The sequence below is a fragment of the Nitrosopumilus adriaticus genome, from assembly GCF_000956175.1.
Classification (GTDB): domain Archaea; phylum Thermoproteota; class Nitrososphaeria; order Nitrososphaerales; family Nitrosopumilaceae; genus Nitrosopumilus; species Nitrosopumilus adriaticus.
On record NZ_CP011070.1, the window covers coordinates 226872 to 282414 of the forward strand.

Genomic DNA, 55543 nt, shown 5'->3' on the forward strand with positions numbered 1-55543 from the left:
CCTTAATTATAATGATATTTGGGGAATGAGAGGAGTGCCAGTTGCAGTTCCACTTCCACATGTTTCAGGTTCAGATGTAGCTGGAGATGTTATTGCAGTAGGAGAAGATGTACAAAATTTCAAAGTTGGAGACAGGGTAGTTTCTCATTCAAATCTCTCATGTAGAGTTTGTAAAGCATGTACTGATGGACGAGAATTTGATTGTGTGAAAAGACAAGTTTGGGGTTTCCAAACTGGACCACTTTGGGGTGCATATTCTGAACAAATTCATTTACCAGAAGTCAATGTTTCAAAAATCCCTGATAGTGTCTCATATGAAGATGCAGCAGCAGCTTCAATGACCCTTCTAACTTCATGGCACATGTTAGTTGGTAGAGCTAACATTACTCCAGGTCAAACAGTACTCGTAATGGGTGGTGGTTCTGGAGTTGGAAGCTTTGCAATTCAAATTGCAAAATTATACAACTGTGATGTAATTGCAACTGCTAGTCCTGACAAATTAGATAAATGTCTAGAACTGGGCGCAGATCATGCTGTAGATCATAGAAAAGACGATTGGCAAAAAGAAGTCTTTAAGATTTCTAAAGAAATTTCAAAAACAAAAGGTGAAGCACCTGGAATTGATATTGCATTTGATCATATTGGTCAAACTCACTTCAACAAACAACTAACCTTACTCAAGTATGGTGCAACACTAGTATCATGTGGTGCAACAACAGGTTATGACGCACAAATAGATCTTAGACACATATTCTTCAAAGGAATTAACGTCTTAGGTTCAACACAAGGAACAAAAGCTGAACTTGATCAAGGTCTTTACTGGATGGGTCAAGGAAAACTAAAATCCATAGTTGACTCCGTTTACACATTTGAACAAGCCGCAGAGGCTCACACAAAAATGTTAGACGGTAAATTCTTTGGCAAAATCTTACTAAAGCCCGAAGGCGCTTAGTCATTTAATGACTCAGCTTTTTCGTAGTTTAATTTTTGTACCTGGGAATAATCCCAGATTCTTAGAAAAAGCTAAAGGCCTTCAAGCTGACATTGTTTGTTTTGATTTAGAAGATTCAGTTCCAGACAATGAAAAAACTAATGCACGAAATCTTATCAAATCTGCATTAAAGTCACGAAAATCATACAAGTCTTCAATTTTTGTGCGTACAAATTCACCTACCTCAGGAAAAATCCCCTCCGACCTCAAAGAAGTAGTTCAAAAAGGAATCGATGGAATTGTAATTCCTAAAGTGAATAATGTAAAAGAAATGCAAAAAATTGAAACGGTACTCTCTAAATTAGAAAAATCAAGAAAACTAAAACCAATACAACTTATTCCTTCTATTGAATCTGCAGAAGGTGTTGTTAATACGTATAACATTGCCTCTTTTGGAAAAAGAGTATCTGCTGTAGTCTTTGGAGTTTTTGATCTTCTCAATGATTTAGGTGTTGAATATACTAAAGAAGCAAATGGGGCTACTTATTCTAGAACAAAAATACCTGTAGATGCAAATGCAGCAGGAGTTGCAGTAATAGATGCTATTTGGCAAGACCTCAAAGATTCTAAAGGATTTGAAAAAGATTGTAAACTTGGCAAAAGTCTAGGATATTCAGGAAAAAGTATCATACACCCAGATCAAATTTCTGTGGTACACAAATTATTTCATCCAAATAAAAGTGAAATTTTGTGGGCTGAAAAAGTTTGCAAAGTCTATCTTGAATCAACAAAGAAAGGCAAAGGGGCTACTACTGTTGATGGAAAAATGATAGATGAGGTTCATTTTAAACAAGCCAAATCTCTTCTTGAATTAGTAAAGTGATTGCTCTCATGTATTTATTGCATCAAAAATTGATTTCATACTAGTACTTTTTTCCATCATTTTCTGAGATACGATTCCATTAACGATAGTTTTCCCTTTTTTTATTTCTAAATTAATTTCTTGAAAAACACATTGAAGCTTTGATATTTTTTTACTTTCACTCAATATTTTACCAGTTTCAATAATTAATCCATTGATAATCATATTTTCAATTTTTCTATATCCTGATGTTTTGGGAGCTTTAGATTCTTTCAATATTTGTGGAATCGTAAATTCTTTTTCTAAAAGAGTTGTAATAATACATCTAGAATCATTCTCTCCAAAAAATCCCAATATTAAATCTGACAAATTAGAATCCAATATGGTCACAAAATATTTCCCGTCCATTTTTTTATTTTAAGGATTTTATCAATACACTCTCTTTCAAATTTATTGACATCAAGATTTGAATTTTTTTTTAGAACAGAAGTAAATTTTTGAAAATGTTCAATTGATAGCTTTATTGACATCCCATGCTCTAAAAATAATTCACGCTCTACTTTACTAAGAAGTTCTAAATCCAACTCTTTCTTAATTTCAGATGATAATGCATTAGAAATTAATCTATCAATTCCTCCCATATGGAAATTCTAAATTATGGAAAATATTAAAGCACTCCTTTTTTTACTATCATAGATGTCAAAATCAGTAATTGTCATTGATGATGATGAAGATACAGTTAGACTATTCAGTGAATTTCTTGAAGAAAACGGAATTGATGTCATTGGAAATGGATTTAATGGAAGCACAGCCGTTAAACTATTCAAAGAAACAAAACCTGATGTTGTTCTAATAGATCTTAACATGCCTAACGGCAGTGGCTTCTATGCAATCAAAAAAATTCAAGATATTGATCCTAAAGCACGAATAATCGCTGTTTCTGCAGATAGTGATTACACTACTGAGGAAAAACTAGAAAAGCTAAACATACCTCTTATTCAGAAACCATTCAAAATGGACAAAGTAATTTCTATTATTCAAGACTGATCCCACTTTTGGAACATTTCACATAGTCTTATATTGAAAAATTCATAAAAATTTTCAAATGAGTAAACGTGTTACAATCATGATTGATGAAGATCTTGATAAGAAACTACGACTTCGTCAAGCAAAATTGATTCAACAGGAGCAATCATCTTACAGTTATTCCAAAGTATTGAATGAAACGCTTCGAAAAGTTCTAAAATAATTCCATTCTTACTTGCGTTTTTCTATTTTTCTACTCAGAATAGGTTAAAGATAATGGAATTTTATTATAATATTGTAAAATGATTGATCTTTTAGATCCTACAAATGTGATTACTAGGATGTTTAATGCAGGAAAATACGAGGAAATGTACAATTATTGCAAAAATCTCTTAGAAAAAGCCCCTGATGACATGGTAGCACTTCAGAATATTTCACTGTCTCTGATTTATCTAAAAAAATACGAGGAAACAATTGAGTATTGCGATAGAGTTTTACAAATTAAAAATTCTGATACATATGCATTAAAAAATAAGATCTATGCTCTTGAAAATTTACAGCAATATGAACAAGTTTTAGAATTATGCAAACAAATTCTTTCTACAAATCCCAAAGATGTATGGGCACTAAACACTATGGGCTTATCACTCAATGAATTAAATCGACACCAAAATGCACTTGAATGTTATGAAACTTCACTATTGATTGATCCAAATGATGTGACAGCCTTGATGAATAAAGCCATATCTCTTAGCCATCTTGGAAATTACCAAGATGCAATTGAGTTTTATGATAAGGCCCAAGTAATTGATCCAAATCTTAAAGAAATTCCACGTGCAAAATCTAGATTATTTGAAAAATTAGGAATGCAAGATGATGCATTTTTAGCTGCACAAGGTGTTTTAAACAAAGATATGGCAAAAATTAAAAATGATGCTAATGAAAACGGTTCTACTGTATTTCATCAATTTTGTGAAGATGAATTCAATGAATATAATTCAAAATAATTGCTGCAAATAACATCTAAATCATTTTATACGTATATCAAATAGTTTACTTTGATGTTTACTGGAATTGTTGAAGGAGTTGGTAAAGTTGAAAAGATTTCAAAAAATACCAAAAATCGAAGCGCTATCGAGATGACTGTGAATCTTGGAAAACATTCCAAGGGATTAAAAATTGGTCAGAGCGTTGCTTTGAATGGTGTTTGTCTTACTGCTACAAAATTATCTAAATCTAGTTGTATTTTTGAAATGATTGAAGAGACTACGAAAAAAACAGATCTTGGTAATCTAAAAGTCGGTGGAATTGTAAATATTGAACGCAGCTTAAAGGCAGGTGAGAGACTTGAAGGTCATTTTGTTTTAGGCCATGTTGATGGTGTCGGTATAATTAAAAAAATTATGAAAAAACCGAAAGAAGTTCAAGTTTGGTTTGAAGTTCCAAAAAAATCATCAAAATATGTTGTGAAAAAAGGTTCTATTGCAGTAGATGGTATTAGTCTAACAGTTGTCGATATCAAAAATACCCTAGCATCAGTTTCATTAATTCCCCACACAATTGAGATCACAAATTTTCATACAAAAAAAATTGGCGATAAAGTTAATATTGAAACTGATATTCTTGGAAAATACATTTTAAAATAAAGCCAGCAATTTACCAGTTTAGTGGTAATTACCAATTTTTTAGTAAACTTTATAATTAGATTACCGGCATTTTTTCATATGTCTCTTGAATCAGCACTGCAATCTCTAAAGCGTGGTGAATTTGTGCTATTATTTGATTCAGCTGGAAGAGAAAATGAAATAGATATGGTAGTAGCTGCTGAATTTGTTACTCCTGAGCATGTAGCAAGAATGCGTCAACATGCTGGTGGATTACTGTGTATTGCAATTGATAATAATTTTGCAAAATCCCTTGACTTAAAATACATGCATGACATCCTTGCTGATTCTTCAATTTCAAATAAAGAAATGATTATGGGTTTGGCACCATATGGTGATCATCCAACATTTTCATTATCCATTAATCATTATCAAACTTATACCGGAATTACTGATAAAGACAGGTCATTAACAATTAGAGAAATGGCAAATATCTTTAATGTTGAAAACAAACAGAAAAAATTTGCTTCATCATTTAAAACTCCAGGACATGTCCCGCTATTGATTGCGTCTAAAGGATTATTAGCTGCACGACAAGGACATACTGAAATGTCAGTTTATCTTGCTCAAGTTGCAGGTTTGACACCTGTTACAGCAATTTGTGAAATGATGGATGCTGAAACATATTCTGCATTATCCGTGGATAAGGCAGAAAAATTTGCCAAACAAAATGGGATTCCATTAATTGATGGAAAAGAACTTTTAGAATACGCCAAGGTGCATTAGTTTTGAATATTGCAATAGTAGTTTCGGAATTCAATGAGGAAGTGACATCTAGGATGCTTGCAGTAGCTCAAGAAAAAGCAACTTTTCTAAAGTTGAAAATATTACATACATGCACTGTTCCTGGTGCTTACGATATGCCTATAATTGTAGATTCGTTATTGCAAAAAAATGATGTAGATGCAGTAGTTACTTTGGGTGCCATAATTAAAGGACAAACAAAACATGATGAAGTAATATCACATTCTGCTGCTCAGGCTTTAACCTCATTATCAATTAAATATCAGAAACCCGTCTCTTTAGGAATTTCTGGTCCTGGAATGCAGGAAAGGCATGCCTATGCTAGGATAAGACCAGTCGCAGAAAGGGCTGTAGAAGCTGTTGTAAAAATTTCTAATGAATTAAAGAGGATTGAATAATGATTCAACTTAGTATACTCAAAATTACTGGATATGGTCCTTGGACCTTAACATTGGGGAGTGATAGAGAGCATGAACTACAAATGCTTCAGGCATCACTCTACAAAGAAGTGCAGAAACTATTTTCTGAAAAAAACTGCCTGGTTTTTCTTAATCGAGCAGATGAATTCTTTGTAGTTTCTAATGGACTGGGTTTAGTTGAGCATCTTGAAATTCAAAAAACACTGGAAAAATCATTTGATATTAGATTGGATGTTTCAATTGGGTTTGGAGACTCTCCTTTTGATGCAAATTTGAAAGCCTATGATGGAAAGAAAAATAAAATTATTCTAAATGACGAGCATAAAATTTTTGGATTTGTTAAAAATTCATCTGATTCAAAAGTTACAATAATGCATTTAGATGTAGATGATCTTTCCTCACGTAGAAAAAGTAATTCACCATATGAGATAACCACAATAATTTTTGATTTATTTTCCAAAATGTCGCAATATTTTCTTGAAAAAAACTCTCTTACAATTTTTATGGGTGGGGATAATTTCATGGTAGTTGCAAGTGAAGATGGAAAAAATTCGGTACAGAAATTCATTAACATGATAAAAGAAAATGATGAAATTTCTTTGAATTGTGGAATAGGAACTGCTCGTACTAGTAGGGAAGCCGTAAAACTAGCCACAAAATCCCTTGATACTATACGTGAAATTCGAGATTCAGGAAAGGAAAAACCTGAAGTTTATGAATTATCATGTTAATAAAAAATATCAGTATATTACAAGGATCAGAATTAGATTTTGTCTTAAGAACTAATGTAAAAATTGAAAATAATAATTTCAAAAAAATTCAATCAAAAATTCAACCCGATACAAATGAGGAATCTATAGACGGAGAAGGTCTTTTATTAATTCCAGGTTTCATTAATGCACATACACACATTGGTGATTCTATTGGAAAAGACTTTACACTCAATAGTTCGGTAGATGAAAAAATTCATCCTGTTTTTGGAGCTAAATCAAGAATTCTAAAAAATACCTCACAAGAAAATTTATCAAATTTTATGAAAAATACATGTCATTCAATGCTTCGAAAAGGAATAACTACATTTGTAGATTTTCGAGAGGGTGGATTAGATGGAGTAATTTTACTCAAAAAAGTACTATCTGATATCCCCATACGCTCAATAATTTTAGGAAGACTGGAATTTTATCAAAAATCAACTGAAATTAAAAAAAATCAGCCCTTCCCAGTAAACAAACTTGCAGATCTTGATGCACTTCTCAAACAATGTGATGGAATTGGTGTTAGCGGGGCTAATGAGAATAGTACTTTAGTTTTAGACCAATACTCTAAAACAACAAAACTTAGAGCCATTCACGCCTCAGAAACTGAGCAAAGTGTTTCAACATCAAAGAAAGTCACAGGAAAATCTGAAACAATTAGAGCATTATCTATGAAACCTCATTTTTTGGTTCATATGACATTTGCCTCAAAAAGTGATCTACACAGTACTGCAAAAAAAACTCAGGGAATAGTTATTTGTCCCAGAGCAAACTCTTCGCTTGCCGAAGGTATTCCTGATATAGTATCGATGCAAAAAGCAGGATGTGTATTAGCATTAGGTACAGATAACGTCATGATAAATTCGCCAGACATGTTCAGAGAAATGGATTTTCTTTGGAAAGCAACTATGGGAATTCATAAGAAAAGAATTGAACCAAAAGAAATTCTTAAAATGGCTACAGTAAATGGAGGGAAAGTTTTGAAAAAAAATATTGGAATTATTGAAAGTGGAAAAATTGCTGATTGTATATTGATTGATAAACATGCTTTAGATTTAGAACCAATGCATAATCCACATGCATCTATTGTTCATAGAGCATCAGAATCAGCAATTAGAGCAGTAATGATTGGAGGGAAAATAGTGTATGGTAAAATCTAGACCACATGTAACTTTGAGTGCTGCAACATCCATTGATGGAAAAATTGCAACTGTCACAGGAGATTCAAAACTATCTTCAAAACAAGATAGTGTTAGATTACATAAACTAAGATCCCAAGTAGATGCAATACTTGTAGGAAAAAACACTGTTTTAGTTGATGATCCTATGTTGACAGTACGCCACACTAAAGGCAAAAATCCAATTAGAATCATTTTAGATTCTAAAGGTACTATATCTAAAAATTCAAAAATAATTCAAACATGTAACAAAATACCAACAATTGTAGCTGTATCACATCAAATTAGTAAATCAAATCTTGATAAACTAAAAAAATTCCCTATCGAAATAATTATGGTTGGAAGTAATTCTATTAATATCAAATTATTATTAAAAAAACTCTCAGATAAAAAAATCAAATCGGTTTTAGTTGAAGGAGGGGGAACCGTTAATTGGGAATTTATAAAATATGATCTTTTTGATGAACTGATTATCACCTTGTCCCCATTTCTGATTGGAGGAAAAAATGCCGTATCTCTTATTGATGGAAATGGGTTTAAAAAAATCTCAAATTCGCCAAATCTACGTCTTAAATCTATCAAGAGGCTCAAAAATCACCTAGTGTTGAATTATGCAAAAGTGTAAGTTATTATACTTTCTTTGAAATAAAATTACAAGAAATTGGCAGTAAAAAAGAAAGCTACAACAAAAAGAAAAGCTACACCAAAAAAGAAGGCTGCACCAAAAAAGAAGGCTGCACCAAAAAAGAAGGCTACTAAATCAAAAACAAAAAAACCAGCATTTGGCGGATATGCAATCAATTTTGCAGGTCGTAATGAGACTGTAGAACAAGTATTTGGCAAGAAACCAATTGCTCCAAGTGAAATGACCAAAAAGATTTGGGCATTTGTAAAATCAAAGAGCCTCTCTAATCGTTAAAATGATTTGTTAACGATTAATCGTTAACTAATTTCTATCTTTTAATTATTTTTTAAAATAAATAAGATATAGATATTGGATTTTCTTTAAAATTATTATGTCAACAGCATCATTACGATGCGATCATGATTTAATAGAAAAAGTAATCAAAGCAATGGAATCTACTATTCAATTATTAAATGATGGTAAACAAATTCCAGAATCAATTTTGCTTCCAGTAATTGATTTTTCAAAAAACTTTACTGACGTTTGTCATCATACTAAAGAAGAAAAATCATTGTTCCCTGCTTTAGAAAAAGCTGGAATGCCTAGTAATATGGGACCTATTGCAATGATGCTAATTGATCATCAACGATCAAGGGAAATTGGAACTGCAATGGAAGAGTCTGCAAAAGTGTATCTTTCATCAGGAGATTCTACAAAATTGATTAGTGATATGCAACAATATGTTGAACATGTCACAGAACATCTGTGGAAAGAAAATAATAGATTATTCATGATGGCAGAAGCACGATTACAATATGTTTCCAAAAAAGTGGATGATGAACTAAATGAAATTGAAAAAACTCAACTTACTGATTTGGGAAAATCTAGAGAACATTATGAGAAATTGGCTGACAATCTTTCGCATGATTTGTCAGAACAGGGTAGTTAGATTTGACTAGTATATTTGGTCAAGTAATGGGAGTTAGAAAATTTGCTAATGGTGATATCGAATTAGATTTCTATCACGAAGATGAAATTATTGAATACCGATATTCCTCAGATCCGAGCAGATTGGGAAATTTTCCAAAAGAATTAGCAGAAACTATGGCCACTACCTTGGCTACAGATATTTGTGTTGAGATTTACTTTGGCGAAGATGGTAATCCAACTTATGTTGAATTAGAAGAATGTGACGATGATGACGATTTAGAGGATGATGAAGATTTAGAGGATGAAGACGAATCTGATGACACTTAGAGCGATACTAATAAGAAATCTATTCGACGTAATGATGATGTGTTAAATTATCGTAAAATCTGACTGATTTTAGATTTACAAATTCAAGCATTCCATATCTTGATAATTCTCTTCCAAACCCACTATGTTTTATTCCTCCAAAGGGAATTCTAGGATCAGATATTACCACATTATTTACACTTACTATCCCTGAATCTATTCGTCTTGACATCTTATCTGCTTTAGCAAGATCTTTTGTCCATATACTGGCACCTAAACCAAACTCACTTTCATTAGCTAATTTGATTGCCTCACTTTCATTTTCAACTATTGTAATTGGTGCCACTGGTCCAAATGTTTCTTCAGTTGCAATTCTCATGTTAGGTTTGATATTTTTGAGAATTGTTGGCATGTAGAAGAATCCTTTTCCTTCTATCTCTGAACCTCCTAAAAGAATTTCAGCACCTTTTTGTTTTGCGTCCTCTACAATTCCGGAAATTGTTTCTAAACCTTCTTTATTTGAAATGGGTCCAACATCAGTTTCTATGGACATGGGATCTCCAACTTTGAGTTGAGAGGCTTTTTTGATAAATAATTCGGTAAATTCTTCTGCGATGTTTTTCCCCACAAAAAATCTTTTTGAGGCTACACAACTTTGACCACAATTGATGAATCTTCCTTTAACAGCACCTTCAGCTGCTTTTTCAATAATTGCATCATCTAATACTATGAAAGGATCACTTCCTCCTAATTCTAATACACATTTTTTCAAATTTTTTGCAGCCCTTTCTCCAACCTTTGCACCTGCATTTGTACTTCCAGTAAAAGTAACAGCATTAACATCTGAGTCAATTAGATTATTTGCAGATTCTACACTACCTACAACTGTTTGATATATTCCATCAGGCATTCCTGATTCAGTAAATGCTTTCTCAATTTCAATTCCTGATTGCATAGTTACTCTGGATGGTTTCATTACAATTACATTTCCTGCCATTAAACATGGGGCTGCAAATCTCAATGCTTGCCAATAAGGAAAATTCCAAGGCATAATAGAACCAATTACTCCCAGTGGTTCAAAAGTTAGAAAACTCTTTCTTGCATCAGAGCTTAAAACTTCATCAGAAAGAAAACTGTCTCCATGATCTGCATAAAATTCTAATGCCCAAGCACATTTTTCAACTTCGCCAATTGATTCTTTGAGGGCTTTACCCATTTCAGATGTTGCAACTTTTGCAAGTTCCGTTTTGTGTTTCTTTAGATATTCGACTAAATTGTAAACATAACTCCTTCTTTTTTCATAATCCTTTTTCCATTCAGGAAAAGCTCGTTTAGCTTTTCTAACTAGGTCATTTACTTGGTTTTTATCCATTGGAGTAAAAGTCTTAATGTTCTCACCTGTTGCTGGATTTACCGTAGTTATTTGACTCAAGGATTTCTCAAAGAATTTCTCCTATTTAATCTCTAACTTATTTTTTAATATTTTTTGAAAAATTAGAAAGTGTTTTTGAATAGGAATCCATCATCGTATGAACAAATTCCTCATATGACTTCATGCCTGAAGCCCTTATTTGCGAATACCATTTTAGATAATTATCATAATTTTCAATTTGCTTAATACACGTACTACTAAGAAAGTCTGAATACTTTCCAAGATTTTTCAAAAAATTCGGATCAATATCCAATTTTTCAAAAAATTCCTTTTCTGACAAAACACATGTCCCAAAAATATTGTCTATGGCATGAAGATACTCTTTGTACATATCTGAATATATTTGAAAATGTGAGGGTATTTGAGCTTCTAATTCATTGATAATTTTCGATGTGTTTCCTTTCCAAACATTACAGATGGATAACGAATCATCTTCTGACATGCTCATAATACTATGATTTTGTATTTATCCTTATATTACAACAAATCAAAATGTCTGCTGCATATCTTTTTTTATTTCATCAATTTTCTTCGAATATGCTTTTTTAGATTTATCATTTTTCTTTAGGTTCAAAACATTTCCACATGAAGGACATTTGAACATGCCATCAAGTGCACTCTCAAATGTTACTCTTGGACAGTCTTCATTTCCACAATGATAAAAGTCGGAGGCATTTTCATAATCTAATCTTTGTTGTAATCTTTCTTCAATTTTCTTTTTTTGGTTTTCAATGAAATGTTCAACTTCTTCCCTTCTAGTTCTCCATCTGTAGACAAACCAGCCTTTTCTCTCATCTTTTACTCTGATTCCTGTAATTAGTGATTTTCCAAACAAATCATACAATACCTTTCTTACCATATTGATTCTTAGACCTGTGGAGCTTGCAATCTCTTCATCAGTTGCATCTTCGGCTTTGAGTAATGATCTAGCAACTTTGAGATATTCATCCCCTCCAATCATGGAGGCGATTCTAACAAAAGGATCTTCGTATTTGTCTACCAACTCAAATGACTCCTGATTTTCTACTATTAATCCCTTGTTTCTTTTACTTGTACATTTTTACCATTTTTTGTGGGTATGATCTTTCTTTTTGCATCAGGAAAGTCTTTCTCAAATTGTTTACCCTTTTGAATACGATCTAAAAGAATTGCCAGAGCGCTAATCTCTGAATGGGGTTGGCTTCCAACTCCGACATTATAGTCTGCTAATTCATAAATCTCTCTAGGAACTTTTTCAGCCCCAACAACAATCAACAAATTTTCTTCTTTTTGGAGTTCTTCTTGGGCATCGTTGATATTTTGACCATACATTGAAAGATGAATAATTTTGAAGTTATCTTCCTTTTTCTTCTTAACAATTGATTTCCATTTATCAATAAACTCTACTTCAAATTTTCCTCCCCAAGTTCTATTGATTTTTTCTATAGTGTCCTTAATCTCTGGATTTATTTCACTCATGAAAATTCTATCAGCACCAAATGCTCTTGAAACAAGTGCAACATGAGTTGTGACTCTATCATCTCTAACTACTCGTTGTCCAATTCTTACTACTTCAATTACCAAGAGTATCTTTAACTCCTTCAGATGAATTTTTATTGAATTTGTATGAATTATGACTTTCTGAAATATTTTTTATCAGTTCTTTCAATTCCTTTACATTTCTGCCTGTTTTTGCAGAAACTGAAATTAGTTTTTTATTTTCAGATAAATTAAGTATGTCAATTTTTCGATTTATCTCATCTTGTTTTAGCAAATCATCTTTGTTTAACACATAAACTATCTTGTCTTTCTCAACACCCAATTCACTCAAAGTTCGCATACAACTAGAAAATTTCTTTTTTAATTCAAAAACAGAATCACTAATGTCAATTACTAGAATGATGATGTCTGTATATGTTAGTTCTTCTAAAGTAGATTTGAATGCATCAATCATATATGCAGGAAGTTTGCTGATGAATCCGACTGTATCTGCGATTAAGAATGGCTCTTGATCAATTGTTACTCTTCGTGTTGTGGTAGTTAGTGTTGTAAACAGTTCTTTACTTTGAGCTCTTGATTCACCTGTGACTTTGTTAAACAATGTGGTTTTTCCTGCTGATGTATATCCTGCCAGCGAGATTGTTTTGAATCCCATTCTCTTTCTGCCTTGTCTATGAAGTTCTCGCTGTTTTCCTGCTTTCTCAAGTTTAGATCTTATTGTTTGCATTCTATGTTTGATATCGTTATAGTAAACATCCACCTCGAACTTTCCAATTCCCATAAAACCTGGTTGCTCCCCCATATTTGCAAGACGAACTTTTTCTTTTGCTCGAGCCATCTCATATCGTAATTGAGCCAATTTTACTTGCAATTTTGATTCAGCACTGGATGCTCTACTTTCAAAAATCTCCAGAATTAATCCTTCTCTATCTAAGATCTCTCTATGGAGTACAGATGCTAGATTATAATTTTGACTTGGTTTTAAAATTTCATCAAATATGATTACATCTGGTCTAAGCTTCTCTGATATCTCTTCTAGTCTTTCTAAAACCCCGCCACTAATTCCATACTTTGGTTTTTGTAGGAAATCCTGTTGAATGATGTGGACTATTTCATACCCTGCAGCATCGCATAGTCCCTTAGCCTCGTTTATCGAATCTTCCTGATCATATGTGATTAAAATTGCTGATTTCATTTCTTTTCAATCCTAACCTATTTTTGATAATTATTCCGTTTTTTTCAATACTTTTTCAATATTCATATTCAATACAATTTCCGCTATGTCACTGGCATACTCTGAAACCCTTCTAATATTCTCAGACATTCTTCTGATTCTATAAATTTCCTCATCGTCTTTTAATGATTTTGAGGCATCTCTTACTTTTTTCTCATATTTGGCAATTTCAGCTGCTTTTTCAATAATTTTTTCTGCTTGTACATAATCTTCTTTGAACAAAGCCAAACATGATTCATCCAATACTGATAAACAAAATTCATTCATATCCTGCAGCTTCTCTAAAATCTCTTTTTTAACAGATTTTTTAAACTCTAAAAGATCTTTTGCAATAAATGATGCGTGATCTCCTGCTCTCTCTATATTTTTTACAACTAGCCTATATCCAAGACAATTCCTAGCATTTCTAAAACCCATCTCTTTAAGCATATGCTCATTTTGTATTGCAATCTTTAATTGACGAATTATGTAAAATCCAAATCTATCTACTTCATCATCTGTATTGATAACTTCTTGTGCCAACTCCAGATTGTTTTCTTTAACAGCTAAAATTGCATCACTTGACATTGATTTTGCCAAGTGTATCATTCGCTTAAAGGCGCCATCAACAGATAATTCCAGCAGGTTTACAAGAACTTGCACTGTAATTCCTCCACTAGAGTCAGAAATAATTTCTGAGCCCATTAGCATTCTCTTTACAGCTTCCTTTACCGTATTCCTTTGATTGGGACTTAATCTGCCATTTTTTGGTTTAACATTAATCGTCTTAAACCCAAGAAAATACAATGAAATTAATTTTCTAATAATGGAAGATGGTTTTTCTTCAGCATCTATTTCAATTACGGCATCTTCTTTTTTTTGAATACGAGATTCGAATTTTGGCGGATAAAGTTCCAAAGTTGATGAACCCTTTCTTACCATTCTAATTTGATCCCCTTGTTTTAGCCCTAACTCCATAATCCATTGTTTTGGAAGTGAAACTATGTAGGATGATTTCCCAGTAAATTGAATTTTCCTTGTTTCCTCTCTTTCTTCCATAATCTAAAGAGATTAAACCTATCTATATAGTTTCAAAGTTGTAATATGGTTTAACATTGAACTAATATTTAGAATGAAAAATATCATGGGCATGGAACAAATTCTCAAACTCCAGTATTCACTTGATGCGTTATTTGGTAATGGTGTTTCAAAATATCTACCAAAAAATATTGAAATGATATTTTCACGAAAGACTGGAAGAATTCGAACTGTTTCACATGATGGAAAATTATTGTGCACTTTGAGGATAGATGGTGGTCTAGCAATTAGTCCTTACTTTGCACAAATCTTACTCAAAAGTAAAAAATTCAAAGAAAACTGTGTTGAGGTAAACCAAGATGCTGCGCCATTTGTAATGGAAGGCAAATCCGTATTTTGTAAGCATGTGGTATGGTGTGGAAATAAAGTAAAGATTTCTGCTGATACACCAGTTTTGTTTAAAGACAAAGTTATTGCAGTTGGCAAGGCGGTCTTATCACATGAGATGATATCTGATTTTAATCGAGGTGTGGCAGTAAAGGTCAGAGATAGTTTAAAAAGTCCTAAAGGGGAAATAGAGTCATGATGCGAGGAGGCGGAAATCGCGAAATGCGAAGGATGATGGATAAGATGGGTCTAGACATGAATGAATTATCGAATGTTCAAGAAGTAATAATTAAGACTGATAAAAAAGAGATTATCATCACCAAACCAGCTGTTACTGAAATGAAAGCAAAGGACAATTCAATTTTTACAGTAACTGCCGATAGTTATGAGGAAAGAGAATTAGAGGTTCCAATTTACTCCGAAGAAGATATTCAACTTGTTAGTCAGCAAGCAGGAGTTGATGAAGAAAAGGCTAAAAATGCTTTAGAGGAGGCCAAAGGCGATCTAGCTAGAGCAATCTTACTTTTAACAACTGGATAGTACTAATCTTCTATTATTTTGTGCCTAAAAATTCTCTAAAAATGAATGGTTTGAGAATATGTTTTGAGTGTAAATTTTAAATCTATTCCAATACTACAACTTTCCCAGTCATCCAAGGATGTGCAATACAGTAATAGTCAAACGTTCCTTCTTCATCAAATTGATTTGTGAAAGTAGTTCCAGGAGAAATTAATCCACTATCAAAGATTCCATTATAACCATCTGAAGGGATTCCACTTGTAACAGTGTGAACTGCAATGTCATCGTTAGTCCATGTAACACTGGAATGCTCATTAATTGTTACCGAATATGGGAGATAGCACTCGTTTGTTTTCTCACATCCTGGTGAAGCAGAATCACGAGCAATTGAAACTTGGGTACTTTGTGAATCTGCTCCAGTTTTTTTATCTACATCATTTTGATTATCCGAAAATTGTTGATTATTCATCATATTTCCCCCCATCATCATGTTGCCACCCATCATATTCATCATGTCTTGATTATTCATCATGTAATTCATCATTCCAGGATTATTCATCATATGTGTCAACATTTGTTGTTGCATTTGGGGGTCATTCATCATAGTATTCATCATTGGTCCCATCATCTGGTTCATGTGTTGAGGATTAGACATCATCATATCATGCATCTGCTGCATCATCTGAGGATCATTCATCATTTGCTGTGGAGTCATCATATCTGAACCCATCCAATGTTGAGACATCATTGGATTATTAGACATCATCTGATCAAACAGTTCTTGATTTTGAAATTTCATTGACATTGGATCATATGTACTAGCAAAATAACCATAACTTACACCAACACCTACAAAGAAAACTCCAATTACAATTGCTATCCAAACAGGCTGGCTTACCATATTTTCAGTAATTCCTTTCAATATTTAATGTGATTATCAGATGTCAATGTTGGTTCTAGCCCTTTGAAATAGAAATTTGATTCTATACGGCCTGATTTAGGCGTAGTTCACGCCTACGAAGTGAATGATTTAAGTAATGGATTATCAAATTTGAACTATAATGAGCAGTATGGCCGAATCCAAAGTTACTGGAATTATCAAATCTTTGAATGCTTTGGAAGATGATTTAGATTCTTTAAACAGCAAAGTTGGCGATATGAAAAAACAATTGAATCTTAAAGCTCAGAATGAAATTGATGCATTATTAGAAAAGACAAGAGAAATGGCTACAAAAGAAGCTGAAGTAATTATTAATGCATCTAAAGAAAAGGCAACTTCTGAATCTTCTAAAATTACACAAGAAGGAGATGCTAAATTATCTGAAATCCAATCCACAATTGATGCCAATTTTGATGAAGCAGTGAAACATGTGGTGTCAACTGTTTTGAAGGCATAAACCTAAATTTCATATTTTGTAAAATTACTCATAGATCCCTTACTGAATACTCGTATTGGAATTGCTACTACATATGGTAAGCCTTACTATAGATTTTCAACATACCTTAAGAAACTAGAATTATCTTTTGACTCTATTCTACCTGAGGATATTTCTAATTATGCAGGCCATCTAATTTTTACCACTAAAAAAGAATCACCCAAAAAATGTGAAAAACTCTTACTCCATGAAGATATCTTTGAGCATCATTCAACTGTGATAAAAGGTATAATGATGCAAAAACTAAATCTAGATTTTGAAGAAGAATTTTTAATTTTAGGCATTGATCCCGGTCAGCGAATTGGATTGTCTGTTTTTTATTATGGACAAGAAATTGAGAGCTCCTTTCATTTATCTGTGGAAAATTTAGTTTTCCATATTATTCAAATTTTAGGCGGTCTAAGAGCAAAACGAAAAATTATCAAAATTGGAAATGGAAATATGGAAATTGCAAAAAAAATTGTTTCAATGTTAAATCTAAATTTCTGCTCATCTTTTGAATTAGAATTTGTTGATGAAAGTAAAACTAGTATGAAAATCAAAAATTTTAATCAACGTGGAAGACGTGACATGCTTTCTGCAAAATATATCTCTCAGCGTGATGGTTTTCGACATTCAATATTGCCTCTGTCACTTACTGGTTAAAAAATCAAAAAATAATTGATTTTTTTAAAAATTATTGATTTTTGATTAATTCATGAATGCTTAATTTGTGTAGTGATTAAAGTATGATGATTTTTTCAAATTTTTATATGTTTTATAATATTTAATGAAATTTTTTCTTAAACAACTATATGACCACATATTATTTTTTCAAAAAATATGGTTTTGAAATAAGCTATACATATTTATGGATGATTTCTTGATTTTTTTTGAAACTAATGCCATTGATCGTTACATAATTTAAAATATTTACAACTTTTTTAATTTTTTTTATAGATTTTATCGATCCATGCTTATATAGTTAAGAAATCTATATAAAACTACCAAGATGACTTGTAAAGGAATTTGTGTTAGATATAAGGCTCAAAAGCCTGTTGGAACCGGAAGATATGCTTCAGGACAACGTCGATGCCAAATTTGTGAGATTTTCATCAAATGGGAAGGACTTTGGTGTCCATGTTGTGGATATAGACTAAGAACAAAACCACGTAATCTGAAATACAAAGCAAAATTACGCGCTAGAGTTGAGGCCGATTCTATTGAAGCTAAAGCAGTTGCTGATACCCAACCAGAAGAAATTGAGGTTGAAGTAAAAGCAAAAACTAAATCAAAAGCAAAAACTAAATCAAAAGCAAAAACTGCAAAAGCTAAAACAGCAAAATCCAAAGTTGCAACAAAAACTAAAGAAAAAACTCCATGCAAACACTGTGAAAAACTATTTGTTTATCCAGATAAACATGAAAAGAACTGTAAGAAGAATCCTGAAGTTCAAGTTGCATCTGCCCATGAGAAAGAATCAATAGCAATAAAAGCATAAGATTTGTTCATAGCTTATTGAACTCTCCAGATGGATTTTTCCAGAAAACGGTAAATTTGGAGAGCCGTAACTTCTTTTTACAAATTCAAAAATTTGAAAATGGATATTTTATTTCAGTAACTGAGGGTTCTAAAAAAATTGGTTCTATTGTTGCTTCTTTAGCCACAGGACCCACACCTATTACCACTACTGTTATTCCTGCAAGAACTGATTCTCTTTTTCTCAAACTTGTAGCTGAACGGATTAGTACTAGAATGCGAGGAATTGCTTTGGTGTCAGTATTTGTTCAAAAAGAACTGGAAACTGATACAGCAAAAGCCTTAATGTCTGAAATTATGGAGATGATTGAAAATGAGTGATTTAAGAAATTATATTTCTCAAATTAAAAAGATCAACGATCTAAAAACTGTAAAAACAAAGGTTTCAACAAAATTTGAGATTGCAGGGATCACTGCTAAAGTTGATGGCTCATACGCTGTTTTATTTGAAAATATTAAAGAAAGTAATTTCCAATTAGTTTCCAATTTAGTCGGAACCAGAAAAAGATTTGCTTTGGCAGTAGGAGGAACTGAAAATAATATTCATGAAAAAATTATTTCAGCAATTAAAAAAGCAAAAAAGCCAAAAATTACTGGTTCAGGAAAATTCATGGAAAACAAGTCAAAAAATCTACTTTCCATGCCTATAGTAACACATTTTGAAAAAGAATCTGGTCCTTTTATCACATCTTCAGTAGCATATGCTAAAAATCCTGAAACTGGTAAACAAAATTCTTCATTCCATAGATTAATGCCAATTGACAAAACCCATTTTTCTATTCGAATGGTTGAAGGGCGTCATCTTCATAGATGTTTTGTTGATGCAAAAGAACATGGAGAAGATCTCAAAATTGCAATTACTGTAGGAGTTCATCCAGCAATTTCTATTGCAGGTGCATATCAAGCTGAATGGGGAAAAGATGAGATTGATATTGCAAATTCGCTTTTAGGAGGAAAACTAACTTTGACAAATCTCCCTTTTTCAGGATTGAATGTTCCCTCAGGTTCAGAAATTGTAATGGAAGGAAAAATTCTTCGTGATAAAACTCATCCTGAATGGATGGTTGAAATGCTTCAAACATATGATCATAAAAGATCTCAACCTGTTTTTGAACTTGAAAATCTTTTCTTTAGAAATAATCCTATTTTCCATGATGTTCTTTCAGGATATTCTGAACATAGATTGCTTATGGGAATGCCAATTGAATCAAAGTTAAATGGTGAACTGAAAAAAGCATTTCCTCAAACACTACAAGTCTCTATGACTAATGGTGGATGTAATTGGTTACATGCAGTTGTACAAATCAAAAAGAAAAGTGATTCTGAACCTAAAAAAATAATTAAAAAAACATTTGAATCACATCGTTCGTTAAAACAAGTAACTGTAGTTGATGAAGATATTGATCCAAATAGTGCAGAATCAGTAGAATATGCAATGGCTACAAGATTTCAGGCTGACAAAGATCTGATAATTCTTAAAAATGTGCGTGGCTCTAGTCTTGATCCTTCAAGTGATCAAAAGAAATTACAAACTGCTAAAATGGGAATTGATGCAACACGTTCCCTATCTAAACGTCCAGAAGGTTTTGAGTTAGCTAAAATCCCAAAAATTGATAAAATCAATCTAAAAAAATATATCAAATAATCAAATCAACTGATTAAATTAAATTGGATGAACAAAAAACAGTTTTGAATATAAAATGTCCTCAGAAAAAGCCAAAATACGTGAAAAAAGTCCTTCAGAATCTCATGCAGAAGTAATTGTTAGAATGTTCCCTTCTGATGCAAATCCTGCAGGCAATGTGTTTGGAGGTGAAATCTTAAAACATATTGATATGGTTGCAGGAATTGTAGCACAGCGTCATTCTCAATCAAATGCGGTAACTGTTTCAATGGATAGTGTAAATTTCCTAAAACCTGTATTTGTTGGAAATGTATTGACATTAAATGCTAGAATAAACTACGTCCATAATTCTTCAATGGAGATTGAAGTAAAGGCAGAAGCTGAAGATATTGTAACTGGAATCAAGACGGTTACTGGAACTGCATTTGTAACATTTGTGGCCCTTGATACAAATGGAAAACCTACACATGCTCCAAAATTGGCTCTTAAAACAGATGAAGATAGAACCAAATTTGAGGAAGGTAAACTCCGAATGGAAAAACGTCTAAAAAACCGTCAAAAATAAACCACCATCTATAGATCCATTTAAGAATGGCATAAACTATCTGTAAATATTGTCTGAACAGGATAAAAGTAATGAATGGGATTCTTTATGGCAAGAATATACAAAATCACTTGAAAACTGGAAAACCGTTTATGAACAAATACAAAAGGCAAGTAGTGACATGCAAGAAAAATTCAATCAAGTATGGGATAAAGCTACTGTTGAATCTAGTACTGAAACCATGAAATTATTTACTGAAAATTGGCAAAAATCAATGGCTGATGCTGGAATGAATTCCTTCAAAGAATTTACTGAAAATTGGCAAAAAGCCCTTACTGATTCAAATGCTTCCACTTTCAAACAATTTTCTGAGAATTGGCAAAAGACTCTCAGTTCATCTGGGCTAGAACAAATGAATGCTTATGGTGAAATGATGAAGAAATTCGCTGAAACTTGGAGTTCAATGTGGCCAAAATCTTAATTCACTGAATTGAGACAAAAATTACTCTTTTTTTGTAGCTGTACTGCTATAGAAATAATGACTGCTATTGGAGTTACAACATATTTGTTTTATCTTGATGAATCTATCTTAGCGTTAATCTCGATGGTTGTTTTTGGAAAATTAATTGTTTTTCATTTTGTAATGGAATACTTTGATAAACAAAATCTAAAAAAGATTCAAAATATTTCAAAAAATTGAATTTGTATTTTTTATAAATTTCTACAAATTAAAAGTATTCTTTAAAAATCATATTAAATTCATGATGTTTGAAGTTATTGAAAACTGTCATTTTAGCATAAAATAAATAAAATAAAAAAAATAAATCACACTAGTTTTTCTGTGTGATGGGATTAATCCAGGATTGGATTGTATTTTTATTCAATTCAGCAAATGCGTTTATGTTATCGTTGTATGTTTTGAAATTTTGTACAGTTGCATCAATTGTTGTTTTTACAAATTGATTGTTTACTGTATTTGCTTGAACAATTTGCTTGTTGGTATCAATAATTGCAGTTTTTGCAGCTTCTGGAATCTCAGTTGTGATGCCAGCTTTTTTAGCAAATTCTTGTTGTACAGATACTGATGCATTGATTGTTTTTTCACAAGTTTTCATACATTCTTCTTGCAATTGTGTCATAGCTTGAAAATACTGTGGAGTGATTTTTGAAATATTTTCAAAGTATTTTTGCACATTTTGCTTGTACATTGAATATACATTGTTTGATTGAGTTTGAGTACTCATACAATCATAATTCTGTACTGGTATATATACTATTGGTAATGATTGGTAATTAATGGTAATAATTGGTTATGAATTATGACTCAAGGGATTGAACAAATGTATCTATACTTTCAAAAGAATAAAACACAATTCATTCATAATTCTGTAATGGAAGTTGCTCAGAATGAATGCTACATCGAATTATCTAGTTTTGGTGATTTAGCAAGATATGCTTGCGCATTTCGAGAATATCCTAGAAGAGTATATTCTCAAGAACTAGACGATTTGAGAATTATTTCAAGCAGTTTTGCACTGGCAAATACTTTATTGATTTTTTATGCCCCTATGCCAAAAATTGGTAGATATGTTTCATATCAAGTAAAAGGCGATAAAGAAATTTGTGATATTGTAGAATCTACAAAAAATATCTCTCACTATGCCCCTATTGTTCATATGGAATCAGAAATTTCACCCCTTCCAGTAAAATCCAAAAAACTCTCAGATCAGTTTCATCCAATCCAAGTTAAAGATTTGGGAAGCTTAGCTCGATTGACATATGATCCAGAATACCCCGATGAATCTAATCTTACTCTCTATATACTTCATCAAAAAGACTCTTGGGTTATTGGATACATTACATCATTGGAAATGGATGAAGTTTTTTATAATTTCAATTATGTTAAATTAGATTTTGAACCTTCAAAACATTTTCTAAAATATCAGGGAAATCTAGGAAAAGATCCTGAATTTTCTAATACCATTGAACATGGGTTCTCATATTTACCAATAATTAAAATCAAAACCACTCCCTCGATTTTTGGATTTTAAAGTTAGTCTAATTATTGCCAGGTTATTAGTTCTTTAATTTTTTTCCTTGATTCTTCAACTAATCGTTTCATAACTGGGATGTAAATTTCAGATGCATATGCAATTTCAATGTCAATATGATTTTCAATATCTAAAAATGTAGATGCGATTATTTGATTTTGCCCAACTTTAGGCTCATTTTTTTCGTTTCTTTTATGATTGATTATTTCTAAAAATATCGGTAACTGTCTTTTTATTTCAATGTCTAATTCTTCCTTCATTCGAAGTTTTCCATTACTTAGATTAACTTTGATCTTTTGATTAATATCGTCTTTGTATCGGTCTGATGCTCTAATCATTATCTTAATTTCGGGAATTTTTTGTGATTTATTCTTAAAATCACATATTTTTTTTATAAAATTTGGATATGGATTTTCATGTTCTTGATTAAATTTTTGTGAAAACCACTCTGAGAATTTTATTGCATTTTTATCATTTTTCATTTTTGCTTTCTCACTAAATTTTTTTTGTGAGATTTTTCCAACAATAAATAGACCAAAATCTCTGTTTGCTTCATTGAAAATATCCTCATAAGTATTGTTTACTGAATCTACGTATTGATTAAAAAAATGATTTACATAAAATGGATCAGGATCATATTTTTTAATCTGTTTTAGATAAATTTCACAATTTTTTATTTTTTCTTCAATATTCATTGATCTTTGCCAGATTCAAGATTTAGATATTTAGATTGAGCTTTCAAACTTGTTGCTAATTCTTTGAAAATCTCATTAACACTTACATCTACTAAATTAATAGTTGCATTTTCCTTAACAATTTGTTTTTCAAATTTTTCTTTTATTGCAAAAGATACTGATGACCAATGTAAAATCCCTTTCAATTGCTCTTCAGCCGTGACATTTGTAGTGGGAAAATTTGCTGGTGAAAAGACTATCCCATTTGTCCATTGCATTGTAGGTATTCCTCCACCTGATGATCTTGTACTAAATGCTATTTGTTTTACCCAATCATCAAATTGATATTCAATTACCTCATGAATTATCAATTTTTTCCAAGGTTCTATTGATATTTCCATTTGATTATGTCTGCTGTCTTCCAATTATAATCTTATTTCTATCTATTTCATTTTTTTAAAACGTTATAGACAAATCACTAGATCAGAATTTTCTTGATTCTAATTGCTTATTTACTAGACATCAATCATTATTTTTTATAATGGATGAATGGGCTGACTATTTAATTTCTGAAGTCAGTTATGATTCTGAGCATTTGATCAACGTTGCATTACGGCATCAAGAAACAAAACAGGGAATTACTAAAGGAAAACCAGTAGATCGTTTAACTATTGCATCTGATATCAAGAATGGATTAATTTACATCACCATCTACAGTGGAAAAAATTCCTGGAAAAAAGGACATAAAATTCAAACATTTTCAATTGAAGGTACTCCATATCTTAGAATTGATGGAAATAAAGTAAAATTAGATTATCTTGGAGACATCCGAGAATTTCCAATTCCTAAATCTGAATTAACCGAAAAAGAGTCACTACCAGAACCAATCACTGAACCAGAACCCCCTTCCAGTCCAAGAGGTTCATTACCAAAAGATTCAACAGAAGAGCTTCCTCAAGAACTAGATCTTGCACCAGAACCAATCACTGAACCAGAACCCCCTTCCAGTCCAAGAGGTTCATTACCAAAAGATTCAACAGAAGAGCTTCCTCAAGAACTAGATCTTGCACCAGAACCAATCACTGAACCAGAACCCCCTTCCAGTCCAAGAGGTTCATTACCAAAGATTCAACAGAAGAGCTTCCTCAAGAACTAGATCTTGCACCAGAACCAATCACTGAACCAGAAGAGGAAGAAGCTACTCCTGAACAATTAGCTAGATTAGAGCAATTAGAAAAACAAATTGAAAAATTAGAGTCACTACCAGAACCAATCACTGAACCAGAACCCCCTTCCAGTCCAAGAGGTTCATTACCAAAAGATTCAACAGAAGAGCTTCCTCAAGAACTAGATCTTGCACCAGAACCAATCACTGAACCAGAAGTGGAAGAAGCTACTCCTGAACAATTATCTCAATTAAATGAATTACAACAACAAATTGAAGAGTTAGAAAATATTCTATCAACTAATGTTATATCTACAACTGAACCAGAAGTGGAAGAAGCTACTCCTGAACAATTATCTCAATTAAATGAATTACAACAACAAAATGAAGAGTTAGAAAATATTCTATCGTCTAAACTAAACCCCACTAAAGATAACCTTGTCAAATCAACTTCTAATGCAAAGAAATCCTCAAAATCAACTGATAAAAAAATTGAACAGAAAATTCTTAAAACTTTACAAAAGCAAAATCAAAAACTTGATGATATTGAGAATAAACTTCATAAATCGACTATTGAAAAAACTATAGAATCTAGTCAGATTGATGCATATTGTGTGAAATGTAAAACAAAAAGAATTATTGAGAATCCTGAAGAAACAACTATGAAAAATGGTAGGCCTGCAATTCGTGGTAAATGTTCAGTTTGTAAATGTAAAGTTTTTAGAATTGTTAAAAAGAAAAAATAATTTAATTACATCTTACCTGATTGCCTTGCTTGATTGAATTTTTTGATAGCTTCTTGGTATGCTGCAATTGAATCATCACCTGATGTAGAAAGAAATTTTTCCCATTGTTCATTAAATTTCTTAATTGATTCAATATTGGTCTCTTTGAAAATACCTTCAATCATCTTTGTTTGTTGCTTGATATATTGTGGTCCAATTTCTTCCCAAGTAGTCTCCCAACTTGAACTTACTTTTTTTAATAATTCTGCATCCGATTCTAATGCTTTTTGGCATGCATCATGATAAGTCATCAAAGTTTCACTGGTGGCTTTCTGCCATTGGGCTAGGGATTCTTTCCATCCATTTAATGCAGAATTATATTCCTTCCATGCTTTCTCAAATTCAGGCTTTTTTGATGTAGTAGATTTAACTTGTTTTTTTGGCTTGGATGCTGCTTTTTTAACTTGTTTCTTTTTAGCAACCGTTTTCTTTCGTGCAGCCATATCTTAGTTAAAAAAATAGTAGATGTTAAATCTTTCAAAAATCTTAGGATTTGAAAAAATTATTAAATTTTTCATTAAAACTTTGATGCTTTGGAAAATTTTGGCAGGTGTTTTTTATCTTTATTTTTAAATAATTCATAGTGTTCTTTACAAAGATTTCTTGTTTCTCTAAAACTTATACTAACTGTCTCAATTGCTTTAAATTTGCATTCTGAAATACTGCATTTCATTAGTTTGGAATACTTTCAATTAGTAATAAAACTTTGAAATTCTATTATTACCGGTGGTAACTTTTTATCAATGCAAAATGTCAAAAAAAACATGAATGATGATGAAAAAGGAAAGCGATTTTTAGAATTAATTGATGAGCAAAATAATCTTCAGTGGAGTACTATTGCAAAATTGTCTTCATTAATTAAATCAGAATGGAATTCCACTAAACTCCAAAACGAACTTGAAGAATTAGTAGAAGAGCATTCAAAGATTACTAAAGAACTTAACAGTCTTGATAAAAATAACAGTATTTTATAACGCCGAATCTACCATTAATGCAATAAATAATACTGCCAAATATGGGCTTGAAAATTTAAACAGCGTCCATGAAGCCTTTTCCATAGGTTTGGCTATGACCCAAACTGATAAACCAATCATTAATGCACCTGATGCAATTGCAGTCCATAGATATACACTACCTACCATTGCATCTCCACTTTCTGTACTAATAAAAAATGGCGCAATTGAAAATAAAACCATGACAACAGTAGATCCTGCAATTGCTCGTGCTGATGTTTTTTCAGATTGTACTGCTGTTAGCATTGGAACATTTACTTTGTTATAATCATCTTTGAAATGTAATGTTAAAGCCCATATGTGCATTGGAATCCAAATGAATACTAATCCTGCCATTGCAAGTCCCATTGTCCATAAATCTGACATGCTAACAGCTACCCAACCAATCATTGGAGGTGAACCGCCACACAGTCCTCCCAAAATTATGTTAGTTCTAGAATTTCGTTTTAGGGCATATGAATAAACTAGAATGTTATTTACTAATCCAAATGCAATGAATCCAGTTGCCCATAAGCCTTGTTCAAATGTGGTAGTGAATGAAATTCCAAATGCTAAAACTAATGATATTCCTGCTAATGCCAGTCCAAAATTTCTTGCTTTTTCAGCAGGATAGATTCTTTTTGATGGGAGAGGTCTTCCTTTTGTTCTTTCCATAATTGCATCAATATCCCTGTCATGATAGTTAGTCAATGTATTTGCAGCAGCTGATCCTGCAGCAACTGAAAATAGCATAAGTAACCAAGTGGCTGGAGAAATTTCAATATCATAAATGTTAGATGCTGTTAATGCTGCGCCAAATGCAGTAAAAACAAGCAAATACCAAATTTTTGGTTTTGTTAATTCATAATAAACTGCAACTCTGGATTCAGACTTTTGCTTTTGCAATATTAGTCACTACCCTTTGATGGCATATATGGCATTGCTTTCATACGTGATTTCATCTCAATAAAGGATTCTGAAGACTGAATTCCTTCAATTCTACCAATACGTTCTGAGACCATTTTATGCATCTGATCCAATGATTTTGAATACATGGTTACCAAAATATCAAATCTTCCAGTGACTTCTGCTACTTCTCTTACTCCATCAATTTTGAATAATTCATCAATTATGTGATCTCGTTTTTTTGTATCCATATTTATTCCAGTTAATGCTTTAACATTATACCCAAGTTGGGCATCATTAACATCAATTGTAAATCGCTCAATTAATTTTCTTTTCACTAATCTTTTGATTCTTGAATATACTACTGATGAATTGACATTAATTTTCTTTGATAATCGAGGAACTGAAATTGATGCATCATTAGATAATTCTGATAAGATTTGTAAATCTAAGTCGTCTACTTTTACCGTTTAAAACACCTGAGTCGATCTAGATTTCTGGTTCTTATAAAGTTATTATTGTAAAAATTACAAAAAATTATCTAAATCTTGCCTTTTTTGTATAGCATCTCTGCAAGTAATACTGCACCTTTTGCTGAACCCATTTTTTTGTTGTGAGAAAATAACATGTATTTGAGACCATTGTCAAATAGTTCTTCTTTCTCAACTCTTCCTATTGTTGTAGTCATTCCATCACCAACAGTTCTTTCCATTCTAGGTTGAGGTCTTGTAGGATCTTCATGGAATGCATAGAAATCTTTTGGAGCAGAGGGTAGACCTAATACAGAAATGTCTTTGTTACATTGATTGTAAGTTTCTTTTGCCTTTGCTGGATCAATTTCCTTTGTAGTTTCAACAAAAACTGATTCAGTGTGTCCATCTATTACTGGAACTCTAGTACAAGTACAACTTATTCTGATATCTGCTTCTTCAATTTTTCCATCTATTAATTTCCCTAAAATTTTCCTTGTTTCCTGTCTTACTTTCCCTTCTTCTTTTGGAATGTATGGAATAATGTTGTCTGTTATTCCCATAGCAGATACGCCTGATTTTCCACCACCAGAAATGGCTTGCATAGATGTCATCATGACTTTCTTTGCACCATATTTTTCAAGTAATGGCTTTAGCGTAATTGCCAAACCTGTTGTCGTACAGTTTGGAAGAGGTGCTACCCAACCTTTCCAGTTTCTATTCTTTTTTTGAATTTCAAGTAGTTCGGTTTGATCGTCATTTATTCCTGGAATTAGAATTGGAACATCATTTTCATACCTATATGCAGAACTAGTTGAGATTACAGGTAAATCAGCTGCCATTTTAGTCTCAATATCTCTGGCAGCTTGAGATTCAACTGCAGAAAATACTAAATCTAATTGTGATACATCTAATTCATCAATTGCTTTTACTGTCATTTCTTTGATATATTCTGGGATTTCTCCTCCAACATCCCATGCAACAATTCCATTTGCATCCTTTATTGCATCTAGGTATTTCTTACCTGCAGAGCGCTCAGATGCTGCAATTTGAGTCACCTCAAACCATGGATGATTATTTAATGATTGTACAAATTCTTGACCAACTGCTCCTGTAACACCAATTATTGCAACGCGTTTTTTAGTCATGATGTGATAATTGTCTTCTTTCAATTAATAATCGTTTTCTGAATTACCACAACATACTAAATCGGCTAATTCTATTTGGAACTGTGAAAATAAGAACAAAATCTTCCATTTTAAGACATATTCCCGTGATACATGGAGGTAGAAATCCTTTAAAAAATTCAGATTCACAAATATTGGATTTTAGTTCAAATATCAATCCTCTAGGAATCCCTGATTCTGTTAAAAAAATACTCAAAAAAAATATTGATAATGTTGCAAACTATCCTGATCCATATTCATCTGAATTAATTTCTAGCCTAAAAAAATACACAAATTTGGACCAATCTAATTTACTGGTTGGGAATGGGGCAATTGAAATAATCTATAATTTCTGTTTTGCATTTTTATCAGCAAAAAAAACTTTGATTCCTATACCTATTTTCCAAGAGTACGAAACAGCTGCAAAATTAAACAATGCTAAACTATCATATTTTAAAACACTAAATTTATCTGAAAATATTGATTCATTTATTTTACAAATACCAAAAAATGGCTGTGTCTTTATTTGTAATCCTAACAATCCGACAGGAACACTCTTGACACAAAAATCTTTACTGAAAATAATTCAAAGGGCACAAAAACTTTCTTCTTTAGTATTTGTTGATGAATGTTTCATTGAACTAGTTCCTGAATCAGATGAATCTGTTATTTCATATGTCAAAAAATATGAAAATCTTTTTGTTTTACGTTCTTTAACTAAATCATTTGGATTTCCCGGATTAAGAATTGGATATGGAGCAGGATCAAAACAAATGATTGAAATATTATTGAAAATAAAAATTCCTTGGAGTGTTAATTCATTAGCACAAGATGCAGCAAAAATTTCCCTTCAAAATAAATCCCATTTAACAAAATCAAAATTAGTTATTAAAAAAGAATTTAACTACTTAAAAAATAAAATCAATAAACTAGATGGTTTTGAATGTCATGATTCATCTACAAATTTTATTTTAATCAAAACAAATTACAATTCCACACAATTACAAAAAAAATTACTTGAAAATAAAATTCTAATTCGTGATTGTAAAAATTTTCGAGGATTAAATAACCATTATTTTCGCATTGCTGTAAAATCTCATAAAGATAACCTAAAACTAGTAAAAGCTTTGGAGAGTATTGCATGAAATCATTAATGATTCAAGGAACCTCTTCTGGTGCTGGAAAAACAACACTTGTTGCTGCACTTTGTAGAATTTTTTCAGACAAAGGATTCAGTGTTGCACCATTCAAATCACAAAATATGTCTAATTTTGCATATATCACGCCCACATTTGAAATATCTCGTGCTCAAGCTATTCAGGCAATTGCTGCTAGGTGTGAAATTTCCCCAGATTTGAATCCTATTTTGCTCAAGCCTTTGGGAAATTACAATAGCCTTGTATATCTAAATGGGAAACGCTTCAAAAAAATGCATGCCAAAGATTATTATGAAAAATTTGTAAATGCTGAAGGAATTAAAATTGCAACAAAATCCTTGAAATCTTTGCAGAAAAAATTTGATTTAGTAATTCTTGAAGGAGCAGGATCCCCTGCTGAAATCAATTTACAAAAATTTGATATTGCAAATATGAGAATTGCTCAAAAAGCAGATGCTTCAGTATTACTTGTTTCTGATATTGACAAAGGTGGTTCTTTTGCAAGTCTTGTGGGAACAATGGCTCTAATTGATAAAAAATATCGACAACTTGTAAAAGGTTTCATTTTTAACAAATTTAGAGGAGACATAAACGTGCTAAAACCAGGATTTAAAAAACTCAAAAACCTCACAAAGATTCCTGTTGTTGGAACTATTCCATTAATTACTCTGGATTTACCTGAAGAGGATTCTCTAAATGCAAAACCCAAAAATATTGCATGGACTAGGAAAAATCTTTCAAAAATTGATATTGAATTAGATAGATTGGCAAAAATTGTCAAATCAAACATGGATATTAAATCAATTGAGAAGATGATACAATGATTCTTGAATCTATTTTAATTATTGGTATTGCAATCTTTCTTGATTTATTATTTGGAGATCCTAAAAATAAATATCACCCTACTGCTTGGATTGGAAGATTTATTGCAATCTTAACTCCAATTGCAAAAAATCAAAATACTATAATTGAAAAGGCTGGAGGAATTTTGATCATTACTATTACATCCATTATCGTAATTTCATTACTTTTTATTTTGAATCTTGGAATATCTATAATAACATTTGATGTTATTTCTATAGTTGTATCTGTGATTGTTGGTGGATTATTACTAAAAACAACAATTGCAATTAGAGGAATGGAAAGACATGCAAAGAGTGTCCTTGAATCACTTGATGAAGATAATCTAGAGAAAGCAAGAACAAATCTATCTATGATTGTTAAGAGAAATACTAAGAATTTAGATAAAAATCATGTAATTTCAGGCGTGCTTGAGAGTATTAGTGAAAATACTGTTGATGGAATTACGGGTCCTTTGTTTTATTTTTCAATTTTTGGCTTGCCTGGAGCATTTGTGTATAGAGTTGTCAATACTGCAGATTCAATGATTGGCTACAAGACACACCTCTTCAAAAATGTAGGATGGTTTACTGCAACCTGTGATACTGTTTTAAACTACATTCCATCCCGTCTAACTGGATTAGTTATGATAATTTCTGCTGCTATACTCCAAAACAATTGGAAGGAATCATACAAAATAATGATTCGTGATGGTAAAAAAACTGAAAGTCCAAATGCCGGATATCCTATGGCAGCACTTGCAGGAGCTTTAGAAACAAAATTTGAAAAGATCAATCATTACAAGTTGGGTGATGGAGAAATTGTACTAACAAAAGAACATGTATTTTCTGCAATAACTATGATGAAACTTACTGCAATTCTTTTCTTTGGAATTGTTACAATACCAATTATTACTGTACTATCATTTATTGGATGGTGGGTTAATGCTTAAAGAAATTGGATCTGTTTTTTCATTTTTGACAATATTTCCTTCTTCAAATAGTACAATAGAAAATATTGCAAAATTCATGTATCTTTTTCCTATTGTAGGAATTGCAATTGGTCTTTTAGTTGGTTCTTTGGGTTTTGGCCTATCTTTCTTTTTAGATCCATTACTAGTTAGCTTGTTAGTAGTAGCTTCAATTGCTATTGTAACTGGAATTCATCATGCAGATGGATTAGCTGATTTTGCTGATGGACTAATGGTCAAAGGAAGTAAAGATAAAAAACTCAAAGCAATGAAAGATATTTCTACTGGTTCAGCTGGAATTGTTGGTATTGTTTTGTACCTAATCGGTTTGGTTATTACAATTTCTCTTACTACTGGATTTGATTTGTTTAAAGCGATTTTGATAAGTGAAATTTTAGCAAAATTCTCGATGGTGTTGATGGCAAGTCTAGGAAATTCTGCATCTTTAGGCTCAAATTCTTCTTTTGTGCAAATAATGAAAGATAAGAAAAAACTTACTGCTGCATTCATAATCATGCTTATTCCTGTCATTGTAATAGGAGAAACTGCTGGACTAGTGATGCTTGGAGTGACTGTAACTCTAACTATTTTTCTTTTAGGAATATCAACTCGTAGTTTTGGTGGAATAACTGGTGACGTGCTTGGTGCAACAAACGAACTTACAAGATTGGCTTCATTAATGGTGTTTGTATCTATATGATTGGTATTGTTATGGCAGGCGGCAAGGGAACTCGTATGGATTTAGATGGCGAGAAACTTTTACTCAAATACAAAAAGCCAATAATCCTGCATGTAGTTGATTCATTAAAAAATTCAAATTTATTTTCAAAAATTTTAGTCATTACTAGTACAAATTCACCTAAAACAAAAAAATTACTAGAAGAAAATGATATTGAAATTTTTGACACTACTGGAATTGGTTATGTTGAAGATCTAAATTTAGTTCTAAAATCTTTAGATGATATAGTTTTGGTAACATCTGGTGATTTACCGTTACTGGATGATGATATTATTCAAAAAATCGTAAAACAGTATGAGTCTGATAAAATATGGACTAGTATTCTTGTAACTAAAAATTTTTTATCTTCACTTGGACTTGAATCTGATTACCCGCTGAATTTTGATAATCAAGTATGTCACTATACTGGAATCTCTTTAGTGAATTCAAATAGAATTACATCATTGGGAAATTTAGAAGAGAATTATGTCATTATAGATGATAAAAGAATCGCATTTAATCTAAATTCAAAACAAGATTATGATTTACTCAGCACTGCCTGAGACTTTGCCATTTATTTTGGCTTTAGAACCTGTTGCTTCTGCTAAAGCATTTCCACAGGAATTACATGCAACTTGTGTTGATGCATGAGAATAAACTACCTGTAATTCACCACATTCATCACAGTTGACTTTTTGGAATTTACTTGATGGTTTTGGAATTTCAATATGATCTTTCTTCATGCTGCTACCAACTCAAATTTCTTAATTCTAACGCCTTTTTTATTGTATTTCTTTTTACAAACAGTACATGTCATAATGGGAGTAACTTTCTTTGTAACTTTGGCTGGTTTTGCTAATTTTGGGAATTTTTGTCCACCATACCCCTGTTTACGCTCTGCGTGTCGACGTTCACCGGCAGCAGAACCTCGTCTTTTTCCAGCCTTGTAAATGGAGACCTTTTGTTCGGTATGTGTTTTACATTTTGCACAATACTTTCTGATCACCTTAGGTATGTTCATATCAAAAAAACCTCTTCATCCGTAATTTAAGCATTGAATCTATAATAGGCGCCAAAACCAATTAACATCTGTGACTTCGAGCCTAGCAACTTCGATCTCCTCATTGAATTCAGTAGCAATGGGTGACAAAAAAGCCGATCTCATTTTAAAAAATTGCAATTTACTGTCAGTCTATACCAGAGAAACTCTTCCAAAGATACAGATTGCAATAATTCATGATAGAATTGCATATGTTGGTCCTGATGCTTCTCATACCCAAGGTCCCAAAACAACTGTAATAGATGTAAAAAACAAATACGTTTCTCCGGGGTTTGCAGATCCTCATTTACATATTGATCAATTCGTATTACCATCTGAATTTGTAAAACAGGCACTTCTTTGTGGTGTCACTTCTTTATTTTCTGATCCGATTGACATCGTTAGTGTTGCAGGATACAAAGGTTTTCAAGAATTTCTGAAACTTGGTGAAGACTTGCCGGTAAGAATTTTTCAAGTTGTACCAGGAGGTTTACCTGTTGATGCAAAATTTAGTAACAGTAATTCACTTACATTATCGCAGGAAAAATCTGCAGTAAAACATCCACATGTTCTTGGTTTGGGTGAAGTTTTTTCATGGACCAAAGTAACTCTTCGTGAACCCAAAACAATGAAATCTATTTCATCTATGTTAGAGCTTGATTGCATAATTAATGGTCATACAGCTGGTGCAAGTGAAAAAAAACTTAATGCATACGTTTCTTCTGGCATACTATCATGTCATGAACCAATCAATTTTGATCAAGTATTAGAAAGATTACGTCTTGGAATGTGGATTATGATAAGAGAGGGCTCCATAAGACGAGATCTTAAGGAAATAATTCCACATGTTTTGTCTCATGGAACCTATCTCAATCGTTTAATGTTCTGCTCTGATGGCCTTGATCCACTTGATATTACAAAATTTGGTCATATTGATCATTGTGTTAGAGAATCTATCAAACTTGGCCTCAAACCAATTGATGCAATTACAATGGCATCGAAAAATAATTTTGATTATTACAACATGGGCAAAGATCTGGGAGGAATAGCACCTGGAAAATTAGCCGATATTCTAATCTTTGATGATCTAAAATCAATAAAGCCAAACAAAGTCTTTGTGGGAGGAAAATTAGTAGTAGATAATGGAAAAATTGTAATCCCTATCAAGAAAAAAGCAATATCTCCATGGTTCAAAAAAACTGTTAAACTAAAAAAATTCTCAAAAAATGATTTTGCCATAAAATCAAAAAAGAAAGATGTACTTGCAAATACCATATCTATGCAAACAGAAATCATTACCAAATTAGGTTCTGTAGAACTTCAGTCTAAGGAAGGTCAAATTTCAGCATCTTTAGATTCTGATGTATGGAAAGTTGCAGCCTTTGATCGAATCCATGGTACAAATCAGCATTCTATTGGATTTCTTGAAAATTTTGGAGCTGATATAGGTGCATTTGCTTCTACTTGGAGTTTTCATGAAAATGATATGATTGTAATTGGATCTGATGATTCTGACATGGCTCTTGCTTCAAATCATATCATAAAGAATCAAGGTGGACTAGTTGTAGTAAAATCAGGCAAAATACTAGCATCCTTGCCCTTGCAATTTGCAGGAATAGTATCTACAGATTCATTTGAAAAAGTTTCATCAAATTTTGAAAAAATCAATAATACTATTGTCGATTTGGGGTGTAAATTTGCTAGACCTCATTTAATTCCATTATTCTTACCTTTCTTGGCTTTACCTTCTGTTAGAATTCTCTCAGGAGGAATTGTTGATGTGAAAAAACGAAGTTACATTCAACCGATCAACTAAGTAATGTTAAAAAGGGGGATTCAGGGGATTGAAGCTGAATCTAAATGGCATCAATTCAACAAGGACCAAATGGACCTGTTTTAGTTCTCAAAGAAAGTGCACTACAGCAAAAAGGTAAAGACGCACAGCAGAATAACATTGCAGCAGCAAAATTGGTTGCAGAATTAGTAAAAAGCAGCCTTGGACCTAGAGGCCTTGATAAAATGTTGGTTGATTCCTTAGGTGATGTTACTATTACAAATGATGGGGCAACCATCCTTAAAGAAATTGATGTTCAACATCCAGCAGCAAAAATGATTGTTGAAATTTCTAAAACTGTTGATAATGAGGTTGGAGATGGTACAACATCTTCAGTAGTTTTTGGAGGTGCACTATTGGCACGCGCGGAAGATCTTCTCAAAAAAGATGTTCATTCATCAACCATTGTAGATGGTTTCCAAGCAGCAGCTGACAAAACTCTTGAAATTTACTCTCAATTAGCAAAAAAAGTTCTACCTGATGATAGAGAATCTCTTATGAAAATTGCAACAACAAGTATGCAATCAAAATTAATCTCTGAAGACAGCGGTATTCTATCAAAAATTGTAGTTGACGCAATTCTCAGCATTGCTACTAAGAAAGGTGATGTTTATTCTGTCGATCTTGAAAATATTAAGGTTGAAAAGAAATCAGGTGGTTCTATTCAAGATACACAAATTGTAAAAGGAATTGTTTTAGACAAAGAAATTGTTCATAGTGGAATGCCTACAAAAATCGAAAATGCACATATTGCATTAATTAATTCTGCATTAGAAATTGAAAAAACTGAAATGAGTTCTGAAATTAGAATTACAGACCCAACTCAAATGCAGATGTTCTTAGAAGAAGAAAATAGAATGATAAAATCTATGGTTGATAAATTACATGATGTTGGTGCTAACGTTTTGATTTGTCAAAAAGGAATTGATGATATTGCACAACATTACCTTGCAAAATATGGAATTATGGCAGTTCGTCGTGTTAAAGAAAGTGACATGATTAAATTATCTAAAGCAACAGGTGGTAGAGTAATTAGTAATCTTGATGATCTTTCAGAAAATGATTTAGGTTCTGCAAAATTAGCTCATCAAAAGAAAGTTGAATCTGATAAATGGGTATTCATTGAGGGTTGCAAGCATCCGCAATCTGTTACTATGTTGATTCGTGGTGGCTCTCAAAGAGTTATTGATGAAGTTGATCGCTCAATTCATGATTCTTTAATGGTTGTAAAAGATGTAGTACAAAAACCTGAAATCGTTGCAGGCGGTGGTGCTCCTGAAGCATATGCTGCATCATTACTAAAAGACTGGGCAGATAATTTTGATGGAAAAGAGCAACTTGCAATTAAAAAATATGCAGAAGCTTTGGAGGTAATCCCATTAACTATTGCTGAAAATGCAGGAATGGATCCTATTGACACTATGGCTAATCTACGTGCAAAACAAAATCAAGGTCGTAAATGGACTGGAATTGATGCTAGAAATACACAGATTGCAGATATGATGGCAATTAATGTTATAGAGCCAATTGCAGTTAAAGAGCAAATAATCAAATCAGCAACTGAGGCAGCATGTATGATTCTAAGAATTGATGATGTAATCGCTACATCTGGTGCCCCCGGTGGCGGAATGTAATAGATGCATAATTTAGTTAAAACTAAAACCTTCCAATCTTCATAAATTACTAATGTACAAACTTGGTGTAGATTTAGGTGGAACTAAAACTGAAGTAATTTTACTTGATGAGAATCTTAACGTTTTAGAAAGAAAAAGAGTTCAAACACCAAAAAATGATTATGAGCAAATAGTTGGCAATATTTCATCTTTAGTTTCAGAACTAACTGAAAATATTTCTGATTTTTCTATTGGTGTTTGTACACCCGGTGCAATCTCTAATAAAACTGGATTAATCAAAAACAGTAATACTCATTGCTTGATTGGTAAACCAATAAAAAAAGATCTAGAAAATAAAATTGGAAAAAAATTTCTATTGAAAACGATGCTAATTGTTTTGCTATGGCAGAAGCAAAGATGGGGGCTGCAATGAATTTCGGATTAGTTTTTGGTGTAATTATGGGTACAGGAGTAGGCGGCGGTATTGTAATTGATAAAAAACTCCATTCTGGTAGAACCAATATTGCAGGGGAATGGGGGCATCACATCTTACACCGTAATGGGAATTTGTGTTATTGTGGAAAAAATGGATGTGTTGAGACTTACATCAGTGGGCCTTCATTAGAAAAAGAATGGGCAAAACAAACTGGTAAATCAATGTCTATGATTGAGATTATATCTGAAATTGATAATGAAATTGGCAAGAAATGGAAAGAAGAGTTTCTAGAAAACTTTGGATATGCTCTTGCAAATGTAATTGATATTTTAGATCCTGATGCAATTGTTCTGGGTGGTGGATTATCAAATATTGATTTTTTATACACCGAGGGAAAAAAATCAGTTTATGATAAAGTATTTTCAGATTTAGTTGATACGCCGATTTTGAAAAATAAATTAGGCGATTCTGCAGGTGTATATGGTGCAGCTCTTTTAACTTAATCTTTTGGACATCCGTCTATTTTTTGGATATAGTATCCATTAGTCATAATTTCAATTTCCATATCTTCTGGAACTGACTGTGTGTGACAAAACCTGCATTCTTCTGTAGTTACCTTTGCAGTTTCTTCCCCGATTCCGTTTAACCACTCTTTTGCAAATGAAATTGCTTTTTCTGTATCGCTAGTATCTGTAACTACATCAAAATGCATTGTATGACCATCTTTAGCTTTTACATATGTGTCAAAAACATGAAAATCCATATCAATTAAAAATTTTAGGAATATTTATTTTTAATTTTTATTATTTTATCTACTATCTCGATAACATCTGCATCTAACTCCGTACTAATCAAAATCAATCCTGCCCCACCAATAGGAATTGTTATACGAAATATTTTCTCATATTTTGCTAATGCAAAAATTGGCTTACCAATTTTTTCTGATGTTTTCTTTCGTGTAGACCATCGATAAACTGCTTGAGATAATGACAATTCAGTTTCTTCTCTTGATAAATGACTTTGTAATCCTTCTTTCATTTTATCATAGAGTTCACCGTAATCATAAACGCCTACATATCTGATCTTTTTATCACATTCTAAAATATAATCACAAATTTTTTCATATTCCAAAATTATCCCTACTGTGGTTCAATTGTTGCAGGAGGTTTGCTTGAAATTGTATATGTTACCCAAGTAACATCTTCTATTTCATTTGTTATTCTATTACTCATCTTTTCTAACAGACCATGTGGTAGTCTAGTCCAATCAGCTGTCATTGCATCAATTGAATCAACAACCCTAATCATCACGATATTGCCATATCTGCGCTCATCGCCCACAACTCCTACTGCCCTATCGTCACCTACAGCAGCATATGCTTGCCAAACTTTATCATACAAATTTGCCTCTAGTAATTCATCCTCAACAATTCTGCTGGCTACTTTTGCAATCTTTAGCTTAGTTGGATTAACTTCTCCAATAATTCTAACAGCTAGTCCTGGTCCTGGGAATGGATGTCTCATGAAAAGTTTTTCTGGAACTTGAAGGATTTTTGCAATCTTTCTTACTTCATCTTTGTACAATTCTCTTAATGGCTCTAAAATTTCTAAATTGAGCCAATCTGGTAATCCACCTACATTATGATGAGATTTTATTACTGCTGCAGGCCCTTTTGAAACTCCACTTTCAATAACATCTGGATATAATGTTCCTTGAGCTAGCCATTTGAAAGGACCGTTTTTCTCAGCAAATTCAGTAAAAACATGAATGAATTCTTCTCCTACGATCATTCTTTTCTTTTCTGGATCTTCTACTCCCTTTAGTTTTCCAAGAAATTGTTCTGCAGCATCAATTGAAGTGAAATCAACTTGGAAATTATCTTTGAACATTTCCTCAATCTCTTTTTCTTCATTTAATCGTAATAACCCGTTATTTACAAAAACACACTTTAGTCTATCACCTATTGCTTTGTGAATTAATAGTGCAACTACCGTTGAATCTATCCCACCGCTTACTCCACATAATACATTTCCTTCAATTTTAGAAATTTTCTCTACTGCTGAATCTATGAATCCCTCCATAGTCCAATCTTGTTTTGCTCCACAAACTTTTAAAACAAAATTCTTAAGAATTTCAGTTCCTTGCTCTGTATGTACTACTTCAGGATGAAATTGAATTCCGTAAATAGATTGATCCTCTGATGCAATAGCAGCAGCTTTTGCACCTTCAGTATGTCCAATTACCTGAAATCCAGGTGGAATTTGTTCTGCTTCATCCCCGTGACTCATCCATGCTCTAACTGATTCTCCAATTCCATTTAGAAGATCTTTATCATTATCTATTGTGAGTAACGATGAACCGTATTCTTTATTTGCTCTTTTTACTTTGCCACCGTACTTATTTACAATTAATTGATGACCATAACAAATTCCAAGAAGCGGTAAATTCATTTCAAATATTTTATTTTCAGGAACTGGAGCATCTGAACTATAAACACTTGATGGGCCCCCTGAGAAAATTATTCCTTTTGGATTGAGTTTCTGCAATTCCTCATAAGTAATGTCGAAAGGTACAAGTTCCGCATAAACTGAAAACTCTCTAATTCTTCTGCAAATCAAATGGCTGTACTGTGAGCCAAAATCTAAAACTACAATTTTATCCATGTTATCACTTTTTGATATTTTCAAGCATTCTAGTTAATGACCATCCTGCTGTGTTGATTAACTCGTTGACTCTTTCTTTTTGTCTGTAGTTTTTAATTATAATTTCTCGAATATCTGTTCCATTCTTGTTGATTATGTAATCAATAACTGATTCCTTTTGGATTTTCCCGTTTTCTGCTTCTTGAAAATCCTTCTTCTTCATTTCTCCAATTATTCTATCTAAAAAGAATGATTTGAATGGTGGAGTATCTGCATTTATCTCAATTTCATTGTCTAAAACTATGGATAGTTGTTCTGGTGTTACAAATGCATTGGCAATTATTTTGCCATCATTAACTCTTTTAATTGGAATTGAATTTTCTACAGGTTTTTCAATTTTTTTAGGTTCAGGTTGAATTTCAACATCTTTTCTAATTTCTAACTGAGAGGCTTTTGTAAAACTAGAATCCTTAAGGAATGAATCTAAAACTGTGATGTTTTTTTCTAGCATTTCAATGGATTCTTGATGTTTATCAATTTGCTCGATCAAACTTTCTTTCAAAGCAGCAATTCCCTTTACCTGCTCTGCTGAAAATTTCATAATTTGATTAATGAGGGATGGGTATTAAATGCATTCTAGGTAATTATAATATCAAGTTCTTTGTATGATATTTTTTTAAATCCTTGAATTGACTTTGATGTGGTAAATAATTCTGATTTTGTAAAAGTTGATAACCATTCTAAAAGATTTTCTCCTCTTTTTAATTTCTGTAGTTTTGTTTTCCTTTCTGTTTTCTTTGTATTAGAAAATTTACCAATTTTATTCCCAAAATCCATTCCAAATAAAATGATTTTTCTTGCATTAAAATAATTAGCTAGGAAAACTCCTCTATCCCCATCAGTAAATCCTCCAAAATTTTGAATTTTACTAAAAGGTTTTGATTGTGTTGTGCCAATACAATTTTTAAATTTTTTTACAAGCTCTAATTTTTTAATATTGTCACCATGTGCATGTACAACAAAAATAGATTTTGTTTTTGCAATTTTTTCCATAGTTGCTTCATCTCCATCTAAATCCGTAATTATGATGTCTGGAATTATTCCATTTTCTACAAGTGGTTTTAGTGCACTATCAGCAGCAATTTTTATTGATTTTCCGTATTTTTTTAATCTTGGAATTGAAGTTGATAATGAGGGGCCCGAACCAATAACAAAAACAGTATTTCCTTCAATTAATCGAATAATTTTTTCAATGGTATTTGATTTTTTTAAAAGAGAGTTTAACACAATTGCTGATTCTGAATCTTTTTTTTCTGAATAATTAAATTCCTTTAAAATATCAGAGTATCTCTTTTTCCAACCTAAAAGCATCATATGACTCAAATTGCATTAGATTTGATAAACCATGTGGCAAAAATTGCAAATGTAGGCGTAGGTGGAAAAAACCCTGTACGTATTATGGGGATTTTGAACACAAGTCCTGAATCTTTTTACAAAAAATCTATCTATACAAGTACAATTCAGATCAAAAACTCAATAAAAGATATGGAAAATTATGGTGCTGATTTTATTGATGTCGGCGGAATGTCTACTGCACCCTATCTATCTACAATAATATCTGAAAAAACTGAATCCAAAAGAATTCTTTCTGCAATTAAAATAATTCAGAATGTCTCTAATCTTCCAATCTCTGTTGATACCTGTAGAGCTATTGTCGCAAAAGATGCTTTGGAGCATGGGGTTGAAATAATTAATGATATTTCAGGATTAAAGTATGATGAAGAAATGCGAAAAGTGGTATCAGAGTTTTCTCCATCACTAATTTTATGTGCATATGATTCTAAAACAGTTTCAGGTAATCCTGTGCCAACAACAAAAAAACTTTTTAGAGAAAGCTTGAAAATTGCCAAAGATTCTCATGTTTCATCAGAGAAAATTGTATTAGATCCTGCTATTGGATTTTTTAGAAAAACAGGAAAAGGGCCATTTTTTACCAAAATTAAATCTGATTGGGTAAAAAGGGATCTAGCAATTATTCAAAACTTGAAATCTATAAAACAAAATTTCCCTATTTTAATTTCAGTATCTAACAAATCTTTTCTGGGGAATATTTTACAAAAAGAAAATCCCGCTGATCGATTATTTGGATCTATTGCAGCAGAGGCAATCTCTGTAATTAATGGGGCAGACATTATTCGTACTCATAATGTCCAGGCAACCAGAGATGCAATAACTATAGCATCAAAATTATCAAAACAACACAAAGGCTTATAATCAATATTCAACTTTCTTAACAAGGTTTCATTGGAATTCAAAGAAGGATTAACTTTTGACGACGTTCTTCTTGTACCCAAATATTCAGATATTACAAGTAGAAGTCAAACCGATCTAAGTACAAAATTATCTCGAAATATCACAATAAACATTCCATTTGTGAGTGCAAATATGGATACTGTAACAGAGTCGTCTATGGCTGTAGCCATGGCTCGTGCTGGGGGTATCGGTATTATTCACAGATTTTTGACTATAGAAGAACAAGCACATGAAGTTCTAAAAGTAAAGCGTTCAGGAAGTATAATGATAGAAAACCCATATTCTATTACTTCTGACAAGTCAGTTCAAGATGCTCTTGACTATGCAAATGATATGGAAATTTCTGGTCTTTTAGTAGTTGACTCGAATTCAAAACTAATTGGAATAGTAACTGAGAGGGATCTATTATTTGCTGATCCTAAACTTCGAATTGAAGATATTATGACTAAGGATGTCGTAACTGCAAAATTTGGAGTTTCCCTAGATGAATCTAAAGAAATTTTGCATCAACATAGAATTGAAAAATTACCTATAGTTGATGATTCAGGAATTATCAAAGGACTGATTACAAGTAAGGATATTACAAATAATGCAGATTTTCCAAATGCTTCAAAAGATAAGAAAGGTCGCCCATTAGTTGGAGCAGCAGTTGGTGTAAAAGGTGACTTTTTAGAACGAAGTGAGTCTCTCTTAGAAGCAGGTGCTGATGTACTTGTTGTAGACATTGCACATGGTCATAGTGAAAATGCAATGAGTACAATTCGTAATATCAAAAAAGCATTTCCAAATTGTGAACTAATTGCAGGAAACATTGCAACTGCTCAAGGTGCTGAAGATTTGATTAAAGCAGGTGTTGATGCTGTAAAGGTTGGTGTTGGCTCTGGCTCAATTTGTATTACTAGAGTAATTACGGGTTCAGGTGTTCCACAATTAACTGCAGTAATGGATTGTGCAAAAATTGGAAAGGAATATGGAATTCCAATAATTTCTGATGGTGGTACAAGAACTTCTGGTGATGCAACTAAAGCATTAGCTTCTGGTGCTTCATCTGTAATGGTTGGCAGTATGCTAGGCGGAACTGATGAATCTCCTGGAACTGTCTTGACTAAAAATGGGAAACGCTTCAAAGTTTATCGTGGAATGGCTTCTTTAGCTGCATCAATTGGCAGAAAATCAAAAGAAACAGGCTCAATATCACTTGATGATGATCTAAATGATTATGTTGCAGAAGGGGTTGAAGCCATGGTTCCTTACAAAGGTACAGTTACTGATATTCTAAAACAACTAACTGGTGGAGTTCGTTCTGGTTTGAGTTACTGTGGTGCACATTCAATTCCACAAATGCAAGAAAATGCAGAATTTATCAAAATGTCAAGAGCTGGGTTTGCAGAAAGCCAGCCTCATGATGTTTCTTTGATGTAGATAATTTTTTAAGCAGTATCTGAAACAATTCAAACATGTTATCCAAAAGAACTATCATAGGACTGGTAGTCGGTAGTGTAATTATTGCAATAGGTGGATATTCTTTAATTTTACATATTGGTACAATCACTGTAAATGAAAATTATGTTGTAGCTGTTGGCGATTCAACTCACTATAAAATTCCTGCCCCTGCAAGTACGAGACAAACTATGACAATAATTGGTGATGCATTTGATCTTAAATTTTCTAGTCCTGCAGATGGTTTACAAATTCCAACTACTTCTTACAAAAAAGAGTTGAATTTAGATTGGACTCATTTGGCAGATGGTGAAACAGAGATATCAATTCAAAATACTGGAAATACTGATTTGACAATCACTGGAGTTCTAATCAGAAGTTCTGATCCATTATGGTTCACATATGATCTTATGGTAATTACATCTGGTATGGTAATCATTGGATTTAGTATGGGTTTTACACTAAGAAAACCAAAAGGATTTTAGCTTAGTTTGGCAGAAGGATAAGATCCTAAAACTTTCATAAACAGAGTATCATGTTTTATTTTTTCTAATATTTCTGAGATCTTTGAATCCTCTTTATGTCCTTCAAAATCTACATAGAAATTATATTCCCATGTGTTAGTTTTTGTTGGTCTGGATTCTATCTTTGTGAGATTGACATTATTTTTATGAAAATTCTCTATGATTCTAAATAGTGAGCCTGGTTCATGCTTTATGGAGAAAATTATCGATGTTTTATCATTGCCTGAAATGGGACTAGTTGTTTTTGACAAAATTAAAAATCGTGTATAATTATTTAGATTATTTGCAATATTGTTTGAAACAATTGGCATGTCATAAATTTCAGCTGCATCCTTACTTGCAATCCCAGCACAATTTTTATTTTTTAACTCTTTAACAATTTTTACACTGCCAGCAGTATCGTATGTTGGAATTGATTTCATATTGTGTTCTTCAATAAATTTTCTGCACTGACCTAAAGCTTGTGGATGCGAATAAACTGTATTGATTTCATCTAATTTTCCAATTCCAATCAAACAATGCTCTATTCTGTGATAAATCTCCCCTATAGCATTTAGATCTGTGGAATACAATAAATCATAACTTTCACCTACACTTCCTTCTATTGAATTCTCTACTGGTAAAATTGAATATTCTGTTTTATCTGTAGATGTATTCTCTAATACTCCGGCAAATGTCGATAGTGGAACAGTGTTGATTTCTTTGTTAAAAAATGCTCTTGCTGCAGCTTCACTGTATGCCCCTCGTTCACCTTGGAACGAAACCTGAATCATTTCTTACTCTCTCAATTTTATGAAATCGCTATTTCCAAAATCAGAAGAAAGTTTTCTCTCATCAATCCATGCACATTCAGTACATTTTATGGCATCGCGCATTGGAACAACTTTTCCACCGCATTTTCTACATTTTGTGAATAATATTCCTAAATCTGGCTCACTTATTGCTGCATGAATTGTACCGTTAAGATGATTCAGAATTTTTAATTTTACAATGTCATTTACAAGTGCAACATTTCTTATTCTCAAGTTTCGAGTTGAGCAAACACACTCAACTTTTGATGTGGTAGGTTTTCCATTAATGTAATCAATTGAAACTGCAATCATAGATGACATTACCGCTGCAACTGTCCCAATAATGATGTCACCTACTTGAGGAATTGATAGAAGTTTTGGATGCTTAATGTTTGCAATTCGTGTTTCTTTGTTGATGTCTTTTTCGCCGACAGTTGCTGCTCTAACCATGTCTCCATCATCAAAGGTGTTATGTCCTGCCTCATATTCTTCAATAGATGCTATTTTGTCACCTGGGAATGTTGCATTTTCAGACATGCTGAGATTTTTGTTTTTATGATTATAATTGTTTGTGGTCTGAAATTAGCTGGTAAATCATATATCTCCAAAACTCTCAAAAAAATCATGAAAGCCTTAGTCTATGATGAATATACTACTAATGATGATTTTTCTAAAATCTTAAAAATCAAAGATCTACCTATACCTAAACCAAAATCTAATGAAGTTATCATCAAAGTAAAATCAGCAGCACTAAACTATGATGATATTTGGGGTATGAGGGGAAAACCATTAGCAATCCCGTTACCTCACATTTCTGGAACAGATGCTTCAGGTGAAGTAGTGGAAATTGGTAAAGATGTGAAAAACATCAAAGTTGGTGATAGAGTAGTGTCTCATGGAAACATGTCATGTAGAGTTTGCAAAGCATGTACTGATGGACGTGAATATGATTGTAGAAAGAGAACTATTTGGGGTTTTGAAACAGGTCCTCTTTGGGGAGGGTATTGTGAATTTACTCATCTCCCAGAAGTCAATGTCGTAAAAATTCCAGAAGGAGTTTCTTATGATCAAGCAGCTGCTGCATCAATGACATTGCTGACATCATGGCATATGTTAGTTGGAAGAGCAAAAATTCACCCTGGACAATTAGTTCTGATTATGGGCGGTAGTTCAGGTGTTGGAAATTATGGGATTCAAATTGCAAAACTTTTTGGATGTACTGTAATTGCAACTGCAAGTCCTGACAAATTAGAACAATTACTAGAACTTGGAGCAGATTTTGCTGTAGATCATAGAAAAGAGGATTGGCATAAAGAAGTAAGATCAATTGCAAAAAAAATCCCAAAACAATTTGGTGATATACCTGGTATTGATGTAATCTTTGAACATATTGGTGGTAATCATTGGAATAAAGAATTAACACTACTGAATTATGGTGGAACCATTGTCACAACTGGTGCAACTACAGGATATGATGCAAAAACTGATCTACGTCATATTTTCTTTAAAGGAATAAACATTTTAGGCTCAACTCAAGGAACAAGGGCTGAATTAGAACAAGGTCTCTATTGGATGTCACAAGGAAAAATCAAATCCATAATTGATTCCGTATACTCTTTAGAAGATGCAGCAGAGGCTCACAAAAAAATGCTTACAGGTAAAGGACTGTTTGGAAAGATCATCATGAAACCAAATTCTGATTAAATATGTCTGATCCTAAAATAAATTCAATTTTAGATGAGGGAAACAGGCTATTCTTACATGGAAAATTAAAAGAAGCAATTATCTATTATGATAAAATTTTAAATGAAAATCCATTACATCTTAGCTCTCTTAACAATAAGGGATATGCACTAAGTAAACTAAAGGATTTTGAAAATGCTATGAAATGCTATGATTCTGCATTGGGAATTTACCCTGACGATCTTTCTGTATTAGTAAATAAAATCTCGTCATATCGTAAACTAGGACAATTTATTGAAGCATTATCTCTATGTGATAAAATTCTAAAAAATAATCCAAATTACAACATTGCACTATACCACAAAGAACGAATTTTATTTTCCATGGAAAAATTTAACGAATCCATATCTTGCTGTGATAGTATATTGAATGATTATCCAGAAAATGCTGATGTCTTATTTGATAAATCTTGTAGTCTTGTAATGCTCTCAAAAATAGATGAAGCACTTGATTTACTTGAAAGAGCAATTTCTAAGGGATTGCAATATAAAATAAAGGCAAAAAAATCAAAATCTTTTGCAAAGTTATCTGATAATACTAGATTCAAAAATTTGGTATTGTAATTACAACCAATGTGGAATTTCTAGATATTCTTCGATACTTTCATTTCGTAAAATTTTAAGAAGCGCATTTGCTTGAGGGGTTGATAAAACAGGCTTGTCAAACTGATTGTCTGTAGATATTCTCGGACAAGCAACTTGAACAAAAGCATCAATTCCTTTTAGATTTTGTAATCTATCATTTGTAATGTCAGTTAATCCAAATAACTGAACCTTCTTTCCTGCTTTTTCTAATTCTTTTTTGATTTTTAACGCAAAAACTTTGGATAACTGACCTTCTTTGAGTCCTACTATCACTCCAAATGTTTTAGCTTCAGCTGCTTTGTAAATCGCAAGTGATGCCTGCTTTTTTAATTTCTGAGCAAATTCTGTTATTTCTCTAACTTCATTAAAGTAGGGATCTAAAATGTATGTTGGCAAATTAGTAGATAATGCAATTCCTGCAGCATGAAAATTACTTTGACCTAAAAACACATACGCATCCACTTCTTTTTTTAGTTGTGATGCAGGATAAAATTCACAACCAAATACTTGACCGTCATTTAATTGTCCTTTACCTTTTCCAATTTTGACTTTGATTCCATTATCAGTTAAAATTTTTTCAACTTTATCAATTTGATGTAAATGTTGACTATCTGTAACTAACGAAATAGTTTTCCCTTTTAATATCTCTGGGCATTTTTTTGCAACACTATCAAATTCTACATCATCAAATGCATCAATTAAAACAAGGTTTTCTTCTAATGATTCTGTATTAATCGTATGTCCAATGTTGAACTGAATTTCTGCCCCAAGAACTTTGGAACCATTTGTATTTAGATCACATGTTCCCCATGTGGTATCAGCTAAAACATATGCGGGAATTCCAAATTTCTCTGATATTCTCATGGCAGTCTCTTGAACTTGAGGTAGAATCCCGTCTGGCCCATTTAAGGAGACTGATGCTGGATTCTTATTCTCAATTTCTTTGAAAATCCTTTCTTCATCTATAATGATCAATTCAGCTTGGAATGTGACTTTATTAATTTAAATCAACTGAACCATCCAACAACTAAAAATGTCTTTATTTTCAAAATGAGTTGTGGAAAAAGAAACTATTCTCAATATTGGTTTTGATGATACTGATTCACCTAAAGGAATGTGCACTACATTTCTAGCCTACAAAATTGTTGATTTACTCCAAAAAAATGAAAACAGAATTTCTTGATTTTCCAAGATTAATTCGATTTAATCCTAACATTCCATGGAAAACTAGAGGTAATGGTGCAGTGTCGATAAAAATTAAGACTAAAAATCCCTCTAATGTAAAAAAGGATGTAAAAAATCTTGTTTCAAAATACTCTGATGTTAAAAATGGAGCAAATCCTGGCTTGGTATTTTTTGAAAGTGACTCAATCCCATCTGATTTTATTGATTTTAGTAATTTAGCTTTATGGAGATTAATTAATAGAAATAATGCAAAAAAATTTGCTAAAAAAATAATCTTGATTTTTTCTACAAAGGAAATGGTCAGGGATTGGTAGGAGCAATTGGAGCAATTGGATATGATTTTCATGATCATACCTTAGAACTTTTGAGCTATAGAAAAAGATCAAAATTTGGAAAAGAAAGAAAAATTACCACTACAAGTGTAAAAGTTATGCAAGAAAAAACTTTTCCAAATACGTTTAATAGTTTTGATACAAAAAAAGGACGAATTCTAATTACTCCCCATGGACCTGATCCTGTTTTCTATGGTATTAGAGGAGAAAATGTTGATTCATTGCTTTATGCAACTAAGATTCTAAAAAGTGAAGAAAAATTAGATGGATACATGATATTCAAATCAAATCAGGGAACTGGAGATCATTTGAAAAATGAATTAAATTTTGAAAACATGTTTCCATATGCTTCAGGAAAAATCACTGGAATAGTGTCAAACAGTCCTAAAATTGTTAAAGGAGGACATGTTTTTTTCAAAATTAATTCAAATAATCATGAGTTTTGGTGTGCTGTTTACAAAGAAACAGGAATCACTACAATTGCTTCAAATTTAATTAAAGGTGATAAAATTTGTGTGGGTGGTGGAGTTCGAAAAGCATCAAAAAACTTTCCACGAATTATTAATCTTGAATTCATTGAAATTATTAGTCTCGAAAAAAACATTTCATTATCAAATCCATTTTGTCAAAAATGCAATAAAAAAATGAAATCTAAAGGCAAAAATCAAGGATTTCAATGTATACGTTGTGGCAGAAAAGCCATGAACAAAACTAGTAGTATAATTTCAAGAAAAATTAAAAAACAACTGTATATTCCAAAAATATCTGCACACCGACATCTTACAAGACCTTTACAAAGGAAAGATATTATCAATAAATCCACAAAATTTGATAAATCACTTTCATGGTTTTGTGTTTATAGAAACTAAGTAGCGGGGAGTAGATTTGAACTACTGAACTGCGGGTTATGAGCCCGCCGGGATGACCTAGCCCTAAATAGTCTGGCTTCCCCACCCCGCTGAACATAAATGAAGTTCAGCCGTATATACGCTTTATCAAATTCTTGAAAGTAATTAATAGGATTTGAAAAGATTACTTTTCTGTGGATAAAAAAATACAAATCATTGCAGTTGTTGGAGCTATAATATTTTCCGTATTGGTTTTAACATCTCCAAATGATCCTATTCCATTACCAAAACCCATTTCTAATTCTCAAAATGATTTTGTAACTATTCTAGCTGAAAATCTTGACAAACCACGTGCAATTGCAATTTCAGATAATAGAATTTTTGTTACCGAAAAGGATGGATTCATCAGAGTTATTGAAGATGGAAATCTATTAGAATCACCACTTGCTGCATTTCGTCCTGCAAATGTATTTGATGGAGGATTATTGGGAATCACACTTCATCCAAATTTTTCAAATAATCATTACATCTATGTATTTTTGACATATGAAGAAGATGGGAATTTGTGGAATAAAATTATGAGAATTACAGAATCTGAAAATAAATTACAAGACGCTGAAATAATTTTTGATAAAATTCCTGGTTCTTCTTTTACTAATGGTGGTTTTATAAAATTTGGACCTGATAGAAAATTATACGTTGGCACCGGAACAGTTTCAGATGCATCACACCTTCCACAGGAACTTGATTCTTTATCTGGAAAAATTTTAAGGCTAAATGATGATGGAACAATTCCTACTGATAATCCGTTTCCAGATTCACCAGTTTACTCTTTAGGACACAGAAATCCACAAGGAATGACATGGGATGATGATGGAAACATGTTTGTAGCAGAATTTGGACCTGAAAAAAATGATGAAATCAATATTATTCAAGCAGGAAAGAACTATGGTTGGCCTGAACAGGAATGCTCAGGAAATGAAAATTATGAAGATGCCATTTTGTGTTATGACCCTAGTATTGAGCCTGGAGGTATCTTGTTTTATTCTGGTGATAAGATTGATTTTGAGTTTCCATTTATTATGGCCTCAATGAGATCTGCAAATCTATACCAAGTAGACTTTGAGGACGGTCTAAGTTCACAAAAATCAATCCTTAGTGGTATTGGGCGAGTTCGTGATGTAGTTGAGGGCAATGATGGAAGTCTTTATGTAATTACTTCCAATACTGATGGCAAAGGTTTTCCAGATAGAATGGATGATAAATTATTGAGGATAGTAAAATAAAATGTCAGATTCATCAATTTCAAAATTATTTGAAAAAACAAGAAAAGAAAGACTAGAGATTGTAGCAAATTTTGCAAATCTATCTAGTGATGAAATTAAAATTTTACAAAGTGATAATGGAGGAATTTCTTTTGATAAAGCAGATAAAATGGTTGAAAATGCAATAGGTACATTTTCTTTACCTTTGGGAATTGCAACAAATTTCAAGATTAATGGTAAAGACTACATTGTTCCGATGGTTATTGAAGAGCCGTCAGTAATTGCGGCAGCTTCAAAAGGTGCAAAAGTTGCACGAATAAAAGGAGGGTTTGAAGTTTCAGCACTAGAATCTTACAGTATTGGTCAGATACAAGTTTTAGATGTTGATATTCCTACGGCAATCAAAGCAATTGAAAATTCTAAAAACAAAATTTTAGATTTGGCAAATTCTAAAAGTAACACTCTATCAAAAATGGGGAAAGGTGCCAAAGAGATTTCTTGTAAAGAAATTGATGCACCTTCAGGGAAAATGCTAATTGTTGAACTCTTAATTGATGTAGGTGATGCCATGGGGGCAAATGTTACAAATACCATGTGTGAGGCAGTTTCCCCATTAATTGAAAAGATATCTGGTGGTAGAGCACTACTTCGTATATTGTCAAATTATTCAACTAGAAGAATTGCAAAGGCAAAAGCAGTGTTTGAAAAAGAAGCAGTTGGAGGAGATGAAGTTGTTGATAACATTATCCTGGCCTTTGAATTTGCAGATAATGATGTGTATCGAGCAGTTACTCACAACAAAGGAATTATGAATGGAACAATTGCTGTTGCAAATGCTGTTGGCCAAGATAGTAGGGCCATAGAAGCTGCTGCAAACGCTTATGCTGCAGAATCTGGAAGATATCGCTCCCTTAGTAAGTGGAGTAAAGATGATGAAGGGAATTTAGTTGGAACTTTGGAAATTCCCCTCTCAGTTGGAATTGTTGGTGGAATTGCTAATGTTCATCCTGTAGCCAAAGTTTGCACAAAAGTTCTTGGAGTAAAAACTGCACAAGAACTTGCATGTGTGATGACTGCTACAGGATTGGCCCAAAATTACAGTGCTATTCGTGCTCTTGCAACTGAGGGAATTCAAAAAGGTCACATGCGTCTTCATGCTAGAAATCTGGCCGCAGCAGCAGGAGCTACTACTGAACAAATTGATGATATTGTTCAAAAAATGATTGAAGAAAAGAAAATTTCACTTGATAGGGCTAAAGAATTACTTGAGCAAATTTAAACATGCGATTATATAGCTAAAAAGTGAAAAAATTGAAAATGACTGATGTAAAATTTGCAATTCCCAAAGGGAGTTTAGAAGATGCAACTTTCAAATTATTAGAAAAATCTTGGACAAAAGTTAATCGAAAGAGTAGAACCTATAGGGTCTTCTTGGATGATCCGAGTATTATTGTAAAGATGCTTAGACCTCAAGAAATTCCAACTATGGTTGCAGAAGGATTGTATGATGTTGGGATTACTGGAAAGGATTGGGTAGGAGAAACAAATTCTGACGTTGAAGCTATTTTAGATTTAGAATATGGAAAAATTAAATTAGTAATTGCCTTTCCTGATCAATATCGTTATAAAAATCTCGATGATATGATTGCAGATTATGGAAAAAAGAAAAAAACACTTCGCATTTCATCAGAATACCTTACAACAGCTTCCAAATTTTTAAAACAATCAAAATCTTACAAAAAATATCATGGTACCAAAGATCCACTAATTGTAACACCGTGGGTAAGATTAGGGATAAACAAAAGTGTTCAAATTCATCTGTCTTTTGGTGCAACTGAAGCAAAACCACCTGAGGATGTTGATGCTATTATGGATGTTACTGAAACTGGAACTACATTAAAACAAAATAAACTCAAAATTGTTGATGAGGTTCTAACATCTACTGCACATTTGATTGTAAACAAAAAATCTCTAAAAGATCCCAAAAAACGTGAAAAAATATTTGATATTGTCACTCTCATGAGAGGTGCAGTTCATGGTAGAAAATATTTACACATTTACCTAAACGTAGAGGAAAAAAATCTCAAGAAACTTTTAGCAGAAATGCCTTCACTCAAAAAGCCCACTATTAGCCCATTAAGTGAAGAAGGATGGTTTGGAATAAACACAGTGATAAAAAAAGAAGAATTTCATAAACTAATTCCTAAACTCCGAAAGATTGCTCAAGGTCTTGTAGTTCACGAACCCCGCCAAATTCTTGAGCTTGAGGAGATCAAGCGTGACGAAGAAAATTGATGAGAATAATCAAAGTAACTAATATTGAAAAATTTGTATCTGAAATCCTTCCAAAACAGCCTCAAAAAAACAAGTCCATCGTTGAATCAATTCTAAAAAATGTAAAAAAAAATGGTGATAAAGCGATACGAAAATATGAAAAACAATTCAGTAACGCAACTGTCTCTTCATTTCGTTTATCTAAAGTTGAAATAAAAAATGCATACTCTAAGGTATCAAAATCCGAACTTGATGCATTACGATTAGCAAAAAGAAGATTAGAAAAAACTGAATCAACAATCAAGTCTCTCTTAAAAAACATAACAATTAACAATGATGGAATTAAAATCATCAAAAAATTTATTCCAAATCAAAGTATTGGTTGCTACATCCCAGGAGGTTTGGCCAGATATCCCAGTTCTGCCATTATGTCGATAATTCCAGCAAAGGTTGCAGGAGTTCCTAAAATTGTAGTGGTATCTCCACCAAACTCTGATGGTAAAATTGATCCATTGACAGTTGTTGCTGCAGATATTTGTGGTGCAGATGAAATTTACAAAACAGGTGGTGTTCAAGCAATTGCCGCGTTATCTTTTGGAACAAAAACAATTCCTAAAGTTGATAAAATAGTTGGTCCTGGAGGTGCCTTTGTAACTACTGCAAAATCTCTGGTTAGTGAACAAATCGGAATTGATATGCTAGCAGGCCCTACTGAATTGGGAATTATTGCAGATAGTTCTGCAAATTCAAAATTTATTGCATTGGATTTGATTTCACAAGCAGAACATAGCAGTGATACTTTTTGCTATCTTATTACCACTTCAGAAAAACTTGCAAAGTCTGTAAATACTGTAATTTCTGATTTATTACCAAAAATTCAAAGAGCCAATTTTGTAAAAGCAAGTCTAAAAAATAATGGATTTATTGCAATTTGTAAAACACAATCTGATGTTGTCAAACTTGCAAATATCTTATCACCTGAACATTTGCAAGTAATGACAAAAAATCCTGAATCAATTTCCTCAAAATTAACCACTTCTGGTCTTATTCTACTTGGACATGATACTCCATCTTCTGCTAGTGACTATGTTTTAGGCTCTAATCATATCCTTCCTACTAACGGATTTGGAAAAATTCGAGGGTCACTTTCAGTTTTGGATTTTATCAAAATAAGTACTCAGGTGAAATGCTCAAAATCATCATTGATAAAACTTTCAAAACATCTACAAGTTCTAACAACATCAGAAGGTCTGTTCAATCATTATGAATCAGTTAGAGGTAGATTGCAATGAAAAAAAATTGGTTTGATGAAAAAATCAAAAAATATTCTTTAATTGGAGGATATAAAAAACCTGAACTACTCAAAGATGCTGTAAAACTTGATTCAAATGAAAATTATGTGATTCCAAAACAATTTCAAAATGACATACTGTTATCAGCTAAAAAAAATTCTGATGTGAGAGAATACCCATTGGGAGGGGTAGAAAGATTAATTGACATGATATCTAAGTTCATAAAAATTCCTTCTTCAATGATAGGGATAGGAAATGGCTCTGATCAAATTTTAGATTTGATACTTTCAAACTTTGCATCAAAAGATACCAAAGTCCTTACATCCAACCCTACATTTGGATTTTTTGAAGAACGCTGCAAACTATATTCAATTCCGATGATGGCTATCCCCTTTTCAGATAATATGGAACTAGACATAAAAGATTTCATTCAACAATCAAAAGATGCGGATATTCTTTATCTTGATTCCCCAAACAATCCAACTGGATTTCAATTTCCAAAAACTGGATTACAAAAACTCATCAAATCTTTTGACGGTCTTGTAATAATTGATGAGGCATATGGAGAATTTAGTGATTACTCTCTTGCCAATATGGTAAAAACTCATGAAAATTTAATTGTTGTTCAGACACTATCAAAATCATTTGGTTTGGCAGGACTTAGATTGGGATATTTTATTGCAAATAAGAAATTCACTGATACTTTTATGAGTGTACTTCAATATCCCTACCCTCTAAGTACTATTACTATAGAATCTGGAATTTTAGCTTTAGAAAAATCAAATCTAATGAATGATGCAGTACAGAACATCAAAACTGAAAGAAAGAGAATAATTGAAAATCTCCATAAATATGATTCCTTTG

General features: G+C 32.3%; 72 protein-coding genes, 1 tRNA gene and 3 pseudogenes (2 of these 76 only partly in view). 48 read left to right on the top strand and 28 right to left on the bottom strand.

Annotated features, from left to right (window positions below):
* Both NADRNF5_RS01270 and NADRNF5_RS01275 read left to right on the top strand, forming a co-directional pair.
* Positions 1 to 952, top strand: partial view of a zinc-binding dehydrogenase gene (locus NADRNF5_RS01270; RefSeq protein ID WP_048114869.1) — the 3' portion only. Its footprint begins 125 nt before the window's first position; only the last 952 of its 1077 coding nucleotides appear in the window; its start codon lies off the left edge, out of view; the stop codon is at positions 950 to 952.
* Between the two features lie 7 nt (positions 953 to 959).
* The gene (locus tag NADRNF5_RS01275; RefSeq protein ID WP_048114871.1) at positions 960 to 1814 is read left to right on the top strand and encodes an HpcH/HpaI aldolase/citrate lyase family protein; all 855 of its coding nucleotides are present in this window, start codon (positions 960 to 962) and stop codon (positions 1812 to 1814) included.
* A gap of 6 nt (positions 1815 to 1820) precedes the next feature.
* On the opposite strand, the gene NADRNF5_RS11850 is transcribed toward NADRNF5_RS01275, so the two are convergent.
* Both NADRNF5_RS11850 and NADRNF5_RS11855 read right to left on the bottom strand, forming a co-directional pair.
* Positions 1821 to 2162, bottom strand: a complete 342-nt coding sequence (locus NADRNF5_RS11850) for a hypothetical protein (protein ID WP_342399214.1) — start codon at positions 2160 to 2162, stop codon at positions 1821 to 1823.
* A gap of 17 nt (positions 2163 to 2179) precedes the next feature.
* Positions 2180 to 2434 carry a hypothetical protein gene (locus NADRNF5_RS11855; protein WP_342399215.1) on the bottom strand — a complete coding sequence of 85 codons (255 nt, stop codon included), beginning with the start codon at positions 2432 to 2434 and terminating at the stop codon, positions 2180 to 2182.
* Between the two features lie 55 nt (positions 2435 to 2489).
* Between NADRNF5_RS11855 and NADRNF5_RS01285 the strand changes: the two genes are divergently transcribed.
* The 12 genes from NADRNF5_RS01285 (at position 2490) to NADRNF5_RS01335 (ending at position 9461) form a co-directional block, all read left to right on the top strand.
* A complete protein-coding gene (locus NADRNF5_RS01285; protein WP_048114873.1) occupies positions 2490 to 2840 on the top strand; it encodes a response regulator in 351 nt (116 codons plus the stop codon).
* A 58-nt stretch (positions 2841 to 2898) separates the two neighbouring features.
* Positions 2899 to 3042 (top strand): hypothetical protein, encoded by a 144-nt coding sequence (locus NADRNF5_RS11230; RefSeq protein ID WP_179360687.1) that lies wholly within the window; start codon positions 2899 to 2901, stop codon positions 3040 to 3042.
* A 79-nt stretch (positions 3043 to 3121) separates the two neighbouring features.
* Positions 3122 to 3826 (top strand): tetratricopeptide repeat protein, encoded by a 705-nt coding sequence (locus NADRNF5_RS01290; protein ID WP_048114875.1) that lies wholly within the window; start codon positions 3122 to 3124, stop codon positions 3824 to 3826.
* A gap of 54 nt (positions 3827 to 3880) precedes the next feature.
* Positions 3881 to 4465: a riboflavin synthase gene (locus tag NADRNF5_RS01295; RefSeq protein ID WP_048114877.1), complete on the top strand. Its 585-nt coding sequence runs from the start codon at positions 3881 to 3883 to the stop codon at positions 4463 to 4465.
* A gap of 78 nt (positions 4466 to 4543) precedes the next feature.
* A complete protein-coding gene (gene ribB, locus NADRNF5_RS01300; protein WP_048114879.1) occupies positions 4544 to 5209 on the top strand; it encodes a 3,4-dihydroxy-2-butanone-4-phosphate synthase in 666 nt (221 codons plus the stop codon).
* Positions 5210 to 5211: 2 nt separating this feature from the next.
* The gene (gene ribH, locus NADRNF5_RS01305; protein WP_048114881.1) at positions 5212 to 5625 is read left to right on the top strand and encodes a 6,7-dimethyl-8-ribityllumazine synthase; all 414 of its coding nucleotides are present in this window, start codon (positions 5212 to 5214) and stop codon (positions 5623 to 5625) included.
* On the top strand, positions 5625 to 6377 hold the full coding sequence (locus NADRNF5_RS01310) for a GTP cyclohydrolase IIa (protein ID WP_048114884.1): 753 nt from the start codon (positions 5625 to 5627) through the stop codon (positions 6375 to 6377). Before ribH ends, NADRNF5_RS01310 begins: the two co-directional genes overlap by 1 nt.
* A complete protein-coding gene (locus tag NADRNF5_RS01315) occupies positions 6371 to 7561 on the top strand; it encodes an amidohydrolase family protein (protein ID WP_048114886.1) in 1191 nt (396 codons plus the stop codon). Before NADRNF5_RS01310 ends, NADRNF5_RS01315 begins: the two co-directional genes overlap by 7 nt.
* A complete protein-coding gene (locus NADRNF5_RS01320) occupies positions 7548 to 8204 on the top strand; it encodes a 2,5-diamino-6-(ribosylamino)-4(3H)-pyrimidinone 5'-phosphate reductase (RefSeq protein WP_048114888.1) in 657 nt (218 codons plus the stop codon). Before NADRNF5_RS01315 ends, NADRNF5_RS01320 begins: the two co-directional genes overlap by 14 nt.
* 36 nt (positions 8205 to 8240) lie before the next feature.
* Positions 8241 to 8498: a hypothetical protein gene (locus NADRNF5_RS01325; protein ID WP_048114893.1), complete on the top strand. Its 258-nt coding sequence runs from the start codon at positions 8241 to 8243 to the stop codon at positions 8496 to 8498.
* 97 nt (positions 8499 to 8595) lie between these two features.
* Complete coding sequence (locus NADRNF5_RS01330) at positions 8596 to 9153, top strand: hemerythrin domain-containing protein (RefSeq protein WP_048114895.1); 558 nt, start codon at positions 8596 to 8598, stop codon at positions 9151 to 9153.
* 2 nt (positions 9154 to 9155) lie between these two features.
* Positions 9156 to 9461, top strand: coding sequence for a hypothetical protein (locus NADRNF5_RS01335; protein ID WP_425339004.1), 306 nt, complete (start codon positions 9156 to 9158; stop codon positions 9459 to 9461).
* 19 nt (positions 9462 to 9480) lie between these two features.
* On the opposite strand, the gene NADRNF5_RS01340 is transcribed toward NADRNF5_RS01335, so the two are convergent.
* From NADRNF5_RS01340 to NADRNF5_RS01365, 6 genes are read right to left on the bottom strand one after another with little or no spacing between them, the layout of a single operon-like run.
* Complete coding sequence (locus NADRNF5_RS01340) at positions 9481 to 10872, bottom strand: NAD-dependent succinate-semialdehyde dehydrogenase (protein ID WP_082051957.1); 1392 nt, start codon at positions 10870 to 10872, stop codon at positions 9481 to 9483.
* 37 nt (positions 10873 to 10909) lie between these two features.
* Positions 10910 to 11314: a hypothetical protein gene (locus NADRNF5_RS01345; RefSeq protein ID WP_048114901.1), complete on the bottom strand. Its 405-nt coding sequence runs from the start codon at positions 11312 to 11314 to the stop codon at positions 10910 to 10912.
* A 45-nt stretch (positions 11315 to 11359) separates the two neighbouring features.
* On the bottom strand, positions 11360 to 11875 hold the full coding sequence (locus NADRNF5_RS01350; protein ID WP_048114906.1) for a transcription factor: 516 nt from the start codon (positions 11873 to 11875) through the stop codon (positions 11360 to 11362).
* A gap of 26 nt (positions 11876 to 11901) precedes the next feature.
* Positions 11902 to 12435, bottom strand: coding sequence for a tRNA (cytidine(56)-2'-O)-methyltransferase (locus tag NADRNF5_RS01355; protein ID WP_048114908.1), 534 nt, complete (start codon positions 12433 to 12435; stop codon positions 11902 to 11904).
* On the bottom strand, positions 12425 to 13546 hold the full coding sequence (gene hflX / locus NADRNF5_RS01360; protein WP_048114909.1) for a GTPase HflX: 1122 nt from the start codon (positions 13544 to 13546) through the stop codon (positions 12425 to 12427). Before hflX ends, NADRNF5_RS01355 begins: the two co-directional genes overlap by 11 nt.
* Positions 13547 to 13576: 30 nt before the next feature.
* Positions 13577 to 14623: a phosphate signaling complex PhoU family protein gene (locus NADRNF5_RS01365; protein WP_048114911.1), complete on the bottom strand. Its 1047-nt coding sequence runs from the start codon at positions 14621 to 14623 to the stop codon at positions 13577 to 13579.
* 91 nt (positions 14624 to 14714) lie between these two features.
* Between NADRNF5_RS01365 and NADRNF5_RS01370 the strand changes: the two genes are divergently transcribed.
* Positions 14715 to 15188 (top strand): PUA domain-containing protein, encoded by a 474-nt coding sequence (locus NADRNF5_RS01370; protein WP_048118718.1) that lies wholly within the window; start codon positions 14715 to 14717, stop codon positions 15186 to 15188.
* On the top strand, positions 15188 to 15529 hold the full coding sequence (locus tag NADRNF5_RS01375; protein ID WP_371505107.1) for a nascent polypeptide-associated complex protein: 342 nt from the start codon (positions 15188 to 15190) through the stop codon (positions 15527 to 15529). Before NADRNF5_RS01370 ends, NADRNF5_RS01375 begins: the two co-directional genes overlap by 1 nt.
* Before the next feature lie 82 nt (positions 15530 to 15611).
* On the opposite strand, the gene NADRNF5_RS11000 is transcribed toward NADRNF5_RS01375, so the two are convergent.
* Complete coding sequence (locus tag NADRNF5_RS11000; protein WP_148313035.1) at positions 15612 to 16430, bottom strand: cupredoxin domain-containing protein; 819 nt, start codon at positions 16428 to 16430, stop codon at positions 15612 to 15614.
* A gap of 148 nt (positions 16431 to 16578) precedes the next feature.
* Between NADRNF5_RS11000 and NADRNF5_RS01390 the strand changes: the two genes are divergently transcribed.
* The 8 genes from NADRNF5_RS01390 (at position 16579) to NADRNF5_RS01425 (ending at position 21330) form a co-directional block, all read left to right on the top strand.
* On the top strand, positions 16579 to 16905 hold the full coding sequence (locus NADRNF5_RS01390; protein ID WP_048114914.1) for a hypothetical protein: 327 nt from the start codon (positions 16579 to 16581) through the stop codon (positions 16903 to 16905).
* A 273-nt stretch (positions 16906 to 17178) separates the two neighbouring features.
* Positions 17179 to 17589 carry a hypothetical protein gene (locus NADRNF5_RS01395; RefSeq protein WP_237089304.1) on the top strand — a complete coding sequence of 137 codons (411 nt, stop codon included), beginning with the start codon at positions 17179 to 17181 and terminating at the stop codon, positions 17587 to 17589.
* Between the two features lie 346 nt (positions 17590 to 17935).
* Positions 17936 to 18424, top strand: a complete 489-nt coding sequence (locus NADRNF5_RS01400) for a hypothetical protein (protein ID WP_048114917.1) — start codon at positions 17936 to 17938, stop codon at positions 18422 to 18424.
* A gap of 17 nt (positions 18425 to 18441) precedes the next feature.
* The gene (locus tag NADRNF5_RS01405) at positions 18442 to 18783 is read left to right on the top strand and encodes a proteasome assembly chaperone 4 (RefSeq protein ID WP_048114919.1); all 342 of its coding nucleotides are present in this window, start codon (positions 18442 to 18444) and stop codon (positions 18781 to 18783) included.
* Positions 18776 to 20107 (top strand): UbiD family decarboxylase, encoded by a 1332-nt coding sequence (locus NADRNF5_RS01410; protein WP_048118727.1) that lies wholly within the window; start codon positions 18776 to 18778, stop codon positions 20105 to 20107. The genes NADRNF5_RS01405 and NADRNF5_RS01410 overlap by 8 nt, the downstream gene beginning before the upstream one ends.
* A gap of 55 nt (positions 20108 to 20162) precedes the next feature.
* Positions 20163 to 20651 (top strand): acyl-CoA thioesterase, encoded by a 489-nt coding sequence (locus tag NADRNF5_RS01415; protein WP_048114921.1) that lies wholly within the window; start codon positions 20163 to 20165, stop codon positions 20649 to 20651.
* 49 nt (positions 20652 to 20700) lie between these two features.
* Positions 20701 to 21111: a hypothetical protein gene (locus NADRNF5_RS01420; protein ID WP_048114926.1), complete on the top strand. Its 411-nt coding sequence runs from the start codon at positions 20701 to 20703 to the stop codon at positions 21109 to 21111.
* Between the two features lie 57 nt (positions 21112 to 21168).
* Positions 21169 to 21330, top strand: a complete 162-nt coding sequence (locus NADRNF5_RS01425; RefSeq protein ID WP_237089305.1) for a hypothetical protein — start codon at positions 21169 to 21171, stop codon at positions 21328 to 21330.
* A gap of 130 nt (positions 21331 to 21460) precedes the next feature.
* On the opposite strand, the gene NADRNF5_RS01430 is transcribed toward NADRNF5_RS01425, so the two are convergent.
* The gene (locus tag NADRNF5_RS01430) at positions 21461 to 21874 is read right to left on the bottom strand and encodes a hypothetical protein (protein ID WP_048114936.1); all 414 of its coding nucleotides are present in this window, start codon (positions 21872 to 21874) and stop codon (positions 21461 to 21463) included.
* 75 nt (positions 21875 to 21949) lie between these two features.
* Between NADRNF5_RS01430 and NADRNF5_RS01435 the strand changes: the two genes are divergently transcribed.
* The gene (locus tag NADRNF5_RS01435) at positions 21950 to 22681 is read left to right on the top strand and encodes a hypothetical protein (RefSeq protein WP_237089306.1); all 732 of its coding nucleotides are present in this window, start codon (positions 21950 to 21952) and stop codon (positions 22679 to 22681) included.
* 11 nt (positions 22682 to 22692) lie between these two features.
* Here NADRNF5_RS01435 and NADRNF5_RS01440 read toward each other — a convergent pair whose 3' ends face one another.
* Positions 22693 to 23376, bottom strand: coding sequence for a hypothetical protein (locus NADRNF5_RS01440; RefSeq protein ID WP_048114937.1), 684 nt, complete (start codon positions 23374 to 23376; stop codon positions 22693 to 22695).
* On the bottom strand, positions 23373 to 23756 hold the full coding sequence (locus tag NADRNF5_RS01445) for a hypothetical protein (RefSeq protein WP_048118733.1): 384 nt from the start codon (positions 23754 to 23756) through the stop codon (positions 23373 to 23375). The genes NADRNF5_RS01440 and NADRNF5_RS01445 overlap by 4 nt, the downstream gene beginning before the upstream one ends.
* Positions 23757 to 23896: 140 nt before the next feature.
* Here NADRNF5_RS01445 and NADRNF5_RS01450 point away from each other — a divergent pair, with 140 nt between their 5' ends.
* Together NADRNF5_RS01450 and NADRNF5_RS10810 are read left to right on the top strand one after the other, a co-directional pair.
* Entirely contained in the window at positions 23897 to 24511 is a 615-nt protein-coding gene (locus tag NADRNF5_RS01450) for a hypothetical protein (RefSeq protein WP_192828337.1), read from the top strand.
* 227 nt (positions 24512 to 24738) lie between these two features.
* Entirely contained in the window at positions 24739 to 25266 is a 528-nt protein-coding gene (locus NADRNF5_RS10810; RefSeq protein WP_082051958.1) for a DUF5679 domain-containing protein, read from the top strand.
* 5 nt (positions 25267 to 25271) lie between these two features.
* On the opposite strand, the gene NADRNF5_RS01460 is transcribed toward NADRNF5_RS10810, so the two are convergent.
* On the bottom strand, positions 25272 to 25748 hold the full coding sequence (locus NADRNF5_RS01460) for a hypothetical protein (protein WP_048114938.1): 477 nt from the start codon (positions 25746 to 25748) through the stop codon (positions 25272 to 25274).
* Positions 25749 to 26069: 321 nt separating this feature from the next.
* On the opposite strand from NADRNF5_RS01460, the gene NADRNF5_RS01465 reads away from it, so the two are divergent.
* Positions 26070 to 26279 (top strand): hypothetical protein, encoded by a 210-nt coding sequence (locus NADRNF5_RS01465; RefSeq protein ID WP_048118739.1) that lies wholly within the window; start codon positions 26070 to 26072, stop codon positions 26277 to 26279.
* On the opposite strand, the gene cyoE is transcribed toward NADRNF5_RS01465, so the two are convergent.
* From cyoE to asd, 4 genes and pseudogenes are all read right to left on the bottom strand, one after another.
* Entirely contained in the window at positions 26274 to 27203 is a 930-nt protein-coding gene (gene cyoE, locus NADRNF5_RS01470) for a heme o synthase (RefSeq protein WP_048114939.1), read from the bottom strand. The two genes, NADRNF5_RS01465 and cyoE, sit on opposite strands and share 6 nt — an antisense overlap.
* A gap of 2 nt (positions 27204 to 27205) precedes the next feature.
* Complete coding sequence (locus tag NADRNF5_RS10815; RefSeq protein WP_371504160.1) at positions 27206 to 27541, bottom strand: Lrp/AsnC family transcriptional regulator; 336 nt, start codon at positions 27539 to 27541, stop codon at positions 27206 to 27208.
* Between the two features lie 39 nt (positions 27542 to 27580).
* Positions 27581 to 27643: pseudogene (locus tag NADRNF5_RS11870) on the bottom strand (Lrp/AsnC family transcriptional regulator); the annotation flags it as partial.
* 101 nt (positions 27644 to 27744) lie between these two features.
* A complete protein-coding gene (gene asd, locus NADRNF5_RS01480; RefSeq protein WP_048118743.1) occupies positions 27745 to 28821 on the bottom strand; it encodes an aspartate-semialdehyde dehydrogenase in 1077 nt (358 codons plus the stop codon).
* Positions 28822 to 28904: 83 nt separating this feature from the next.
* Here asd and NADRNF5_RS01485 point away from each other — a divergent pair, with 83 nt between their 5' ends.
* From NADRNF5_RS01485 to NADRNF5_RS01505, 5 genes are read left to right on the top strand one after another with little or no spacing between them, the layout of a single operon-like run.
* Positions 28905 to 29984 (top strand): pyridoxal phosphate-dependent aminotransferase, encoded by a 1080-nt coding sequence (locus NADRNF5_RS01485; protein ID WP_048114941.1) that lies wholly within the window; start codon positions 28905 to 28907, stop codon positions 29982 to 29984.
* On the top strand, positions 29981 to 30820 hold the full coding sequence (locus NADRNF5_RS01490; protein ID WP_048114943.1) for a cobyric acid synthase: 840 nt from the start codon (positions 29981 to 29983) through the stop codon (positions 30818 to 30820). Before NADRNF5_RS01485 ends, NADRNF5_RS01490 begins: the two co-directional genes overlap by 4 nt.
* A complete protein-coding gene (locus NADRNF5_RS01495; RefSeq protein ID WP_048114945.1) occupies positions 30817 to 31788 on the top strand; it encodes a cobalamin biosynthesis protein in 972 nt (323 codons plus the stop codon). Before NADRNF5_RS01490 ends, NADRNF5_RS01495 begins: the two co-directional genes overlap by 4 nt.
* Positions 31781 to 32506, top strand: a complete 726-nt coding sequence (gene cobS / locus NADRNF5_RS01500; RefSeq protein ID WP_048114946.1) for an adenosylcobinamide-GDP ribazoletransferase — start codon at positions 31781 to 31783, stop codon at positions 32504 to 32506. The genes NADRNF5_RS01495 and cobS overlap by 8 nt, the downstream gene beginning before the upstream one ends.
* Entirely contained in the window at positions 32503 to 33087 is a 585-nt protein-coding gene (locus tag NADRNF5_RS01505) for an NTP transferase domain-containing protein (protein ID WP_048114947.1), read from the top strand. Before cobS ends, NADRNF5_RS01505 begins: the two co-directional genes overlap by 4 nt.
* Here the strand turns inward: NADRNF5_RS01505 and NADRNF5_RS01510 are convergent.
* On the bottom strand, positions 33070 to 33267 hold the full coding sequence (locus tag NADRNF5_RS01510) for a 30S ribosomal protein S27e (RefSeq protein ID WP_048114948.1): 198 nt from the start codon (positions 33265 to 33267) through the stop codon (positions 33070 to 33072). The two genes, NADRNF5_RS01505 and NADRNF5_RS01510, sit on opposite strands and share 18 nt — an antisense overlap.
* Positions 33264 to 33545, bottom strand: coding sequence for a 50S ribosomal protein L44e (locus NADRNF5_RS01515; RefSeq protein WP_048114950.1), 282 nt, complete (start codon positions 33543 to 33545; stop codon positions 33264 to 33266). The genes NADRNF5_RS01510 and NADRNF5_RS01515 overlap by 4 nt, the downstream gene beginning before the upstream one ends.
* A 118-nt stretch (positions 33546 to 33663) precedes the next feature.
* Here NADRNF5_RS01515 and NADRNF5_RS01520 point away from each other — a divergent pair, with 118 nt between their 5' ends.
* The 3 genes and pseudogenes from NADRNF5_RS01520 to NADRNF5_RS01530 all read left to right on the top strand — a co-directional run bounded on the left by NADRNF5_RS01520 (position 33664) and on the right by NADRNF5_RS01530 (position 37949).
* A complete protein-coding gene (locus tag NADRNF5_RS01520; RefSeq protein ID WP_048114952.1) occupies positions 33664 to 35379 on the top strand; it encodes an adenine deaminase in 1716 nt (571 codons plus the stop codon).
* 44 nt (positions 35380 to 35423) lie between these two features.
* The gene (gene thsB / locus NADRNF5_RS01525) at positions 35424 to 37031 is read left to right on the top strand and encodes a thermosome subunit beta (RefSeq protein WP_048114954.1); all 1608 of its coding nucleotides are present in this window, start codon (positions 35424 to 35426) and stop codon (positions 37029 to 37031) included.
* A gap of 52 nt (positions 37032 to 37083) precedes the next feature.
* Positions 37084 to 37949, top strand: a pseudogene (locus NADRNF5_RS01530) (ROK family protein).
* Here the strand turns inward: NADRNF5_RS01530 and NADRNF5_RS01535 are convergent.
* From NADRNF5_RS01535 to NADRNF5_RS01555, 5 genes are read right to left on the bottom strand one after another with little or no spacing between them, the layout of a single operon-like run.
* Complete coding sequence (locus tag NADRNF5_RS01535) at positions 37946 to 38209, bottom strand: DUF2024 family protein (protein ID WP_048114956.1); 264 nt, start codon at positions 38207 to 38209, stop codon at positions 37946 to 37948. The pseudogene NADRNF5_RS01530 and the gene NADRNF5_RS01535 overlap by 4 nt on opposite strands.
* 14 nt (positions 38210 to 38223) lie before the next feature.
* Positions 38224 to 38577, bottom strand: a complete 354-nt coding sequence (locus tag NADRNF5_RS01540) for a hypothetical protein (RefSeq protein WP_192828338.1) — start codon at positions 38575 to 38577, stop codon at positions 38224 to 38226.
* A gap of 8 nt (positions 38578 to 38585) precedes the next feature.
* Positions 38586 to 40109, bottom strand: a complete 1524-nt coding sequence (gene guaA / locus NADRNF5_RS01545) for a glutamine-hydrolyzing GMP synthase (protein ID WP_048118745.1) — start codon at positions 40107 to 40109, stop codon at positions 38586 to 38588.
* Positions 40110 to 40113: 4 nt separating this feature from the next.
* Positions 40114 to 40689 carry a hypothetical protein gene (locus NADRNF5_RS01550; RefSeq protein WP_048114960.1) on the bottom strand — a complete coding sequence of 192 codons (576 nt, stop codon included), beginning with the start codon at positions 40687 to 40689 and terminating at the stop codon, positions 40114 to 40116.
* A gap of 35 nt (positions 40690 to 40724) precedes the next feature.
* Complete coding sequence (locus NADRNF5_RS01555) at positions 40725 to 41462, bottom strand: 6-hydroxymethylpterin diphosphokinase MptE-like protein (RefSeq protein ID WP_048114962.1); 738 nt, start codon at positions 41460 to 41462, stop codon at positions 40725 to 40727.
* A gap of 33 nt (positions 41463 to 41495) precedes the next feature.
* On the opposite strand from NADRNF5_RS01555, the gene folP reads away from it, so the two are divergent.
* From folP to NADRNF5_RS01570, 3 genes are read left to right on the top strand one after another with little or no spacing between them, the layout of a single operon-like run.
* Positions 41496 to 42362, top strand: a complete 867-nt coding sequence (gene folP, locus NADRNF5_RS01560; protein WP_048118749.1) for a dihydropteroate synthase — start codon at positions 41496 to 41498, stop codon at positions 42360 to 42362.
* A 30-nt stretch (positions 42363 to 42392) separates the two neighbouring features.
* Positions 42393 to 43823: an IMP dehydrogenase gene (gene guaB / locus NADRNF5_RS01565; RefSeq protein ID WP_048114964.1), complete on the top strand. Its 1431-nt coding sequence runs from the start codon at positions 42393 to 42395 to the stop codon at positions 43821 to 43823.
* 35 nt (positions 43824 to 43858) lie between these two features.
* Positions 43859 to 44326: a hypothetical protein gene (locus tag NADRNF5_RS01570; RefSeq protein WP_048114966.1), complete on the top strand. Its 468-nt coding sequence runs from the start codon at positions 43859 to 43861 to the stop codon at positions 44324 to 44326.
* On the opposite strand, the gene pheA is transcribed toward NADRNF5_RS01570, so the two are convergent.
* Both pheA and NADRNF5_RS01580 read right to left on the bottom strand, forming a co-directional pair.
* Positions 44323 to 45138: a prephenate dehydratase gene (gene pheA, locus NADRNF5_RS01575; protein WP_048114968.1), complete on the bottom strand. Its 816-nt coding sequence runs from the start codon at positions 45136 to 45138 to the stop codon at positions 44323 to 44325. The genes NADRNF5_RS01570 and pheA overlap by 4 nt on opposite strands.
* Before the next feature lie 3 nt (positions 45139 to 45141).
* Complete coding sequence (locus NADRNF5_RS01580; RefSeq protein ID WP_048114974.1) at positions 45142 to 45693, bottom strand: exosome complex RNA-binding protein Csl4; 552 nt, start codon at positions 45691 to 45693, stop codon at positions 45142 to 45144.
* 87 nt (positions 45694 to 45780) lie between these two features.
* Here NADRNF5_RS01580 and NADRNF5_RS01585 point away from each other — a divergent pair, with 87 nt between their 5' ends.
* Positions 45781 to 46860, top strand: coding sequence for a zinc-binding dehydrogenase (locus NADRNF5_RS01585; RefSeq protein WP_048118751.1), 1080 nt, complete (start codon positions 45781 to 45783; stop codon positions 46858 to 46860).
* A 2-nt stretch (positions 46861 to 46862) separates the two neighbouring features.
* The gene (locus NADRNF5_RS01590) at positions 46863 to 47462 is read left to right on the top strand and encodes a tetratricopeptide repeat protein (protein WP_048114982.1); all 600 of its coding nucleotides are present in this window, start codon (positions 46863 to 46865) and stop codon (positions 47460 to 47462) included.
* Here the strand turns inward: NADRNF5_RS01590 and dph2 are convergent, their stop codons facing one another.
* On the bottom strand, positions 47463 to 48458 hold the full coding sequence (gene dph2, locus NADRNF5_RS01595) for a diphthamide biosynthesis enzyme Dph2 (protein WP_048114984.1): 996 nt from the start codon (positions 48456 to 48458) through the stop codon (positions 47463 to 47465).
* A 139-nt stretch (positions 48459 to 48597) separates the two neighbouring features.
* Between dph2 and NADRNF5_RS11515 the strand changes: the two are divergent.
* Positions 48598 to 48982, top strand: a pseudogene (locus tag NADRNF5_RS11515) (hypothetical protein).
* On the top strand, positions 48976 to 49869 hold the full coding sequence (locus tag NADRNF5_RS01600) for a TiaS agmantine-binding domain-containing protein (RefSeq protein ID WP_237089309.1): 894 nt from the start codon (positions 48976 to 48978) through the stop codon (positions 49867 to 49869). Before NADRNF5_RS11515 ends, NADRNF5_RS01600 begins: the two are co-directional and overlap by 7 nt.
* Before the next feature lies 1 nt (position 49870).
* On the opposite strand, the gene NADRNF5_RS11005 is transcribed toward NADRNF5_RS01600, so the two are convergent.
* Positions 49871 to 49960: transfer RNA gene (locus NADRNF5_RS11005), tRNA-Met, on the bottom strand.
* An 82-nt stretch (positions 49961 to 50042) separates the two neighbouring features.
* Here NADRNF5_RS11005 and NADRNF5_RS01605 point away from each other — a divergent pair.
* The 5 genes in view from NADRNF5_RS01605 to hisC are tightly spaced (at most 38 nt apart) and all read left to right on the top strand, a layout consistent with a single transcriptional unit that may run on beyond the window.
* Positions 50043 to 51134: a PQQ-dependent sugar dehydrogenase gene (locus tag NADRNF5_RS01605; protein WP_048114985.1), complete on the top strand. Its 1092-nt coding sequence runs from the start codon at positions 50043 to 50045 to the stop codon at positions 51132 to 51134.
* 1 nt (position 51135) lies between these two features.
* Positions 51136 to 52392: a hydroxymethylglutaryl-CoA reductase, degradative gene (locus NADRNF5_RS01610; RefSeq protein ID WP_048114987.1), complete on the top strand. Its 1257-nt coding sequence runs from the start codon at positions 51136 to 51138 to the stop codon at positions 52390 to 52392.
* A gap of 38 nt (positions 52393 to 52430) precedes the next feature.
* Complete coding sequence (gene hisG, locus NADRNF5_RS01615) at positions 52431 to 53408, top strand: ATP phosphoribosyltransferase (protein WP_048114989.1); 978 nt, start codon at positions 52431 to 52433, stop codon at positions 53406 to 53408.
* Complete coding sequence (gene hisD, locus NADRNF5_RS01620; RefSeq protein ID WP_048114991.1) at positions 53408 to 54679, top strand: histidinol dehydrogenase; 1272 nt, start codon at positions 53408 to 53410, stop codon at positions 54677 to 54679. Before hisG ends, hisD begins: the two co-directional genes overlap by 1 nt.
* A protein-coding gene (gene hisC, locus NADRNF5_RS01625; protein ID WP_048114993.1) for a histidinol-phosphate transaminase crosses the window boundary here: on the top strand, positions 54676 to 55543 show its 5' portion. It continues 203 nt past the right edge of the window; the window shows 868 of its 1071 coding nt (coding positions 1–868); the start codon lies at positions 54676 to 54678; its stop codon lies beyond the right edge, outside the window. Before hisD ends, hisC begins: the two co-directional genes overlap by 4 nt.

Bases quoted from the DNA above. Each gene is read 5' to 3' on its own strand.
- NADRNF5_RS01430 (WP_048114936.1), bottom strand. From the start codon at position 21,874: ATGAGTACTCAAACTCAATCAAACAATGTATATTCAATGTACAAGCAA.
- NADRNF5_RS01555 (WP_048114962.1), bottom strand. From the start codon at position 41,462: ATGATGCTTTTAGGTTGGAAAAAGAGATACTCTGATATTTTAAAGGAA.
- NADRNF5_RS01510 (WP_048114948.1), bottom strand. From the start codon at position 33,267: ATGAAGAAAGATCATATTGAAATTCCAAAACCATCAAGTAAATTCCAA.
- ribB (WP_048114879.1), top strand. From the start codon at position 4,544: ATGTCTCTTGAATCAGCACTGCAATCTCTAAAGCGTGGTGAATTTGTG.
- NADRNF5_RS01410 (WP_048118727.1), top strand. From the start codon at position 18,776: ATGAGTGATTTAAGAAATTATATTTCTCAAATTAAAAAGATCAACGAT.
- NADRNF5_RS01440 (WP_048114937.1), bottom strand. From the start codon at position 23,376: ATGAATATTGAAGAAAAAATAAAAAATTGTGAAATTTATCTAAAACAG.
- asd (WP_048118743.1), bottom strand. From the start codon at position 28,821: ATGACTAAAAAACGCGTTGCAATAATTGGTGTTACAGGAGCAGTTGGT.
- NADRNF5_RS11230 (WP_179360687.1), top strand. From the start codon at position 2,899: ATGAGTAAACGTGTTACAATCATGATTGATGAAGATCTTGATAAGAAA.
- NADRNF5_RS01505 (WP_048114947.1), top strand. From the start codon at position 32,503: ATGATTGGTATTGTTATGGCAGGCGGCAAGGGAACTCGTATGGATTTA.
- NADRNF5_RS01435 (WP_237089306.1), top strand. From the start codon at position 21,950: ATGACTCAAGGGATTGAACAAATGTATCTATACTTTCAAAAGAATAAA.
- NADRNF5_RS01535 (WP_048114956.1), bottom strand. From the start codon at position 38,209: ATGGATTTTCATGTTTTTGACACATATGTAAAAGCTAAAGATGGTCAT.
- NADRNF5_RS01315 (WP_048114886.1), top strand. From the start codon at position 6,371: ATGTTAATAAAAAATATCAGTATATTACAAGGATCAGAATTAGATTTT.
- NADRNF5_RS01370 (WP_048118718.1), top strand. From the start codon at position 14,715: ATGGAACAAATTCTCAAACTCCAGTATTCACTTGATGCGTTATTTGGT.
- NADRNF5_RS01395 (WP_237089304.1), top strand. From the start codon at position 17,179: ATGCAAAAACTAAATCTAGATTTTGAAGAAGAATTTTTAATTTTAGGC.
- NADRNF5_RS01365 (WP_048114911.1), bottom strand. From the start codon at position 14,623: ATGGAAGAAAGAGAGGAAACAAGGAAAATTCAATTTACTGGGAAATCA.
- NADRNF5_RS01415 (WP_048114921.1), top strand. From the start codon at position 20,163: ATGTCCTCAGAAAAAGCCAAAATACGTGAAAAAAGTCCTTCAGAATCT.
- pheA (WP_048114968.1), bottom strand. From the start codon at position 45,138: ATGATTCAGGTTTCGTTCCAAGGTGAACGAGGGGCATACAGTGAAGCT.
- NADRNF5_RS01285 (WP_048114873.1), top strand. From the start codon at position 2,490: ATGTCAAAATCAGTAATTGTCATTGATGATGATGAAGATACAGTTAGA.
- NADRNF5_RS01345 (WP_048114901.1), bottom strand. From the start codon at position 11,314: ATGTCAGAAGATGATTCGTTATCCATCTGTAATGTTTGGAAAGGAAAC.
- NADRNF5_RS01400 (WP_048114917.1), top strand. From the start codon at position 17,936: ATGACTTGTAAAGGAATTTGTGTTAGATATAAGGCTCAAAAGCCTGTT.
- thsB (WP_048114954.1), top strand. From the start codon at position 35,424: ATGGCATCAATTCAACAAGGACCAAATGGACCTGTTTTAGTTCTCAAA.
- NADRNF5_RS01490 (WP_048114943.1), top strand. From the start codon at position 29,981: ATGAAATCATTAATGATTCAAGGAACCTCTTCTGGTGCTGGAAAAACA.
- NADRNF5_RS01320 (WP_048114888.1), top strand. From the start codon at position 7,548: ATGGTAAAATCTAGACCACATGTAACTTTGAGTGCTGCAACATCCATT.
- NADRNF5_RS01465 (WP_048118739.1), top strand. From the start codon at position 26,070: ATGAATGATGATGAAAAAGGAAAGCGATTTTTAGAATTAATTGATGAG.
- cobS (WP_048114946.1), top strand. From the start codon at position 31,781: ATGCTTAAAGAAATTGGATCTGTTTTTTCATTTTTGACAATATTTCCT.
- NADRNF5_RS01450 (WP_192828337.1), top strand. From the start codon at position 23,897: ATGGATGAATGGGCTGACTATTTAATTTCTGAAGTCAGTTATGATTCT.
- hisD (WP_048114991.1), top strand. From the start codon at position 53,408: ATGAGAATAATCAAAGTAACTAATATTGAAAAATTTGTATCTGAAATC.
- guaA (WP_048118745.1), bottom strand. From the start codon at position 40,109: ATGGATAAAATTGTAGTTTTAGATTTTGGCTCACAGTACAGCCATTTG.
- NADRNF5_RS01610 (WP_048114987.1), top strand. From the start codon at position 51,136: ATGTCAGATTCATCAATTTCAAAATTATTTGAAAAAACAAGAAAAGAA.
- NADRNF5_RS01515 (WP_048114950.1), bottom strand. From the start codon at position 33,545: ATGAACATACCTAAGGTGATCAGAAAGTATTGTGCAAAATGTAAAACA.
- NADRNF5_RS01275 (WP_048114871.1), top strand. From the start codon at position 960: ATGACTCAGCTTTTTCGTAGTTTAATTTTTGTACCTGGGAATAATCCC.
- NADRNF5_RS11855 (WP_342399215.1), bottom strand. From the start codon at position 2,434: ATGGGAGGAATTGATAGATTAATTTCTAATGCATTATCATCTGAAATT.
- NADRNF5_RS01580 (WP_048114974.1), bottom strand. From the start codon at position 45,693: ATGTCTGAAAATGCAACATTCCCAGGTGACAAAATAGCATCTATTGAA.
- NADRNF5_RS01330 (WP_048114895.1), top strand. From the start codon at position 8,596: ATGTCAACAGCATCATTACGATGCGATCATGATTTAATAGAAAAAGTA.
- NADRNF5_RS01495 (WP_048114945.1), top strand. From the start codon at position 30,817: ATGATTCTTGAATCTATTTTAATTATTGGTATTGCAATCTTTCTTGAT.
- NADRNF5_RS01585 (WP_048118751.1), top strand. From the start codon at position 45,781: ATGAAAGCCTTAGTCTATGATGAATATACTACTAATGATGATTTTTCT.
- NADRNF5_RS01570 (WP_048114966.1), top strand. From the start codon at position 43,859: ATGTTATCCAAAAGAACTATCATAGGACTGGTAGTCGGTAGTGTAATT.
- NADRNF5_RS01390 (WP_048114914.1), top strand. From the start codon at position 16,579: ATGGCCGAATCCAAAGTTACTGGAATTATCAAATCTTTGAATGCTTTG.
- NADRNF5_RS01460 (WP_048114938.1), bottom strand. From the start codon at position 25,748: ATGGCTGCACGAAAGAAAACGGTTGCTAAAAAGAAACAAGTTAAAAAA.
- NADRNF5_RS01375 (WP_371505107.1), top strand. From the start codon at position 15,188: ATGCGAGGAGGCGGAAATCGCGAAATGCGAAGGATGATGGATAAGATG.
- hisG (WP_048114989.1), top strand. From the start codon at position 52,431: ATGACTGATGTAAAATTTGCAATTCCCAAAGGGAGTTTAGAAGATGCA.
- NADRNF5_RS01550 (WP_048114960.1), bottom strand. From the start codon at position 40,689: ATGAAATTTTCAGCAGAGCAGGTAAAGGGAATTGCTGCTTTGAAAGAA.
- NADRNF5_RS01590 (WP_048114982.1), top strand. From the start codon at position 46,863: ATGTCTGATCCTAAAATAAATTCAATTTTAGATGAGGGAAACAGGCTA.
- NADRNF5_RS01310 (WP_048114884.1), top strand. From the start codon at position 5,625: ATGATTCAACTTAGTATACTCAAAATTACTGGATATGGTCCTTGGACC.
- hflX (WP_048114909.1), bottom strand. From the start codon at position 13,546: ATGAAATCAGCAATTTTAATCACATATGATCAGGAAGATTCGATAAAC.
- NADRNF5_RS01445 (WP_048118733.1), bottom strand. From the start codon at position 23,756: ATGGAAATATCAATAGAACCTTGGAAAAAATTGATAATTCATGAGGTA.
- NADRNF5_RS01520 (WP_048114952.1), top strand. From the start codon at position 33,664: ATGGGTGACAAAAAAGCCGATCTCATTTTAAAAAATTGCAATTTACTG.
- NADRNF5_RS01295 (WP_048114877.1), top strand. From the start codon at position 3,881: ATGTTTACTGGAATTGTTGAAGGAGTTGGTAAAGTTGAAAAGATTTCA.
- NADRNF5_RS01425 (WP_237089305.1), top strand. From the start codon at position 21,169: ATGACTGCTATTGGAGTTACAACATATTTGTTTTATCTTGATGAATCT.
- NADRNF5_RS01290 (WP_048114875.1), top strand. From the start codon at position 3,122: ATGATTGATCTTTTAGATCCTACAAATGTGATTACTAGGATGTTTAAT.